General features: G+C 70.9%; 54 protein-coding genes and 2 pseudogenes (1 of these 56 cut by a window edge). 32 read left to right on the top strand and 24 right to left on the bottom strand.

Annotated elements, in window-relative coordinates; genetic code table 11:
• The 3 genes from AB0I54_RS41195 to AB0I54_RS41185 form a co-directional block, all read left to right on the top strand.
• On the top strand, positions 1-583 hold the 3' portion of the coding sequence (locus tag AB0I54_RS41195) for an SDR family NAD(P)-dependent oxidoreductase (protein WP_363301473.1). The gene continues 269 nt to the left of window position 1, outside the view; the window shows 583 of its 852 coding nt (coding positions 270-852); its start codon lies beyond the left edge, outside the window; its stop codon occupies positions 581-583.
• Between the two features lie 62 nt (positions 584-645).
• Positions 646-2235 (top strand): long-chain fatty acid--CoA ligase, encoded by a 1590-nt coding sequence (locus tag AB0I54_RS41190; RefSeq protein ID WP_363301472.1) that lies wholly within the window; start codon positions 646-648, stop codon positions 2233-2235.
• The gene (locus AB0I54_RS41185) at positions 2232-2810 is read left to right on the top strand and encodes a GNAT family N-acetyltransferase (protein ID WP_363301471.1); all 579 of its coding nucleotides are present in this window, start codon (positions 2232-2234) and stop codon (positions 2808-2810) included. The genes AB0I54_RS41190 and AB0I54_RS41185 overlap by 4 nt, the downstream gene beginning before the upstream one ends.
• A 244-nt stretch (positions 2811-3054) precedes the next feature.
• Here the strand turns inward: AB0I54_RS41185 and AB0I54_RS41180 are convergent, their stop codons facing one another.
• A complete protein-coding gene (locus AB0I54_RS41180) occupies positions 3055-3333 on the bottom strand; it encodes a hypothetical protein (RefSeq protein ID WP_363301470.1) in 279 nt (92 codons plus the stop codon).
• 640 nt (positions 3334-3973) lie between these two features.
• On the opposite strand from AB0I54_RS41180, the gene AB0I54_RS41175 reads away from it, so the two are divergent.
• The 5 genes from AB0I54_RS41175 (at position 3974) to AB0I54_RS41155 (ending at position 12743) form a co-directional block, all read left to right on the top strand.
• Positions 3974-4915, top strand: a complete 942-nt coding sequence (locus AB0I54_RS41175; RefSeq protein ID WP_363301469.1) for an ABC transporter ATP-binding protein — start codon at positions 3974-3976, stop codon at positions 4913-4915.
• Entirely contained in the window at positions 4912-6267 is a 1356-nt protein-coding gene (locus tag AB0I54_RS41170) for an ABC transporter permease (protein ID WP_363301468.1), read from the top strand. The genes AB0I54_RS41175 and AB0I54_RS41170 overlap by 4 nt, the downstream gene beginning before the upstream one ends.
• 4 nt (positions 6268-6271) lie before the next feature.
• Complete coding sequence (locus AB0I54_RS41165; protein ID WP_363301467.1) at positions 6272-9025, top strand: alkaline phosphatase family protein; 2754 nt, start codon at positions 6272-6274, stop codon at positions 9023-9025.
• Positions 9026-9259: 234 nt separating this feature from the next.
• Positions 9260-10165 carry an IclR family transcriptional regulator gene (locus AB0I54_RS41160; RefSeq protein ID WP_363301466.1) on the top strand — a complete coding sequence of 302 codons (906 nt, stop codon included), beginning with the start codon at positions 9260-9262 and terminating at the stop codon, positions 10163-10165.
• Positions 10166-10319: 154 nt separating this feature from the next.
• Entirely contained in the window at positions 10320-12743 is a 2424-nt protein-coding gene (locus AB0I54_RS41155; protein WP_363301465.1) for a SpoIIE family protein phosphatase, read from the top strand.
• 18 nt (positions 12744-12761) lie between these two features.
• Here AB0I54_RS41155 and AB0I54_RS41150 read toward each other — a convergent pair whose 3' ends face one another.
• From AB0I54_RS41150 to AB0I54_RS41130, 5 genes are all read right to left on the bottom strand, one after another.
• The gene (locus AB0I54_RS41150; protein WP_363301464.1) at positions 12762-13205 is read right to left on the bottom strand and encodes a universal stress protein; all 444 of its coding nucleotides are present in this window, start codon (positions 13203-13205) and stop codon (positions 12762-12764) included.
• Between the two features lie 145 nt (positions 13206-13350).
• On the bottom strand, positions 13351-15075 hold the full coding sequence (locus AB0I54_RS41145; protein WP_363301463.1) for an acyl-CoA dehydrogenase family protein: 1725 nt from the start codon (positions 15073-15075) through the stop codon (positions 13351-13353).
• Positions 15076-15126: 51 nt separating this feature from the next.
• Positions 15127-15696 carry a PadR family transcriptional regulator gene (locus AB0I54_RS41140; RefSeq protein WP_363301462.1) on the bottom strand — a complete coding sequence of 190 codons (570 nt, stop codon included), beginning with the start codon at positions 15694-15696 and terminating at the stop codon, positions 15127-15129.
• A gap of 100 nt (positions 15697-15796) precedes the next feature.
• Positions 15797-16135, bottom strand: a complete 339-nt coding sequence (locus tag AB0I54_RS41135; RefSeq protein WP_363301461.1) for a GNAT family N-acetyltransferase — start codon at positions 16133-16135, stop codon at positions 15797-15799.
• A 50-nt stretch (positions 16136-16185) separates the two neighbouring features.
• Positions 16186-17133, bottom strand: a complete 948-nt coding sequence (locus AB0I54_RS41130) for a pirin family protein (protein ID WP_363301460.1) — start codon at positions 17131-17133, stop codon at positions 16186-16188.
• A 78-nt stretch (positions 17134-17211) separates the two neighbouring features.
• Between AB0I54_RS41130 and AB0I54_RS41125 the strand changes: the two genes are divergently transcribed.
• Positions 17212-17688 carry a carboxymuconolactone decarboxylase family protein gene (locus AB0I54_RS41125; RefSeq protein WP_363301459.1) on the top strand — a complete coding sequence of 159 codons (477 nt, stop codon included), beginning with the start codon at positions 17212-17214 and terminating at the stop codon, positions 17686-17688.
• Positions 17689-17723: 35 nt separating this feature from the next.
• On the opposite strand, the gene AB0I54_RS41120 is transcribed toward AB0I54_RS41125, so the two are convergent.
• On the bottom strand, positions 17724-18632 hold the full coding sequence (locus AB0I54_RS41120) for an S-4TM family putative pore-forming effector (RefSeq protein ID WP_363301458.1): 909 nt from the start codon (positions 18630-18632) through the stop codon (positions 17724-17726).
• A gap of 133 nt (positions 18633-18765) precedes the next feature.
• Between AB0I54_RS41120 and AB0I54_RS41115 the strand changes: the two genes are divergently transcribed.
• The 3 genes from AB0I54_RS41115 (at position 18766) to AB0I54_RS41105 (ending at position 20884) form a co-directional block, all read left to right on the top strand.
• Positions 18766-19116: a VOC family protein gene (locus AB0I54_RS41115; protein ID WP_363301457.1), complete on the top strand. Its 351-nt coding sequence runs from the start codon at positions 18766-18768 to the stop codon at positions 19114-19116.
• Positions 19117-19210: 94 nt separating this feature from the next.
• Entirely contained in the window at positions 19211-19570 is a 360-nt protein-coding gene (locus tag AB0I54_RS41110) for a DUF779 domain-containing protein (RefSeq protein WP_363301456.1), read from the top strand.
• Positions 19571-19645: 75 nt separating this feature from the next.
• Positions 19646-20884, top strand: a complete 1239-nt coding sequence (locus AB0I54_RS41105) for a phosphodiester glycosidase family protein (protein ID WP_363301455.1) — start codon at positions 19646-19648, stop codon at positions 20882-20884.
• A gap of 1 nt (position 20885) precedes the next feature.
• Here the strand turns inward: AB0I54_RS41105 and AB0I54_RS41100 are convergent, their stop codons facing one another.
• The 6 genes from AB0I54_RS41100 to AB0I54_RS41075 form a co-directional block, all read right to left on the bottom strand.
• Entirely contained in the window at positions 20886-21080 is a 195-nt protein-coding gene (locus tag AB0I54_RS41100; protein ID WP_316759088.1) for a hypothetical protein, read from the bottom strand.
• Positions 21081-21211: 131 nt separating this feature from the next.
• Positions 21212-22075 carry a phosphatidylinositol-specific phospholipase C/glycerophosphodiester phosphodiesterase family protein gene (locus tag AB0I54_RS41095; RefSeq protein ID WP_363301454.1) on the bottom strand — a complete coding sequence of 288 codons (864 nt, stop codon included), beginning with the start codon at positions 22073-22075 and terminating at the stop codon, positions 21212-21214.
• 159 nt (positions 22076-22234) lie between these two features.
• Positions 22235-23317, bottom strand: coding sequence for an acyl-CoA dehydrogenase family protein (locus AB0I54_RS41090; protein WP_363301453.1), 1083 nt, complete (start codon positions 23315-23317; stop codon positions 22235-22237).
• Positions 23314-24495 (bottom strand): acyl-CoA dehydrogenase family protein, encoded by a 1182-nt coding sequence (locus tag AB0I54_RS41085; protein WP_363301452.1) that lies wholly within the window; start codon positions 24493-24495, stop codon positions 23314-23316. The genes AB0I54_RS41090 and AB0I54_RS41085 overlap by 4 nt, the downstream gene beginning before the upstream one ends.
• Positions 24492-25469: an NADPH:quinone oxidoreductase family protein gene (locus AB0I54_RS41080; protein ID WP_363301451.1), complete on the bottom strand. Its 978-nt coding sequence runs from the start codon at positions 25467-25469 to the stop codon at positions 24492-24494. The genes AB0I54_RS41085 and AB0I54_RS41080 overlap by 4 nt, the downstream gene beginning before the upstream one ends.
• An 84-nt stretch (positions 25470-25553) precedes the next feature.
• Positions 25554-26141, bottom strand: coding sequence for an XRE family transcriptional regulator (locus tag AB0I54_RS41075; protein ID WP_363301450.1), 588 nt, complete (start codon positions 26139-26141; stop codon positions 25554-25556).
• Positions 26142-26220: 79 nt separating this feature from the next.
• On the opposite strand from AB0I54_RS41075, the gene AB0I54_RS41070 reads away from it, so the two are divergent.
• From AB0I54_RS41070 to AB0I54_RS41025, 10 genes and pseudogenes are all read left to right on the top strand, one after another.
• On the top strand, positions 26221-27159 hold the full coding sequence (locus AB0I54_RS41070; RefSeq protein WP_363301449.1) for an NAD(P)/FAD-dependent oxidoreductase: 939 nt from the start codon (positions 26221-26223) through the stop codon (positions 27157-27159).
• Between the two features lie 76 nt (positions 27160-27235).
• Positions 27236-27394 (top strand): annotated as a pseudogene (locus AB0I54_RS41065) (thioredoxin reductase); the annotation flags it as partial.
• Positions 27395-27470: 76 nt separating this feature from the next.
• Positions 27471-27629: pseudogene (locus AB0I54_RS41060) on the top strand (thioredoxin reductase); the annotation flags it as partial.
• Positions 27630-27658: 29 nt separating this feature from the next.
• On the top strand, positions 27659-29197 hold the full coding sequence (locus AB0I54_RS41055) for an ATP-dependent DNA ligase (RefSeq protein ID WP_363301448.1): 1539 nt from the start codon (positions 27659-27661) through the stop codon (positions 29195-29197).
• 20 nt (positions 29198-29217) lie between these two features.
• On the top strand, positions 29218-29685 hold the full coding sequence (locus tag AB0I54_RS41050; protein ID WP_363301447.1) for an NUDIX domain-containing protein: 468 nt from the start codon (positions 29218-29220) through the stop codon (positions 29683-29685).
• 72 nt (positions 29686-29757) lie between these two features.
• Positions 29758-31143, top strand: a complete 1386-nt coding sequence (locus AB0I54_RS41045; RefSeq protein ID WP_363301446.1) for an NADP-dependent succinic semialdehyde dehydrogenase — start codon at positions 29758-29760, stop codon at positions 31141-31143.
• A 25-nt stretch (positions 31144-31168) separates the two neighbouring features.
• Entirely contained in the window at positions 31169-31402 is a 234-nt protein-coding gene (locus AB0I54_RS41040) for a DUF6213 family protein (protein WP_316759114.1), read from the top strand.
• A 175-nt stretch (positions 31403-31577) separates the two neighbouring features.
• Entirely contained in the window at positions 31578-32642 is a 1065-nt protein-coding gene (locus AB0I54_RS41035) for a type III polyketide synthase (protein WP_363301445.1), read from the top strand.
• Entirely contained in the window at positions 32639-33853 is a 1215-nt protein-coding gene (locus tag AB0I54_RS41030; RefSeq protein ID WP_363301444.1) for a cytochrome P450, read from the top strand. The genes AB0I54_RS41035 and AB0I54_RS41030 overlap by 4 nt, the downstream gene beginning before the upstream one ends.
• 6 nt (positions 33854-33859) lie before the next feature.
• Positions 33860-34450 (top strand): cupin domain-containing protein, encoded by a 591-nt coding sequence (locus AB0I54_RS41025; RefSeq protein WP_363301443.1) that lies wholly within the window; start codon positions 33860-33862, stop codon positions 34448-34450.
• Positions 34451-34498: 48 nt separating this feature from the next.
• Here AB0I54_RS41025 and AB0I54_RS41020 read toward each other — a convergent pair whose 3' ends face one another.
• Entirely contained in the window at positions 34499-35728 is a 1230-nt protein-coding gene (locus tag AB0I54_RS41020) for an acyl-CoA dehydrogenase family protein (protein ID WP_363301442.1), read from the bottom strand.
• 170 nt (positions 35729-35898) lie between these two features.
• On the opposite strand from AB0I54_RS41020, the gene AB0I54_RS41015 reads away from it, so the two are divergent.
• Positions 35899-36543, top strand: a complete 645-nt coding sequence (locus AB0I54_RS41015) for a TetR family transcriptional regulator (protein ID WP_363301441.1) — start codon at positions 35899-35901, stop codon at positions 36541-36543.
• A 3-nt stretch (positions 36544-36546) separates the two neighbouring features.
• Here AB0I54_RS41015 and def read toward each other — a convergent pair whose 3' ends face one another.
• A complete protein-coding gene (gene def / locus AB0I54_RS41010; RefSeq protein ID WP_363301440.1) occupies positions 36547-37086 on the bottom strand; it encodes a peptide deformylase in 540 nt (179 codons plus the stop codon).
• 150 nt (positions 37087-37236) lie between these two features.
• Here def and AB0I54_RS41005 point away from each other — a divergent pair, with 150 nt between their 5' ends.
• From AB0I54_RS41005 to AB0I54_RS40985, 5 genes are all read left to right on the top strand, one after another.
• Positions 37237-38475, top strand: coding sequence for a MurT ligase domain-containing protein (locus AB0I54_RS41005; protein ID WP_363301439.1), 1239 nt, complete (start codon positions 37237-37239; stop codon positions 38473-38475).
• 20 nt (positions 38476-38495) lie between these two features.
• Positions 38496-39224 carry a glutamine amidotransferase gene (locus AB0I54_RS41000; protein WP_363301438.1) on the top strand — a complete coding sequence of 243 codons (729 nt, stop codon included), beginning with the start codon at positions 38496-38498 and terminating at the stop codon, positions 39222-39224.
• Positions 39225-39516: 292 nt separating this feature from the next.
• Positions 39517-40542: a 6-phosphofructokinase gene (locus tag AB0I54_RS40995; protein WP_363301437.1), complete on the top strand. Its 1026-nt coding sequence runs from the start codon at positions 39517-39519 to the stop codon at positions 40540-40542.
• A 127-nt stretch (positions 40543-40669) separates the two neighbouring features.
• The gene (locus AB0I54_RS40990; RefSeq protein ID WP_363301436.1) at positions 40670-41620 is read left to right on the top strand and encodes a cytochrome c oxidase assembly protein; all 951 of its coding nucleotides are present in this window, start codon (positions 40670-40672) and stop codon (positions 41618-41620) included.
• A gap of 101 nt (positions 41621-41721) precedes the next feature.
• Positions 41722-41892: a hypothetical protein gene (locus AB0I54_RS40985; protein WP_263206127.1), complete on the top strand. Its 171-nt coding sequence runs from the start codon at positions 41722-41724 to the stop codon at positions 41890-41892.
• A 46-nt stretch (positions 41893-41938) separates the two neighbouring features.
• Here the strand turns inward: AB0I54_RS40985 and AB0I54_RS40980 are convergent, their stop codons facing one another.
• Genes AB0I54_RS40980 through AB0I54_RS40965 form a run of 4 tightly spaced genes read right to left on the bottom strand, consistent with a single transcriptional unit; the run spans position 41939 to position 45970 of the window.
• A complete protein-coding gene (locus AB0I54_RS40980; RefSeq protein ID WP_363301435.1) occupies positions 41939-43144 on the bottom strand; it encodes a histidine kinase in 1206 nt (401 codons plus the stop codon).
• Positions 43141-44853, bottom strand: a complete 1713-nt coding sequence (locus AB0I54_RS40975; RefSeq protein ID WP_363301434.1) for a cation acetate symporter — start codon at positions 44851-44853, stop codon at positions 43141-43143. The genes AB0I54_RS40980 and AB0I54_RS40975 overlap by 4 nt, the downstream gene beginning before the upstream one ends.
• Positions 44850-45203 carry a hypothetical protein gene (locus AB0I54_RS40970; protein ID WP_363301433.1) on the bottom strand — a complete coding sequence of 118 codons (354 nt, stop codon included), beginning with the start codon at positions 45201-45203 and terminating at the stop codon, positions 44850-44852. The genes AB0I54_RS40975 and AB0I54_RS40970 overlap by 4 nt, the downstream gene beginning before the upstream one ends.
• An 11-nt stretch (positions 45204-45214) precedes the next feature.
• A complete protein-coding gene (locus AB0I54_RS40965; protein WP_363301432.1) occupies positions 45215-45970 on the bottom strand; it encodes a LytTR family DNA-binding domain-containing protein in 756 nt (251 codons plus the stop codon).
• 76 nt (positions 45971-46046) lie between these two features.
• Here AB0I54_RS40965 and AB0I54_RS40960 point away from each other — a divergent pair, with 76 nt between their 5' ends.
• From AB0I54_RS40960 to rocD, 3 genes are all read left to right on the top strand, one after another.
• Complete coding sequence (locus AB0I54_RS40960; RefSeq protein WP_363301431.1) at positions 46047-46532, top strand: Lrp/AsnC family transcriptional regulator; 486 nt, start codon at positions 46047-46049, stop codon at positions 46530-46532.
• 153 nt (positions 46533-46685) lie between these two features.
• Positions 46686-47498, top strand: a complete 813-nt coding sequence (gene ddaH / locus AB0I54_RS40955; protein ID WP_363301430.1) for a dimethylargininase — start codon at positions 46686-46688, stop codon at positions 47496-47498.
• Positions 47495-48733 (top strand): ornithine--oxo-acid transaminase, encoded by a 1239-nt coding sequence (rocD, locus tag AB0I54_RS40950; protein WP_363301429.1) that lies wholly within the window; start codon positions 47495-47497, stop codon positions 48731-48733. Before ddaH ends, rocD begins: the two co-directional genes overlap by 4 nt.
• Positions 48734-48851: 118 nt before the next feature.
• Here rocD and AB0I54_RS40945 read toward each other — a convergent pair whose 3' ends face one another.
• Complete coding sequence (locus tag AB0I54_RS40945) at positions 48852-49490, bottom strand: DUF305 domain-containing protein (protein WP_363301428.1); 639 nt, start codon at positions 49488-49490, stop codon at positions 48852-48854.
• An 82-nt stretch (positions 49491-49572) separates the two neighbouring features.
• A complete protein-coding gene (locus AB0I54_RS40940; protein ID WP_363301427.1) occupies positions 49573-49971 on the bottom strand; it encodes a DUF6153 family protein in 399 nt (132 codons plus the stop codon).
• 564 nt (positions 49972-50535) lie between these two features.
• Between AB0I54_RS40940 and AB0I54_RS40935 the strand changes: the two genes are divergently transcribed.
• On the top strand, positions 50536-51261 hold the full coding sequence (locus tag AB0I54_RS40935) for a lysophospholipid acyltransferase family protein (protein WP_363301426.1): 726 nt from the start codon (positions 50536-50538) through the stop codon (positions 51259-51261).
• 99 nt (positions 51262-51360) lie between these two features.
• Here AB0I54_RS40935 and AB0I54_RS40930 read toward each other — a convergent pair whose 3' ends face one another.
• From AB0I54_RS40930 to ureG, 3 genes are all read right to left on the bottom strand, one after another.
• The gene (locus AB0I54_RS40930) at positions 51361-52956 is read right to left on the bottom strand and encodes an alpha/beta hydrolase (protein ID WP_363301425.1); all 1596 of its coding nucleotides are present in this window, start codon (positions 52954-52956) and stop codon (positions 51361-51363) included.
• Between the two features lie 132 nt (positions 52957-53088).
• Positions 53089-53856, bottom strand: coding sequence for an urease accessory protein UreD (locus AB0I54_RS40925; protein ID WP_363301424.1), 768 nt, complete (start codon positions 53854-53856; stop codon positions 53089-53091).
• Complete coding sequence (ureG, locus tag AB0I54_RS40920) at positions 53844-54524, bottom strand: urease accessory protein UreG (RefSeq protein WP_363301423.1); 681 nt, start codon at positions 54522-54524, stop codon at positions 53844-53846. The genes AB0I54_RS40925 and ureG overlap by 13 nt, the downstream gene beginning before the upstream one ends.
• Positions 54525-54877: the final 353 nt, after the last annotated feature.

The following is a 54877-nucleotide window of genomic DNA, read 5'->3' as shown; positions in this document are numbered from 1 at the left end:
CGACATCCTCGTGCCCAACGCGGGAATCTGGGACTACCACCGCAGCGTCACCCGGCTGACCGGCCACGAGCTGGCCGAGGCCTTCGACGAGATCTTCGCCGTGAACGTCAAGGGCTACCTGCTCGCCGTCGAGGCCGCCTGGCGGGAGCTGGTGGCCACCCGTGGCAGCATCGTCATGACCTTGTCGAACGCGTCGTTCCACACCAACGGCGGTGGCCCGGTCTACACCGCCAGCAAGCACGCCTGCCTGGGGCTGGTGCGCGAGTTCGCCTACGAGCTCGCCCCGAAGGTCCGGGTCAACGGTGTGGCCTGCGGCGGCATGCGCACGGGGCTGCGCGGACCGGAGAGCCTGGGCCTGGAAGGGAGGTCCATCGAGGACTCCTTCGCCCGCAGCGAGGCGGCAGGCGAACTGCCCAACGTCCCGCTGTACGAGGCCAGCGTCGAGCCGGAGGACTTCACCGGTGCGTACGTGCTGCTCGCCTCCCGCAGGAACAGCGGCAACATCACCGGCGCCGTCGTTCCCGTGGACGGTGGCATCGCCGTACGCGGATTCCGCACCTCGGCCGGCGGCGCCGGCCTCTGAGCGGAGCCCGCGCCTCACCCCAGTCATCGAGCCACATGCCGACAGCCATCGAAGGAGCCGCCATGGCCAGCGTCGACATCAGCCCCGCCACCGCCCTGCACCGCAGAGCCCGCTACGCCGGCGACAGTACCGCCCTCGTCTACGAGGGGGTGGAGATCTCCGCGGCCGCGCTCGGCGCGACCGTGCGCAGACTGGCCGCGGGCCTGTCCGCCCACGGCCTGCGCCGCGGCGACCGGATCGCCTACCTCGGCCTCAACAGCGCGGCCCTCTTCCAGACCCTGTTCGCCGCCGCCCAGCTCGGCGCGGTCTTCGTGCCTCTGAACCACCGGCTCGCGGCCGACGAGGTCCGCCACATCCTGGTCGACTCCGGCGCGCACACCCTGGTCGTGGAAGAAGGCCACCGCACGCTGGTCGAGTCGATCCTGACCGAGGTTCCCGCCCGCCGCCACGTGCTGGTGGACACGGACCCCGCCTGCCCCGCGGCCGACGCGCCGCCGGCCACGTGGACGCCGCTGTCCGCACTCCTCCGCTCCGCCGACCTCGACCTCGATCCGGTGGAGCTGCACGAGGATGATCTCGCCGCCCTGATGTACACCTCTGGTACCACGGGTCGGCCGAAGGGCGTCATGCTCACCCACGGCAACCTCTGGTGGAACGCCGTCAACGTCGACAGCGCGGTCGACACCCGCCCGGACGACGTCAACCTGGCCGTGGCACCCCTGTTCCACATCGGCGGCCTCAACGCCCTCACCCTGCGCGCCCTCCAGCGCGGCGGCACGATCGTGCTCCGCCGGACCTTCGACCCCGAGCAGTGCCTGGACGACCTGGTCCGTCACCGTGTCACCAGCGTCTTCGCGGTACCGGCGATGTTCACGGCCGTCGCCCGCACCGCCGGCTTCGCGGAGGCCGACCTCTCCGGACTCCGCGCCGCGATCGTCGCCGGCGCTCCCGTACCGCCCCAACTCATCCGCGACTACGCCACCCAGCACGGCGTGTTTCTTCAGCAGGCATGGGGGCTGACCGAGACCGCCCCGTTCGCCACGTACCTGCCCGCGGCACTGACCCTGGAGAAGGTCGGCTCGGCCGGCGCCCCCATGCCGTACACCGAGGTATGCCTCCTCGCTCCGGGCAGCGGCGTGAAGATCACCGAGTCCGAGGTCCGCGGCGAGATCTGCGTCCGGGGCCCCAACGTCACCCCCGGCTACTGGAACAACCCCGGCGCGACCGACGAGGCGTTCGACGACGCCGGCTGGTTCCACAGCGGCGACATCGGCTACCGCGACCGGGACGGGTTCTACTTCGTCGTCGACCGGATCAAGGAAATGATCATCAGCGGTGGGGAGAACGTCTACCCGGCGGAAGTGGAACGCGTCCTCAGCGAGTTCCCGGGCGTTGTCGAGGCGGCCGTCGTCGGCGTACCCGACCCCAAGTGGGGAGAGACCGTACTCGCCGTCCTCACCTGCCGACGCGGCGTCGAGCCCACCCTGGAGCAGGTGCGCGAGTTCGCCGGCCGGCACCTGGCCCGCTACAAACTCCCGACCAAGGTGCTCGTCGTCGACGAACTGCCCCGCAACGCCAGCGGCAAGCTGGCCAAGGCCCGGCTGCGCGACTGGGTCGCACAGCGGTCCACCCATGAAGGGTCGCCGTCATGAACGTCCGGCCCGCCTCCGTACCACCGCCCCCGATTCCGTCTCTCGGGGGCGGCTGGACGCTGCGCCTGGCAGAGCCCGTCGCCGATCTCGCCCGCATCCACGGATGGCTCTCCGCCGCCGGCGCGGTCAGGGACCCCGAGCGACTCCAGGAAGAGCTGCGTGCGAAGTTGGCCGGACGGGCCACTCGGCCCTGCGTCGTCAGCCTCGACGACGTCCCCCTGATCCATCTGGAAGTGCACCGGGTGCTCCATCACGCCCTGCGCGCCTGCTACCCCGTAGGAGCCCACGACCTGGCGCTCGACCTCGTCGCCGGTGATCGCGGCGCCGTCGGCAGTGACCTGGTCGCGCGCCTCCTCCCGGAACTGACCTCGGCTCTCTTCGCGGCTGACCCCCACTGCCGGAGAATCACGGCCGCACCGGACGCGGACGATGCCGTGGCCGTACGGGACTTCCGGGCGGGCGGATTCCGTCACGTCACGGAAGTCGACCTGCCCCACCGCACCGCGGCCCTGCTCGTGGCCGAACGTCCGGAGATCAGCCGGATCTCGACTGCCTTGGACGACATGCCTCACTGAGGAACCGCCGGCAGATCGCGGGGGCCCGGTCTCACGGGTCGGTCAGGAATGCGGTGCCCAGTGACTCGAACCGTCGTGCCCGCTCATACGGCACCCACCGCCCCCACCGGCGAATGCGTAACGGCCGCCTCCTACGGCCGGTTTGTCGGACTTCCCCTAGTCGGGCAGGCTCACGACCACCTTCCGGAACCGCTCTGGTTGGCGATCGTCCAGCAGTAGCCGACATGCCGATGCGGCGGGCGATTCACTGGTGCGCGACCCGTTCGACCGCGCAGTCGTAGCGACCGGTGATCAGCAGAATGACCATCTCCCGCACCCGGTCGTCGATGGACGACTCGTAGCACGGGGCGGCACCGAGGCGTTGCAGGGGGCCGCCTGCTCGGGAGCTGTGCAGGGCGGCGTTGAACCCCCGGGGCGACCGGTGCGCGGGCGTTGCCGACGCCGCTCGGGGTGCTGGTGAGGATGACGCCACAGGGCTCCAGCCGGGTGAACGTGTGTCGACGTCGGCAATGACCGTCGCCACGTCGAAGATCATTTTCTCGGTGCCGGCCTGCCGACCGGCAGTTCCCCGGAGGCGATCACCTCGGGCAGCGCGCGGTCCGCTCGTGCCTCCCTCCCGACTCCTCGGCACCGCCGCTTTCTCGGCCTTCCCCACCTCGCCGGGGACATCGACGTCGGCTCCACCGAGCATCCCGTCCAGCTTTCGGGTGTTCGTCTTCGAGGACCGCGTGCGGGTGCGGGCGTGGAACTTTTCCCGATGCCGCGCGACTCCAGTGTCTGAACTCCCGCCTCTGAACTCCGGCATTCGAGTTCCCGAGTTGTTCACCCGACGGTGACCGCCACAGGGATAGTTGCACGTTACATTCTTCCCGCCTTCCCCGCTGAGATCCCCCACCACCGGCGGACTTCAACCGCTCGTTCCCACCGCGATCCCGGACCTTCCCCCTGCATGGGCAGACGGCAACGCGCATCGAAAGGATCATCCGGATGACCCACGTCGAGGGGCCAAGGCCTCGCCGTCTCGGTACTTCGCGCTGTTGTCGGTAGGGCGTCGGCGCGGTGAATGCCCGCCGTCTCGCCTTCCAGTGATGTTCAACCCCAGGTCCCTGCCGGTCGTTTCGTGGTGCACCTAAGGTCCTTGGCGGTTTCGAAAGAAGGGACTCATGGATACATTCCTCGCAATCCGGGCTCGCGGCATCACCAAGTGCTTCCGCGACGTCGTCGCACTCGACGGCGTCGACATGGATGTGACGCCGGGTCAGATCCACGGCCTGGTCGGGCCGAACGGCGCCGGCAAGACGACGTTGCTCGGCCTCCTGCTGGGCCTGGCCGTCGCCGACAGCGGCAGCCTCGAGATCCTGGGTACGCCCGTCGGGCGGGCGCTCGCCACTCCCGACGGTGTCGCCGGATTCGTGGACGGGCCCGGTCTCTACCCCTCGCTCACCGCCCGGCAGAACCTCGCCGCGCTGGCCGCTCTCCGCGGCCTCGACCCCCGGAGAGCGGGGATCGACGACGTACTCGACCAGGTCGGGCTCACCGATGTCGCCGACGACCGGGCCCGCGGGTTCTCCCTCGGTATGCGTCAGCGGCTCGGGCTCGCCGCCGCGCTGCTCGGCAAGCCCCGGCTGCTCGTGCTCGACGAACCGTCCAACGGCCTCGATCCCGCCGGCAAGAAACATGTGCACGGTGTCCTCAGCCGGCTCGCGGCGGACGGCACCGGCGTCGTGCTCTCCAGCCACCGCATGGACGACCTCGAGGCACTGTGCTCCGAGGTCACGATTCTCGCCACCGGACGGGTGGTCTTCTCCGGCCCGCTCGGCAAGCTGGCCGCCGAGAACCGCGCACTCGACTACCGGCTGCTCACCTCCGACCCGCGGGCCGCTCGCCAACTCGCCGTCGACGCGCGGGGGATCGAGGTCGTCGACGACGCCGGGGCACGGCAGTCGGCCGAGGTGCTCGTCATCCGCGCGCTCGTGCCCGCCCTCGACGAGCTCGTGTCGGAGCTCGTGCACACGGGCATCGCGGTGCGCGAACTAGCGCCCGTGGTGTCGCCGCTCGAAGCCGCCTTCCTCGCCCTCACCGAACAGCAGGAGGCCGGTCGATGACCGCGACCGTCGCCCCCGCCCAGGATTCCGGGGCCCGCCGCGTCCCGGTGACGCGCTGCTACCGCTTCGAGCTTGTCAAGCTCGTCTCCCAGTGGCGGATCCGGCTGCTGGTCCTGGCCTGCTGGATCGCCCCGGCGCTCTTCGTCGCCGCGGTGAGTCAGCAGAGCACGCTCCCCGTCGACACGCTCTTCGGACGCTGGATGCACGCCAGCGGGTGGGCCGGGCCGCTGGTGTTGCTCGGTTTCGCCGGCACCTGGGCGCTGCCCCTGCTGACCTCGGTGGTGGCCGGCGACGTGTTCGCCTCCGAGGACCGGCTCGGCACCTGGCGCCACCTGCTCGTGGCGGTCCGCTCGCCACGGCGCGTCTTCGCGGCGAAGACGCTGGCCAGCCTCACCGTCCTTCTGGTGCTCGTGGTCGGACTGGCCGCTTCCAGCTCGGTCGGCGGGATCGTGGCGGTCGGCGACCATCCGCTGGTCGGCTACGACGGCCATCTGCTCACGCCGTCAGACGCCGCCGTCAAGGTCCTGCTCGCCTGGGCCTGCGTACTGGCCCCGACGCTGGCCCTCGCGGGCATCGGACTGCTCGGCTCAGTCGCGCTCGGGCGGTCTCCGATGGGGCTGCTGCTGCCCGCGCTCTTCGCGCTCGGGATGCAGGTCGTCCAGATGATGCCGATACCCGTCGCCGTGCGCCTCGCCCTCCCCGGCTACGCCTTCATCGCCTGGAACGGTCTGTTCACGGACCCGGTCCAGCTCACCCCGCTGTTCATCGGCACCGTGGTCAGCCTGGTGTGGGCCGTGACCGCGACGGGGCTGGCCTACCTGCTCTTCCTGCGGCGCGACTTCACCGACCTGGGCTACGACGGCTCGGGGCGCCGCGCCGTGACCGCGGGCGTCCTCCCGCTCGCCGGGCTGGTCGCCGCGACGGTCGCCGTCGTCACCGCGACCGGCACGGCCACCGGCTCCGGGATCGAACAGGACAAGGTGCAGCGCTCGGTGGCCACGGCGTTCGCCCACCTCTACCGCATGCAGACCGAGCAGCTCCACCGCCCTGATGTCACCGAAGCCCAGCTGAAGGCCACGGCGACGTGCAACAAGGGCAGCGTCAGGGTCGCGGCGGTCGGGCCCGGCAACGACTGGCGCTGCGTCGTCACGTGGCATCTCCCCGACGTCGAGGCCACAGGGCAGGCCATCTACCAGCTCGACGTCACCCCCGACGGGCGGTTCGTCGCCGACGGCGACGGACCGAAGGAAGTGAACGGCTACTTCCTGGTGCGCACTCCGACCGGAGACGCACCGAACCCGCTCTGGCAGTTCGACGGCAATGTCGATCTGCTTTCCACCTCGAAGGGATAACTCCATGCAGGTTGCACGCCGCAGACGGCGTGTCGGGGAGGGCCAGTCCGGCCTTCCCGCCGGCCGCGTCAACCGCCGGACCATGCTGACGGCAGGCATCACCGCCGTCGCCATGACCGCCGCGGGCACCGCGTTCGCTCAAACCCATCAGTTCGGTACCGACCAGGTCGGCCAGGTCACGGACAACGGCCAGGTCGTCTCCAGCGACCAGTACATCGCCCCGTACGGCGACCGGCTGGTCATCAACAACGGCAAGATCATGTCGTCCTCGGTCAGCCCGGACGGCACCCACCTCGCGGCCTCCGTCACCGACGGTGGCGCGGCGCTGTCCATCGTGGACCTGAAGAGCTGGAAGCAGCAGCAGCTCGTCAGCAACGCCGCGTCGTCCGTCCCGCGCATCAGCAGCAACAGCGTGGGCCAGGAAGGTCCGACGTACTCGCCCGACGGCTCGCAGCTGTGGCTGGGCCAGACCGACGGCTACACCAGGTTCACCGTGAACGCGGACGGCACCGTCGCCGACCCGAAGACCGTCACCATCCCGGCGATGGGGTCCAAGCACGCGCTGGTCGGTGAGGCGGTGTTCTCGTCCGACGGCTCCACCGTCTACTCCGCGGTGAACGGCCAGAACCGGGTGGTCGCCCTCGACGCGGCGACCGGGGCCATCAAGCAGAGCTGGGCCGTGGGCAACGCCCCGCGTGACCTGATCGAGGTCGGCGGCAAGCTCTACGTCAGCAACGAGGGCGGGCGTCCGGCGAAGGCCGGCGACACCACCATCAACTCGTACGGCACCCAGGTGCCGGCCGACCCGAAGACCGGTGCCACCACCACCGGTACGGTCAGCGTCATCGACCTGGCGGACCCGGCCGCCGCACCCGCGAGCATCGACGTCGGTCTGCACCCGACCGCCCTGTACGCCAAGAAGGGCGCGCTGTTCGTCACCAACACGGCCACCAACGACGTGTCGGTGATCGACACCGCCACCGACAAGGTCGTACAGACCATCGCCACCCAGCCGTGGCCGGAGGCGTCCGTGGGCTACGAGCCCGACGCGGTGACGCTCACCGACGACGGTCATCTGCTGGTGCCGCTCGGCCGCGCCAACGCGGTCGCCGTCTACCGGTACACGACCGCGCAGGAGCCGGTCAGTTACGTCGGCCTGATTCCGACGGACTACTTCCCGTCGGAGATCGCCACCGTCGGCGACCAGATCGTGGTCTCCAACACCCGTGGAATCGACGCCCGTCGCCCCAACAACCCTGCCGGGCACGGCACCCACGACACGACCTCCAGCCTGACGAGGTTCACGCTGCCCGACGACAGCGAGATCCGGGCCATGACGGGCAAGGTCTTCACGCAGAACGGCTGGCACGGCGGTTCGGTCACGCTGAGCGACGGCAAGAACGACGCGAAGCCGGTGCCGGTCCCGCTGCGGCTCGGCGACCCCTCGACGATCAAGCACGTGTTCCTGCTCGTCAAGGAGAACCGGACCTACGACCAGGTCTTCGGTGACCTGCCGCAGGGCAACGGCGACCCGTCGCTGGCGCAGTTCGGCGAGAACGTCACGCCCAACCAGCACGCGCTGGCCAAGCAGTTCGGCCTGTACGACAACACGTACGACATCGGCACGAACTCCGCCGAGGGCCACAACTGGCTGATGCAGGCCGACAACCCGGAGTACACCGAGTCCTCGGCCGGTGAGTACGCGCGCAGCTACGACACCGAGGACGACGCTCTCGGTCACCAGCGGACCGGGTTCATCTGGTCCGGTGCCCAGGCGGCCGGCAAGTCCGTGCGGGACTTCGGCGAGTTCCACCAGTTCCTGAGCAAGCCGTCGGGCGCGAGCTGGCAGAACCTGTACTGCGACGCCAAGAACATGGACGCGACGGGTCAGGACACCGCGTACACCCTGAACTCCTCCTCGCCGATCCCGTCGCTCAACGACGTGTCGGTGCACGGCTTCCCGAAGTTCGACACCAGCGTCCCGGACATCTACCGGTACCAGATCTGGAAGCGCGACTTCGAGCAGAACGGTCCGGCGAACCTGAACATGTTCTGGCTCTCCAGCGACCACACCGGTGGCCCGGCGAACTCGGCGGCCCAGGTCGCGGACAACGACCTCGCCACGGGCAAGATCGTCGACGAGATCTCGCACAGCAAGTACTGGAAGGACTCGGCGATCTTCGTCGTCGAGGACGACTCCCAGGCGGGCCTCGACCACGTCGACGGCCACCGCGCCCCGATCCAGATCATCAGCCCCTGGGCCAAGCACGGCGTCGTCGACAGCCGCTACTACTCCCAGATCACGATGATGCGGACCATCGAGCAGATCCTCGGGATCCACCCGATGAACCAGAAGGACAGCGCGGCGAGCCCGATGCGTGGGGCGTTCACCCAGGCCGCGGACCTCACGCCGTTCACGGCGCTGCCCAACCGGACCTCGCTCACCGATGGTCTGAAGACCCCGCCTTCCTGCGGCCTGGACACCCCGGCGGCGCAGAACCCCGACGCGGCGGCCGCGCCGACCGCGAAGGTGCCGGCGGACAAGCAGCAGCTCGCGGCCGAGTGGGACAAGTGGAAGTCGAAGCAGCGGCTGAGCGGTCCGCACGCCGTGCCCGACTACGCCAACCCCGCGCAGATGAACCACTTCACGTGGTACGAGACGCACGAGTGGTCGAAGCCGTACCCCGGCGAGAACAAGATCTTCGCGCCGGATGACGTACCGGGTGCCTACATCCCGTCGTCGGAGTCCGACGGCTGACGTAGCCTGCGCCCCCAGCGGCCCCTGGCCGGCGTCACCGCCGGCCAGGGGCCCGCTACGGCTGCACGCGGTGTCGATGCAGGCCGTCGCCGGGCAGGCCGAGATCAGCGTCGGCCTCATCTGCCGCGTTTTCGCATGTCCTGGGTCACAGTCCGTTTACGAATTGCCTTGGGTTACTTAAAGTGGACGTGCGTCTATTCTAATGGTCAACCTGTATCGGGCGCCGGAGGCCACATGCTTGCTCAAGACCCCACCGCACACGGGACCCACCACCCCGAGGACGCCGCGCCGGATCAGCAGACCGCTGTCGACAAGGCCCTCACGCTGCTGAAGTCCCTGGCCGAGCACGACCGGGAGATCGGCGTCAGCGAGCTCGCCCGGCGCACGCGGCTGACCAAGTCCACGGCCTTCCGGCTGCTCGGCATCCTGCAGCGCAACGACGTCGTCGAGCGCGTCGGCAGCAACTACCGGCTGGGCGCCCGGCTCTACGACATCGGCACCCGCACCTACGGCCCCACGCCACTGATGCTGCGCGAGCACCTGCTCCCCTACCTGGCGGACCTGTACGAGCTCACGCACGAGACCGTGCACCTGGCCGTGCTCCACGACACCGAGATCGTGTACGTCAACAAGATCCACGGCCACCGGCCCACGCCCTCGCCCTCCAGCATCGGCGCCCGGCTGCCCGCCTACTGCACCGGCGTCGGCAAGGCCCTGCTCGCCTTCGACCACGACGCGGCGGAACGGGCCATCGCCCAGGGACTGGCGGCACGCACAAAGGACACGATCACCGAACCGGACCTCCTGCGCGCCGTCCTCCGGCGGATCAGGCAGGACGGGATCGCGTACGACCACGAGGAGGCGACGCCCGGCCTGGCCTGCGTCGCGGTACCCATCATGGGGGCCGCCGGGCGCCCCGTGGCCGCACTCTCCGTCGCGGGCGCCTCGCACCGCTTCGAGCCGCACCGCTTCGCCGCCGCACTGCGCCGCGTCGGCTACGAGGCCTCACGGGCGGCCACCGGAAAGTCCCGGCAGACCGCGCGGCCCACGGCCACTGCCGCCAAGGCAAGGGTCAGCAGCGTCCACCCACGGTCCGGTGAGGGCCACTCTCCCGCAAAACCGCCGGCGACCGCTCGGTGATCTCCTCGATGCGGCCGACTGCGTCGACGGCCGTCAGCAGACCCAGCTCTGCGTAGTGCCCGACGAGGCCCCCGTCGGGCATGAGGCACCCGGACCACGCCATAATGGGTTGAATCTCCCGGATGGGGTGGCTTCACCGCCGGCTAGGAGCGCGATGGACGCGTCTGCCCACCACGGAGGCGACGGGACACGGTTCTTCGGCGCCACGGCAATCGCCGTGCTCGCCGGTGATGGCACCGTGTTGCGCTGGTCCTGCGCAGCGGCGGATCTGCTGGGGCACACGGCCGACGAGGTCTGCGGTCACCCGGTCCGGGAGCTGTTCGCCGATGTCTCCCACCCCGTCCATCCTGCCGCCCCATGTGAGACCGGGATTCCGGCGGCGGGCCGAGTACGGCTCCGGCACCGGTCCGGCAGACCGGTCGACGTCACCTACTGGATGATGCGGCTGGAGGGCTCCGCCGAGGTCCTGGTCCTGGCAGCCCCCACTCAGTGCGTGGCGGAATGGGAACAAGGCGTGTCGTTCCTCGACTCGCTCCTCTCGCAGAAGCGGGTCGGGGTCAGCATCCGCGATACGGATATGGCCGTCGTGCGCACCAACATCAATCCGGAGATCTTCGGCGGACCGGCGCTGCCTCCCGGCAGCCGGCTGAAGGACGTCATGTCCGTCGTGGACGCCGAGGGCGCCGAGGCGGCGCTGCGCGAGGTGCTGGAGACAGGTGTGCCGCTTCTCGCGAGGGCGATGCGGATGCGGTCGCCGCTCGTCCCCGGGCGGGAGTGGACACTGTCCCAGTCCGCATTCCGGCTGGAGGACGAACGGGGGCGTCCCACGGGCGTCGCAGCGGTGATCACCGACATCACCAAGCAGTACCGCGCCCGCCGCCACCTGGATCTGATCCACGAGGCCGCCACCCGCATCGGCGGATCCCTCGATGTCGTGCGCACCGCACAGGACCTGGCGGACTTTCTCGTGCCGGCGTTGGGGGACCTGGCCTCGGTGGAACTCGCCGAAGCCGTGCTCGACGGTGACGAGCCCTACAAGGCGCTCGGCGGCGGGGAACAGCACTGGCGCCGGAGCGCCGTGGCCTCGGCCACCGGCGCGTGGCCCGCCGGTCTTCTCGAGCGCGGCGCAGCGATTCCTCTGCTGCCGGACATTCCGCCCCTGCGCACCGTTCAGCGCGGCAAGGCTCTCGTGGTCGACCGGGAAACGCTGATCGCCGGCCTCGGCGACCCCCGGCTGATCCAGCTGTTCATCCCGGACGGCGCGCATTCGATGGCGCAGGCACCGTTGTTCGCGCGTGGTCTGGTGCTCGGAGTCGTGTCGGTCTGGCGGACCGGGCACAGCGAATCCTTCGACGAGGAGGACGCGGATCTGCTGACCGAGGTCGCCTCCCGGGCAGCGCTGAGCGTGGACAACGCCCGCCGCTACACCCGTGAGCGCCGAGCGACCGTGGCGCTCCAGCAGCGCCTGCTCCCTCGTGCCACCACCGATACCGCCGCGGCGGAGACCGCCGGCCTCTACCTGCCCGCCGCCAGCGGTGTCGGCATCAGCGGTGACTGGTACGACGTCATCGCCCTGCCCTCCCTGCGCGTCGCCCTCGTCGCCGGTGACGTCGCCGGTCGTGGACTGCACGCCACCGCCACCATGGGCCGCCTGCGCACCGCCGTCCAGACCCTCTCCGACCTCGAACTCGACCCCAGCGAACTTCTCACCCACGTCGAGGACGTCGTCCAGCGCCTCCAGGTCGAGGCACCCCACGGACAACGGGACACGGTCGGCGCCACCTGCCTGTACGCCGTCTACGACCCGGTCGCCCGCCGCTGCATCCTGGCCAGCGCCGGCCACCCGCCGCCCGTGCTGGTCCGGCCGGACGGCACCGCCCAAGTCCTCGACGTCTCTCCCGGCCTTCCCCTGGGAGTGGGCGGCCTGCCGTTCGAGTCCACCACGGTCGACCTGGAACCCGGCAGCGTCCTCGCCCTGTACACCAAAGGCCTCATCAACCGAGACCGCGACCTCGGCGCCGGCACACAACGGCTGATCGACGACCTCGCCGGTGTCTGCCGCCCCGACCGCGCCCTGGAGGACATCGGCCGCAGCCTGCTCGGCGACCAGCCGCCCCACGACGACATCGCCCTGCTGCTCGCCCGTACCCGGGACATCACCTCGGACAACACCGCGAGCTGGCAGTTCCCCGCCGACCCGACCGTGGTGGCCAAGGCCCGTGCGGCCGCTGCCCACCAGCTGACCGCCTGGGGCCTGGACGAGCTGGCCTTCACCACCGAACTGGTGGTCAGCGAACTGGTCACCAACGCCATCCGCTACGCCGGCGGCCCGGTCGGGCTGCGGCTCATCCGCGAGAACGTCCTGGTCTGCGAGGTCACCGACCCCAGCAACACTCAGCCCCGTCTGCGCCGGGCACACTGGACCGACGAGGGAGGCCGCGGTCTGTTCCTGATCGCGCAGCTCACCAACCGCTGGGGCAGCCGCTACGGCCGGCGTGGAAAGACCATCTGGGCCGAACAGCCCCTCACCTCCGCGGCCGGTCGACCCAAGACGCTGCCGTGGGCCACGCTTTCCTGAGGTGACCCGAGCCTTGGATCACTGCTGCTCGGAGCGCACGATCACGACCGGGCAGCTCGCGTGCTGCGACACGTGCCGGCTGACGGAACCGAGCAGCGCGCGGGCGAACCCGCCCCTCCCCCGGCTGCCGACGACCAGGGCCTCGGCTCCCTCTGCGGCCCGCAGCAGGACATCGGCGGGGTTGCCGTGCACCACGTGAGTCCGGACCGAGCCGGCCCCCTCCGCGCCGAGCACGTCCGTCAGCTCTTGCTCCATCCGCCGGCGGGTCTCGTCCTCGTCGACGTCCGTGTCCACGGCAGGGGCCGACCAGCCGTACAGGCCCGGCAGCTCCCACACGGCGACCGCCTCCACGACGCCGCCGACGAAGCGGGCGTACCGTACGGCCCAGTGCAGGGCCGCGTACGAGAACGGCGACCCGTCGACGCCGACCACGACCCGCGGCTTGGAGACATCCCGATCCATGCGTTCCACCTCTCCTGCGGCGGCTACGCCCGCCCGGCCGGACCCACCCCCTCTTCTCCACGCTGCGCGAGGTGTCGCCACGCCGCCAGAGAAGAGCATCCAGCGGCATGACGGACGATGCTGTCGTCAGCGCCCGTGAGGTGCTTTACGGCGCCATCTCGTACGCGCCGGACAGTGCCTCGACGCGCTCCCAGACCCGTGCCGAGCGTGCCTCGTCGATCACGGGACGCCGGACCGCTCCGAGTGCCCAGCGCTGCTGGGCCTCCGTGGCGGAGTCCTTGCCGTGCAGTTCGACGGCGTGCCCGGAGAAGTCGCGGACCAGCACGGAGAACAGTTCGTCGAGCACCGACTCGTCGAGGTCGGTCAGGCGGGCCTGTTCCAGGATCAGCTGTCCGTGCACCACCAGCGCGAACAGCTGGCCCACCGAGAGCAGGAAGTCGAGGTCGCGGCTCTGCCGCTCATCGGGGGCGACGGTGGCCACGAACTCGCACAGGGCGTCGGCCTGCTCGCGGAAGCGAGCGACGTTCGGCACCTCGGCGTACGCGTCATAGGCGGTGCGCCAGTCGTGGAAGCGCACGGAACCCAGGCCGCGGGCCGGCCCCTGCCGGAACAGGAAGTCGTCGTCGGCGGCGTCGAGCCGGGTCGGCACGGCGGGGTACTCCACGGGCTCCAGCAGATGGTTGCGCATGAACTTGAGGATCAGCGCGAGGTTGACGTGCACCGTGCCTTCGAGCTTGGGCAGCCCCCGGATCTCGACGGCGGCCTGGGCGAAGTAGTTGTCCTTCTCGAAGCCCTTGGCGGCGATGACGTCCCACATCAGGTCGATGACCTTCTCGCCCTCCGTGGTCACCTTCATCTTCGTCATCGGGTTGAAGAGCAGATAGCGGCGGTCGTCGGGGCCGGCCGAGCGGAAGTAGTCGACGGCGCGGTCGCTGAACAGCTTCATGCCGACGAGCCGGACGTAGGCGTCGGCCAGCTCCCGGCGCACGTGCGGGAAGGCGGTGACGGGGCGGCCGTAGAGGATGCGGTTGTGCGCGTGGGTGACGGCCTCGTACATCGCGTGCTCGCAGATGCCGATCGAGGCGGTGCAGAGGTTGAACTTGCCGACGTTGACGGTGTTGAGGGCCGCGTCGAAGGCGGCGCGGCCGGTGTGCAGGACGTCCTCGGGGGCGACCGGGTAGGCCTCCAGGCGGAACTCGCTGACGTACTTGGAGGAGTCGACGACGTTCTTCACCAGGTGGTACGCCGGGTGGCGGCTGTCGGCGGCGAAGAAGACGTACCCGTCGGGACCCTCGATGTCGGTGCGGCGGCCGAAGACGGAGACGAGTCCGGCGGCGTTGCCGTTGCCGATGTAGTACTTGGAGCCGGTGGCCCGGAAGCCGCCGTTGCCGTCGGGCTCCAGCAGCATGTCGGTGGAGTAGATGTCGGCGCCGTGGGTCTTCTCGGACAGTCCGAAGGCGAAGACCTCTCCCTGGGACAGGAGTTCCGCCGCCCGGCCGCGCGCCGCGGCGTTGTCGCTCTGCCAGACGGGGCCGAGACCGAGGATCGTCACCTGCCACGCATACCAGTAGTCGAGGCCGTAGAACCCGAATATCTCGTTGAGGGCGGCGATCCGGGCGGTGTCCCAGCGCTGGTCCTGGGAACCGGCCGACGCGGCGGAGGCCGGGGTGAGGAAGGTGGCGAACAGGCCCTCCTTCGCGGCGAAGGCGAGGAAGTCGCCCAGCCAGGCGCGGGAGCGGTAGTCCTCGATCAGCTTCCGCTTGCCGCGCTCCTCGAACCAGTCGACGGTGGCGCGCAGCAGCCTGCGGGTCTCGGGGTCGAAGTGCGCCGGGTCGTAGGTGTGCGGGTTGAGGAGCAGGGGGTCGGCCATGGGAGGTCCACCTTCTGAGGGGGTCGGGGGCAGGGGTCGGTCGAGCGTGGTTCAGGCGGAGGGCGGGGGCGTGCCGGCGAGGCGGTGGAGGGTGGTGAGGACGTCGTCGAGCCAGGCGACCGTCATCCGCTCGTAGGCGATGCCGCCGCGCAGCACGACGTGCTGGAGTTCCTGGCCGGCGTCGAGCGGTGCGGGCGCGTCGGGCCCGGTGAAGTCGCGCAGTTCGCCGGCGAGGTAGTGCGCGAGCCGGTCGCTGTGCGCCCGGTGGTGCCGCTCCACCTCGCGGATGAGGTCGGCGGGGTCGTCGAAGGCCGCGCCGCGGATCTTCACGGCGAGTTCGTGACGGATGCTCTCGGGCTCGATCGGCTCGTGCAGCCACTGGGACAGGGCCGTGCGGCCGGGGCCGGCGACGGAGTACTCCCGCTTGTCCGGCCGGCCCTGCTGCGGCACCTCGCGGACGGCGAGCAGGCCGTCGCTCTCCATGCGCTTGAGCACGCGGTAGATCTGCTGGTGCGTGGCGGTCCAGAAGTAGCCGATGGACCGGTCGAACCGCCGGGCCAGCTCGTATCCGGAGCCCGGCTTCTCCAGCAGGGAGACGAGGATCGCGTGCTCGAGCGCCATGCCCTTGATCCTGCTATGCAACTTGTTGCATAAGCAAGAGCCGCCGCACGCGTGAGACACGGCTCACCCGTGCGGCGGCATGGCGCTGGGCGCCGCGGCATCAGCCCAGTTCCGCCTCCAGCCACTTCAGGACGTCGGGCGTCACGGGGTCGGTGATGTCGGCGAACTCCTCGTGCTTCAGCAGGAACTTGGCCACGTAGGGGCAGACCGGCACGATGCGCTTGCCCAGTGCGCGCACGTCGGCGAGCGCCTGCTGGACCAGCTGCCCGGCCAGGCCCTGCCCGGCGTGGGCGTCGTCGATCTCGGTGTGGAAGAAGACGCGCTGCTCACCGCGGTCGCGGTATGCCGTGAAGCCGGCGCGTTCGCCGTCGACCTTGATCTCGTAGCGGTGCCGGGCGTGCACGCGCTCGACGGTCGGTGCCGTGGAAGGCTGGTTCATCGCGATTCCCTTCGGATGCGGATCATGGGGTGTGGTTCGCCGGTTGCCGTTCAGTCGCGCGGTGGATTGCCGCGCGGTGCGAGGGTGGCGTTCGGCAGCGCGGGGGCGGGCAGCCGGTCCCCGGGGTATCCCTCGACGGCTCCGAAACGGTCGGAGGCGTTCTCCCATTCCTCTCGGGCCCGGACGATGTCCTCGTGAGTGCGGCCGATGAAGTTCCACCACATGACGATCTGTTCCTCGAACGGGGTTCCGCCGAGCAGGACCGTGCGAGCGGGCTCGTCCGACTCGTTGACGAGGGTCAGGGTCTGGGTTCCGGGGTGGATGTAGCCCAGTTCGGCAGGGCGCAGCGCGATGCCGGCCGCGCGGACGTGCCCGTGGTCGACGAGGAGGCCGTGTTCGAAGCCGGGGTCCACCGTGAGCGTGATCGCCGCTTGCGGTTCGAGGGTGATCTCGGCTCCGAGGAGAGGTGTGAAGGTCCGTACCGGCGAGACGGCTCCGGCGAGGGCGCCCAGGAAGACCCGGACCTCGGCACCGTCGATCCGCACCGGCTCGGGTACGTAGTGCTGGAAGTCCCGCTCGGCCTCCCGGTGTTCGCCGGGCAGGGCCACCCAGAGCTGTACGCCGTGCAGGACGGTGGTCCGCGGGGTGGAGACCTCGGAGTGGCTGATGCCGTACCCGCCCGTCATGAGGTTCAGCTCGCCGGGCCGTACGTACGCATGGCTGCCGAGGCTGTCCCGGTGCTCGATCTCGCCGCTGAACAGCCAGCTCACCGTCTGCAGCCCGGTGTGCGGATGCGGGGCGACCTCCATGCCACCGGTCCGGGCGACGTCGTCCGGGCCGTAGTGGTCGGCGAAGCACCAGGCGCCGATCAGGGTCCGGGCCCGCTGGGGCAGCGTGCGGCGCACGGTCATCGCCCTGGGGCCGCCCAGGGGTACGTCACGCGGGGTGAGTATGTCGACCTTCCACTCATCGGTCGTCGCCGCGTCGGCCTCGCCCATCGGAACCACCTCTCGAAATCATGATAGTTTCCAATTCAACAATATAGGCTCAGTGATTATGCCCGAGGGAGCCCCAGATTGAGCAGCAGCCCCGCGCCCGGGTCGGCGGCCCGGCGGATCTTCGTCGACAAGCAGAGTCCCAAGCCGTACCACGCCCTGGTGCAGACGTCCGAGGCGGTGCGCACCACCGCGGCCGAGGCGGACCTGGACCGCACCGTCGTGGAGCTGATCAACCTCCGCGTGTCGCAGATCAACGGCTGCGCCTACTGCCTGGACGTCCACACCCGGGCCGCCCTGCGCGCCGGTGAGACGACGCGCCGGCTGGGGGTGCTGGCGGCCTGGCGGGACACCGAGGTGTTCACCCCGCTGGAGCGCGCCGCGCTCGCCCTGGCCGAGGTGACCACCGAACCGTCCGACGCCGTCGCCCAGGAGGCCGCGTATGCCGTCGCGCGGGAGGTGCTCACCGACGACCAGATATCCGCGGTGATCTGGGTGGCGGTCACGATCAACGCGTTCAACCGGATCTCGATCATGAGCAAGCACCCGGTGCGGTGACGCGCGCAGCCCCGGTACTCGTCAGCGGGGCCGGCTCAGCCCGACTGGGTCGTCGTTCGCCGGACCACGTTCTGCAACTCGGCCATGGCGGCCTGGAAATCGGCTCGGTCCGCGCTTCGGAATCGGCGGAAGTACCAGTTCGGGACGCGTGTGTTGTGCTGCCTCGACTGGAAGATCACGTCCTGCACCTGCCGGGCCAGCCCCAGTAGCCGGCCGCTCTCGCCGCGCTCCGCGACCGCGCGTTCCAGCAGGGCCAGCACCCGCTCCCGCTCCGCCGCCACGCTCCACTGCGTACGGCAGCTGTCCAGCCCCATCATCACCGCGGCCAGCGAGGGCACGTACCACTGGAGCGCCAGGTCCAGCACGCTCAGGCCCGCGACCACGCCGACCACCAGTCCCGCCGCCAGCCAGGTCAGCACGAACGCCAGCAGGACCCGGGCGTAGCGGCGGCGGACCCGCGCTCCCCAGCCGAGGTTCTGCTGCTGACAGGCCAGCACGTCGTAGGGGCGCGGCAGGTCGGGTACCTCGTAGTAGTCGCGCAGTTCGTCCTCGTCGCCCCGGAAGCGCCGGCTGAGGCTGCTGACCTGCTGCGCGCCGGGTGGCGCGCCGACCAGGACGTCGTTCCACGGCAGGCCGTAGAGCCGTACGTCGAACAGCTCCTGGAGCAGCGCCGCTCGCCGGGCCGTGCCGTCCTCCCAGGAAGTGAGGCCGACCGAGTACGCGACGGCCCAGACCCCGCCGAGCACGGTCACCGGCACCGCCCACGACGGCCTGACCGTGCTGACGAGACCGGCGGCAGCCAGCAGGACGGAGATGCCCATCCGCACATTGGCCAGTCGTACGGCCTGGGCATGCGAGACGGACATGGCACGCAGCCGCTGCATCGCCTCGGTGGTGTTCTGCTCGGTCAGTATCGAGGACTCGTCCCCCGGCTCGTTGCTCATGACGCCCCCCGCCGTCCGGCACCGTTCCCTCACTGTGCCGCCCCGGGCCAAGGGTGTCCATAGGGCCTGGTTGCACCATACTCACAGCCGGAACAAGCGCATTTCCCGACCGACCGACCATCGGAGTCACGACATGAGCGTGCGGCGCGTCGTACCCAATCTCCAGTCGACCGCGTTGCCCAGGAGCGCGGAGTTCTATGAGGTGCTGGGCTTCGAGGAGGTGATGAACCACGGCTGGATCGTGACGCTGGCCTCCACCGAGAACCCCACGGCGCAGCTGAGCCTGATCAGCGAGGACCGGACGGCTCCTGTCGCGCCCGACCTGAGCATCGAGGTCGAGGACGTCGACGCGGCGTATGCGGCGATGCGGGAGCGCGGAGCGGAGATCGTGCATCCGCTCACCGACGAGGAGTGGGGCGTACGCCGATTCTTCGTGCGGGACCCCAACGGGCGCGTCGTCAATGTGCTCAGCCATCGCCGATGAGAACCCATGCTGGACGGGCTCCCGGCGAACCGTGAGACTGGACCGACCCGACATCACGCCACGTCACGCCACGTCACGCCCCAGGACGGTGACCATGGATCAGGACATCCCCCGCGTCGAACTCACCCCGCAGGCCGCCGACCTGGTGCGTCGGCTGCGCGCCTCCCACGGGCCGCTGATGTTCCACCAGTCGGGCGGCTGCTGCGACGGCAGCGCGCCCATGTGCTACCCGGACGGCGAGTTCCGCACCGGCGGCTCCGACGTGCTGCTGGCCGAGCTGGAGGTCGAGGGCGTCGACGAACCGGTCACGTTCTGGATGTCGCGGAGCCAGTACGAGGCCTGGCGCCACACGCGGCTGATCGTGGACGTGGTGCCCGGCCGAGGGAGCGGTTTCTCGCTGGAAGCACCCGAGGGGGTACGTTTTCTCACCCGTTCTCGTGTCGTAGAGGTCTAGCCACCCCGCCGGAAACGGCGTTCTGGTGCACTTCCCCTGAGTCCTGGCAGAGTTGACGAGACTTCAGGGGGCGAAGTGACGCGTCGTCACAAGCAGTTGACCGCTGGAAGAACGGTACTGACGGTCCTCACGACGTTCGGTGTGCTGGCCGGTGCGGCCCTGACGGGGGCGGCACCGGCCGACGCCGTTCGCAAGACCGTCCCGATCGCGCAGGGCGTCTCCTACGAGCAGTTCGACATCGCGGCGGCCAAGGGCGTGACCCACGCCCATGTGCTGCTCGTCGACCTGCGCAATACGCATGTGCACCTCGACCTGCTGTACCCGGGCGCGGTGGCCGCCCGCGCCCCCGTCTCGAAGCTCGCGAACGACGCGGGCGCGGTCGGGGGCGTCAACGGCGACTTCTTCAACATCACCGAGACCCAGCACCCGGGCGTCGAGGCGACGGGTGCGAGCGTGGGACCGGCGATCGCGCACCGGCACGTGCTCAAGGCGGCGGTGCCGACCGGACAGCGGTTCGGGCCCGCGCTGCCGCCCGGTACGAACACCAGGGAGGTCTTCGGCGTGGGCGTGGACCGGCGGGCCCGTCTGGACCGGCTCACGCTGCTCGGGAGCGTCCGTACGGCCGAGGGGCCGCTGCCGATCCGCGGCCTCAACCAGTACGCGCTGCCGGTGGGTTCCGTAGGCGCGTACACCGCGCGGTGGGGCAGTGTCTCCCGGATGCGCGCCACCTGCGGCACCGACACCGACCGGGCCGCGGCGTGCAGTACGGACACCTACGAGGTGACGGTCCGCGGCGGCCGGGTCGTGTCGGCCTCCACCGCCCCGGGCAGGGGGCCCATCGGGGCGGGCACCACGGTCCTGGTGGGACGGGAGGCGGGCGCCCGGCAACTGCGCAAGCTGTCCCTGGGCGAGCGGGTGAGCGTCCGCACCCGGCTGCTGCCGTCCGCGTCCAAGACCCCCTACCGCTTCGCCCTCGGCGGCTATCCGGTCCTCCGCGACGGGCAGCCGCTGGCCGGTCTCGACAACGCCACCGCGGCCGTGCGTACCGCCGTGGGCTTCGGGTCCGGCGGACGTCGGCTGGTGCTGTTCGCGCTGGACGGGGCGCCCGCCTACCGCAGCGGCCTGACGATCGCCGAAGTCGCCGCCCAGATGCGGAAGTTGGGATCGAGCGACGCGTTCAGCCTGGACGGCGGCGGGTCCACGACGCTGGTCGCCCGCGCACCGGGCGAGAGCGCCGTGTCGGTACGCAACCACCCCAGCGGCGGCGCCGAGCGCCCCGTACCGAACGGCATCGGGGTCTTCTCGGCGCCGTGACTCAGGGCCGCAGGCTGCTCACCAGGTCCGCGGTCGCGGTGAGCCCGTTGCTGATGGTGGGCGCCATGCTCGTGCTCGCCAGGTAGAAGCCGAGCAGCATGCAGACCAGAGCGTGGGAGATCTTCAGTGCGCCGTTGCGCATGAAGATCACGGCCAGGATCAGGAGCAGCAGCACCACAGAGATGGAAACGGCCATCGCGAACCTCCTCCGCCACGCCCATTTCGCGGCGTTCGGCCGCAAGTGTGGCGTAGCGGAGGGTTCATCCGGGCGGCTGACGTGTCCTCCGATCGTGTGGTGTCGTCCTGCCGTGGGGGGTCGGGCGGATGTCAGGCGGTGGGATGGGCGTCCAGGAACGCCTCCAGGCCCGCCAGGTCGTCGGTGTTGAAGTAGTCGACGTCCGCGGCGAGGAGTTCCGTCCACAGCGCGTCCCGTGCCGGACCGGCCGCGTCGGGTGTGGCCCAGAACCGGACCCGCTGCCCGCGTGCGTGCGCGGCCTCGATGATGCTCCGTAGCTTCTGGCGCTCGGCGTCCGGGAACGGACCGTCGCCCAGCCAGCTGAAGTTGAGGGTCCAGTTGTCGGAGATCAGCGGGATGAAGGTGGCGGGCGCCGGGGTGCCGAGGTCGGTGAGCCGGCCGTCGTAGAACGTCCGGCGCACGGTCTGGGCCTCCATCGGCACGCGGGCGGCGCGGTCGCCGGAGATCACGGCGGTGACCGGGCCGGGGTGTACGCGTCCGTGCGCGAACGTCGTGAACAGGTGCTTGTAGCGCTGGAGGTGGCGGTCGAGTTCGAGGTAGGTCGACGAGCCCTCGGTCTTGATGTCGATGAGGAGCTGCAGGGGCCTGCGCCAACCCCGGTAGACGGAGCCGTGGTTGGCCTTGACGCGGGCGGCCAGCGGGTCGAGGTAGAGGGATTCGAGGGTGCGGGTCGGGTCGAGCTCGGTGGCGTCGTGGGCGACGAGGAGCTGCTCGCCGACGAGGAAGATGTCGGCCTCGACGCTGCCGAATCGGTGGTCGAGGGCGTCGAACAGGGGGCGCGGGTGCTCGTAGTCGTTGTGGGCGTGGGCGCGCCACAGCGGACGCGGGCCGTGGTGGCCGCCGCCCGCCCAGGCCTGTGCGGCGGGCAGCGCGAAGGTGCCCGCGAGGGCGGCGCCGAGGGTGGTGAGGGCTCTGCGACGGGTGGTGAGGGCCATGCTCTGCCTCCCTTGTAGGGCCGTATGGGACCGAAGGGAGTATGCGTTCGATCCGCGACCAAGTAGCCCATGTCTGCGGGGAGTTGGCCGGACCGCCGCCCTCTGTTCACTAGCGCGCGAAGAGGCCCGCCCCAGGTGGGCGGGCCTCTCGTGGTGCGGTCAGGGTGCCTGGAGGTCGACCAGTTCGGCCAGTGCCTCGCGATGGGCACCGGCCGTGCCGTAGGCGATCGAATCGGCCTTCGCCCGCTTGAGGTAGAGGTGGATCGGGTGCTCCCAGGTCATGCCGATGCCGGCGTGGAGCTGGAGCGCCTCCTCGGCGGCGTGCACGGCGACGGCCGACGCATAGGCCTGGGCGACGGCGACCGAGACCTCCGCGTCCTCGCCGGTGGAGAGCGCGTCGGCGGACTTCCGCGCGGCGGCCCGGAGGTTGACCACCTCCAGCCACAGCTGGGCCAGCCGGTGCTTGAGCGCCTGGAAGCCGCCGACCTGCCGGTTGAACTGCTTGCGCTCCTTCAGATACCGGACCGTCTCGGTCAGCGCCCAGTCCGCGACTCCGAGTTGCTCGGAGGCCAGCAGCCCGGCCCCGGCCCGCAGGGCCCGTCGTACGGCCGGTTCCGCATCGCCCAGGCGGCGTCCGACGGCCCCGTCGAGGGTGACGCCGGCGACCGGCCTGGTCAGGTCCAGGGAGGTGTGCGGGGTGACCGTGACGGCCTCCGCGCCGACCGCGTACAGACCGCCGTCGGCAGCCGGGACCAGCAGGACGTCGGCCGCGGCCGCGTCCGCGATCCCGGTCAGCTCGCCGTACAGCCGGCCGTCCTCGACGCGTACGGTCCTGAGCGCGGCGCCCGGCGCGGTGTGCAGGGCGACGGCAAGGACGCCGATGGTGCGCCCCGAGGCGAGCCGGCCGAGCAGGTCCTCGTCCTCGCAGGCCAGCAGGGCCTCGGTGGCCACGACCGCGCTGGTGAGGTAGGGCACGGGGGCCACGGCGCGGCCCAACTCCTCCAGGACCACGGCGGCTTCGCGATGCGAGGCGCCCTGGCCGCCCTGTGCCTCCGGAACCAGGAGCCCGGCCAGGCCCATGCCTTCGGCGAGCGCCTTCCACAGGGCGAGGTCGTGCGGGGCGTCCGACTCGGTGCGGGTGATGACACCCGCCGCGTCGCAGTGGTCCGTGAGCAGGTCGCGGACGGCGGCGCGCAGCGCCTCTTCCTCCTCGGAGTAGAGGAGATCCGGCTGTGTGCTCATCGGGCGAGGTCCTTCCAGGCGACGTCCTTGTCGGTGCGCGGCTCGGCGGGCAGGCCCAGGACGCGCTCGGCGACGATGTTCAGCAGGACCTCGCTGGTCCCGCCCTCGATGCTGTTGCCCTTGGCGCGCAGATAGCGGTAGCCGGCGTCACGGCCGACGAAGTCCACCAGTTCGGGGCGGCGCATGGTCCAGTCGTCGTACAGCAGGCCCTCCTCGCCGCCGAGTTCCACCTCCAGGCCGCTGATCTCCTGGTTGAGGCGGGCGAAGGCGAGCTTCATGCCGGCGCCCTCGGGGCCGGGCTGGCCGAGGGCGAGCTGCTGGCGCAGGCGTTCGCCGGTGAGCCGGACGACCTCGGCCTCGACCCACAGCTTGAGCAGGCGCTGGTGCAGATCGTGGGTGCGCAGCTCGGGGCGCTCGCGCCAGGTCTTCGAGACCGGGCCGATCATGCCGCCCTCGCGGGGCAGCCGCATGCCGCCGATCGCGACGCGCTCGTTGTTCAGGGTGGTCTGCGCGACCCGCCAGCCGTCGCCGACCTCGCCGAGGCGGCGGGAGTCGGGGATGCGGACGTCGGTGAGGAAGACCTCGTTGAACTCGGCCTCGCCGGTGATCTGGCGCAGTGGCCGCACCTCGACGCCCGGGTCGGTCATGTCGCAGATGAAGTAGGTGATGCCCGCGTGCTTGGGCACGTCCGGGTCGGTGCGGGCGATCAGGATGGCCCAGCGGGCGATGTGGGCGCTGGAGGTCCACACCTTCTGCCCGTTGACCACCCAGTCGTCGCCTTCGCGGACCGCCCGGGTACCGAGCGCGGCCAGGTCGGAGCCGGCGCCCGGCTCGCTGAACAGCTGGCACCAGACCTCCTCGCCCGTCCACAGGGGCCTGAGGTACCGCCGCTTCTGCTCCTCGGTGCCGTAGCGCAGGATCGTCGGCGCCGCCATGCCGAGGCCGATGCCGATGCGCCGCGGGTCGTTGTCGGGGGCGCCCGCGGCCTCCAGCCCGGCGTCCACGACGGCCTGGAGAGTGCGCGGGGCACCGAGGCCGCCGAGGCCCTCGGGGTAGTGCACCCAGGCGAGCCCCGCGTCGAAGCGGGCCCTCAGGAAGTCCAGGCGGTCGGTGGTCGCGGGCGGGTGCGCGGCGAGCAACTCCGATGTGCGGCGTTCGAGTTCGGCTGCGTCGGTCATGCGGCGGCTCCGTTCTCCAGCGACGGTACGACGGCGACCCGGCCGGTGGTGACACCGTCGGCGACCCGCTGCACGGCGGCCGCGGCCCCGTCCAGCGGCACGCGCTCGCTCACCAGCGGCCTGATCGCGCCCCGGGCGGACAGCTCGGTGAGCTGCTCGTGACAGTGCTGGACCAGCTTCGGGTTCTTGGTGTTGTACAGGCCCCAGTGCAGGCCGAGGATCGAGTAGTTCTTCACCAGGGCGTGGTTGAGCCCCGGGCTGGGGATGGTGCCGCTCGCGAAGCCCACGACCACGATCCTGCCCTCGAAGGCGACGACCTTGGTGGACTGGGTGTAGGCCTCGCCGCCGACCGGGTCATAGATCACATCGGCGCCGCGGCCGCCGGTGGCCTCCCTCACCGCGGCGACGACGTCCTCGGCGCGGCGGTCGATCACCACGTCGCAGCCCAGGTCACGAGCGACGGCGGCCTTGTCGGGGCCGCCCACGACACCGATGACCTTGGCGCCGGCCGCCTTGCCGAGCTGCACGGCCGCGCTGCCGACGCCGCCCGCGGCGGCGTGGACGAGCAGCGTCTCGCCGGCCTCCAGAGCGGCCCGGCGGTGCAGGCCGAACCAGCCCGTCTGGTAGCCGATGTGCAGGGCGGCGGCCTCCGCGTCGTCGAGGGAGTCGGGTGCCGGCAGCACCGCGGCGGCGTCCGCGACGGCGTACTCGGCGAAACCGCCGTACGGCAGTGCCGGGTTGGCGAGCACGCGGCGGCCGTCCTCGGTCTCACCGCAGATCTCCACCCCGGGAGTGAACGGCAGCGGTGGCCGCACCTGGTAGTGGCCGCGGCACATCAGCACGTCCGGGAAGTTGATGTTGGCGGCACGCACCTTCAGCAGGACCTGACCGTCGGCGGGCGTGGGCCGCTCCACCTCCTGGAGCCGCATCACCTCGCTCGGCTCGCCGTTCTCGTGCACTTGCCATGCCTGCATGCGGTGCCTCCACGGGACTGCTCGTCTGACCGGGGTCGATCGCATACTAAGCGGTCGCTTGCCATCAGGGAACAGTCTCGTGTGTCACGTGCCCTCGCGTCGCGGGCGCGAGGGGCGTGCCCGTACGTGCATCCGCTCGCCCTGCGCTCCGAACAGGCTCAGGAATTCCACCGGCCCCTCCCCGGTCGAGCCGAACCAGTGCGGCACCCGCGTGTCGAACTCGGCGGCCTCCCCCGCGGTGAGCACCACGTCGTGCTCCCCGAGCACCAGCCGCAGCCGGCCGGACAGGACGTACAGCCACTCGTAGCCCTCATGGGTCCGCGGATCGGGCTCCATCACCCGCTGTGGCTCCAGCACCTTGAACGCCTGGAGCCCGCCCGGCTGCCGGGTGAGGGGCCAGTGGGTGCGCCCGTACCGCACGATCGGCTTGCCCCGCACGCGGGGATCGCCGACCGGCGGGGCGCCCACGAGTTCGTCCAGCGGCACCTGATGGGCCTGCGCGATCGGCAGCAGCAGCTCCAGGCTGGGTTTGCGCAGGCCGGACTCCAGCCGCGAGAGGGTGCTGACGGAGATGCCGGTCGCCTCGGACAGCGCCGCGAGGGTCACCTCCCGCTCCTTGCGGATCCGCCGCAGCCGGGGGCCCACGCCCGCGAGAACGTCGTCGGTGGTCATGTCCGTATTGCAGTTTCGGCAAACAAGTTTGTCAATGCGACCGAGGGCGCGCGACCGTCGGCCGCGGAGGTGGTCATCCATGACCGAGAACACCGACCATTACGAGGTCGTCGTCGTCGGAGGCGGCGCGGCCGGGCTGTCCGCCGCGCTCGTCCTGGGCCGGGCCCGGCGCCGCACGCTGGTCGTCGACGCGGGCGAGCCGCGCAACGCGCCCGCCGCGCACATGCAGGGGTATCTCTCGCGGGACGGCATGTCACCGGCCGAGTTCCTCGCCGTGGGACGCGAGGAGATCGCGCGGTACGGCGTGGAGCTGTTCCGGGACCGGGCGGTGGACGTCCGACGGGACGGGGACTTCACGGTGGTCCTGGCGGGCGGGCGCGATGTCCGGGCGCGGCAGCTGGTCGTCGCGACCGGGCTGAAGGACGAGCTGCCGCCGGTCGCGGGCCTGGCCGAGCGATTCGGCCGGGATGTGCTGCACTGCCCGTACTGCCACGGCTGGGAGGTGCGCGACCGCGCGTTCGGGGTGCTCGCCTCGACCCCGCTGAGCGTGCACCAGGCGCTGATGGTGACCCAGTGGTCCAAGGACGTGACCCTCTTCCTGCACCGGGTCGGCGAGTCGGAGTTGGCCGACGACGACCTGCGCCGGCTGGCGGCGGCCGGGGTCACCGTGGTGCCGGGCGAAGTGGCGCGGGTGACGGCCGACGAGGACCGGCTCACCGGGGTCCGGCTCGCGGACGGCACGGTGTACGACCGCGAGGTGCTGTTCGTGGCACCGCGTGCCGTACCGCGGACGGATCTCCTGGCCCGGCTGGGCGCCGAGCTGCGCGAGACGCCCTTCGGCACGTACCCGGTGATCGACGAGCGCGGTCTGACGACCGTCCCCGGGCTGTGGGCGGCCGGCAACGCCAGCGGCTTCGCCGAGCAGGTGGTCAACGCGGCCAGCCGCGGCTACCGGGCCGGGGCGGCCATCAACGGGGAACTCCTCTTCGCCGACCTCGACACGTCCCCACGGGTGTAGCCCCGGCCCCCGCGTACCCCACGACACGGCCCCGAAAGACCACCCTGCTCGCGAAGCCCCCACTCACGGTGCGGGCGAACGCGGCCTGACGACCGTCCCCCGCCCGTGAGCGGCCGGCAACACCAGCGGCTTCGCCGAGCAGGTGGTCAACGCAGCCAGCCGCGGCTACCGGGCCGGGGCGGCCATCAACGGGGAACTCCTCTTCGCCGACCTCGACACGTCCCCACGGGTGTAGCCCCGGCCCCCGCGTACCCCACGACACGGCCCCGAAAGACCACCCTGCTCGCGAAGCCCCCACTCACGGTGCGGGCGAACGCGGCCTGACGACCGTCCCCCGCCCGTGAGCGGCCGGCAACACCAGCGGCTTCGCCGAGCAGGTGGTCAACGCAGCCAGCCGCGGCTACCGGGCCGGGGCGGCCATCAACGGGGAACTCCTCTTCGCCGACCTCGACACGTCCCCACGGGTGTAGTCCCGGCGCCAGCGTTGCACCATGGCTGCATGCTGCTGACCCGGCTCGCCCAAGTGTCCCGGGAGGTCGCCGCCACCGCGGCACGGTCCCGGAAGACCGCCCTGCTCGCGGAGCTGTTCCGGGACGCGGAGGCGGACGACGTGCCGATCGTCATCCCGTATCTGGCGGGACGGCTCCCGCAGGGGCGCCTCGGCATCGGCTGGAAGGTACTGAGCCGGAAGGTACCGGCGGCCGCGCAGCCCTCGCTCACGGTGCGCGAGGTCGACGCCCGGCTCACCGAGCTCGGCAAGGTCTCCGGGCCCGGCTCCCAGGCGGAACGGGCCCGGCTGGTCGGCGAGTTGATGGGGGCGGCCACCGAGGACGAGCAGCGCTTCCTGTTCGGGCTGATCACCGGCGAGGTGCGCCAGGGCGCCCTGGACGCCGTGGCCGTGGAGGGGCTGGCCGCGGCGACGGGCGCCGATGCGGCAGACGTACGCCGGGCGGTGATGCTCGCCGGTTCGCTCCAGACGGTGGCGCGGGCCCTGCTGGCGGACGGCCCGACGGCCCTCGACCGGTTCCGGCTCACGGTCGGCCGCCCGGTCCTGCCGATGCTGGCGCAGACCGCCTCCTCGGTGGCGGAGGCGGTCGGGAAGCTGGGCGCGTGCGCGGTGGAGGAGAAGCTGGACGGCATCCGTGTGCAGGTCCACCGGGACGGCGACACGGTACGGGTCCACACCCGCACCCTCGACGACATCACCGACCGGCTGCCCGAGGTGACCTCCGCGGCTCTGGAGCTTGCGGGCGACCGGTTCGTCCTGGACGGCGAGGTGATCTCCTTCGGCGCGGACGGGCGGCCCCGTTCCTTCCAGGAGACCGCGGGGCGGGTCGGCTCCCGCGTGGACGTGGCGAGGGCCGCCGAGGAGGTCCCCGTCTCCCCCGTCTTCTTCGACGTCCTCGCGGTCGACGGCCGCGATCTGCTCGACCTGCCGTTCGCACAGCGGCACGCGGAGCTGGCCCGGCTGGTGCCCGAGCCGATGCGGGTGCGACGGACCGTGGTGTCCGGCCCCCAGGACGTGACCGGGGCGGAGGAGTTTTTGGCCGAGACGCTCGGGCGCGGCCACGAGGGAGTCGTGGTCAAGGCCCTGGACGCCCCCTACAGCGCGGGCCGGCGCGGCGCCTCCTGGCTGAAGGTCAAGCCGGTGCACACCCTCGACCTGGTCGTGCTGGCCGCCGAGTGGGGCCACGGGCGCCGCACGGGCAAGCTGTCCAACCTCCATCTGGGCGCCCGCACCCCGGACGGCACCTTCGCCATGCTCGGCAAGACCTTCAAGGGCATGACCGACGCCATGCTCACCTGGCAGACCGAACGTCTCCAGGCGCTGGCCGTCCAGGACGACGGCTGGGTGGTGACCGTACGCCCCGAACTCGTCGTCGAGATCGCGTACGACGGTCTCCAGCGCTCCTCCCGCTACCCGGCCGGGGTCACCCTCCGCTTCGCCCGGGTGGTCCGCTACCGCGAGGACAAACGACCGCAGGACGCGGACACGGTCGAAACGCTGCTGGCCGCGCACCCGGAGATGAAGGCCTGAGGAGAACCGGAGGTAAGGGATTGAAAGAGAAGCGGAGCGCCGGTCTGCTCCTGTTCCGGCACACCGGCAACGGCCTGGAGGTGTTGCTCGGCCACATGGGCGGCCCCTACTTCGCCAAGAAGGAGGCCGGGGCGTGGACCGTCCCCAAAGGCGAGTACGCACCCGACGAGCCCGCCTGGGACGCGGCGCGCCGTGAGTTCCAGGAGGAGCTGGGCCTGCCGCCGCCCGACGGAGAGGCCGTGCCGCTGGGCGAGGTCAGGCAGACCAACGGCAAGATCGTCACGGCGTGGGCGGTCGAGGCCGACCTGGCCCCGGAGTCGATCGAGCCCGGCACCTTCACGATGGAGTGGCCGCCGAGGTCGGGGCGGGTCCAGGAGTTCCCCGAACTGGACCGGGTGGAGTGGTTCGGTCTGGACCGCGCCCGGGGGGTGATCGTCACGGCGCAGGCCGCGTTCCTGGACCGGCTGGCGGAGCACTCGGCCGAGTAGGCGACGCACGCGTTGCGGTCGTCAGCGACGCGCGGGAAGGTCGAATCAAGCCCGCTCCCAGGGAGGTCAGCCATGCCCATCGCGACGGTCAACCCGGCGAACGGCGAGACGCTCAAGACGTACGAGGCCATGGGCGAGGAGGAGATCGAGCGCCGGCTCCAGCTCGCCGAGGCGACATTCCGCACGTACCGGATGAGCCGCTTCGTGGACCGTGGGCGTCTTCTCCTCCAGGCCGCCAATCTCCTGGACGAGGACCAGCGGGACATCGGCCGGATCATGACCACCGAGATGGGCAAGCCGGTCAAACAGGCCCGGGCGGAGGCCGCCAAGTGCGCCAGGGCGATGCGCTGGTACGCGGAGCACGCCGAGGCGCTGCTCGCCGACGAGAGGCCCCCCGATGCCGATGTGACGGACTCCGGGGCGTCCCGGGTGCGGGTGCGCTACCGGCCGCTCGGGCCGGTGCTCGCCGTGATGCCGTGGAACTTCCCGCTGTGGCAGGTGATCCGCTTCGCGGCGCCGGCCCTGATGGCCGGCAACGTGGGTCTGCTCAAGCACGCCTCCAACGTCCCGCAGACCGCCCTGTATCTGGAGGACCTCTTCCACCGGGCCGGCTTCACCGAGGGCTGCTTCCAGACCCTGCTGATCGGCTCCGGCGCGGTCGACGGCATCCTGCGCGACGAGCGCGTCAGGGCGGCGACCCTCACCGGCAGCGAACCGGCGGGGCGGGCGGTCGCGTCCACCGCCGGGGACATGGTCAAGAAGACGGTGCTGGAGCTGGGCGGCAGCGACCCGTTCGTCGTCATGCCCTCCGCCGACATCGACCGGGCGGCCCAGGTCGCGGTGACCGCCCGGGTGCAGAACAACGGGCAGTCCTGCATCGCCGCCAAGCGGTTCATCGTCCACACGGACGTGTACGACGCCTTCGCGGAGCGGTTCGTCGCAGGCATGAAGGCGCTCAAGGTCGGCGACCCGATGCAGGAGGACACCGAGGTCGGACCGCTCGCCAGCGAGCAGGGGCGGGCGGACCTGGAGGAACTGGTCGACGACGCGAAGCGCGGCGGGGCGGCCGTGCTGTGCGGCGGGCGGCGCCCGGACTGGCCCGGCTGGTACTACCCGCCGACCGTCCTCGCCGGGATCACCCGCGAGATGCGGATCCACCGCGAAGAGGCGTTCGGGCCGGTCGCCACGCTGTACCGGGCCGGCGACCTGGACGAGGCCGTGCTCATCGCCAACGACTCCCCGTTCGGCTTGAGTTCGAATGTGTGGACGCGTGACGAGGCCGAGACGGAGCGGTTCGCACGGGATCTGGAGGCGGGTGCCGTGTATGTGAACGGGATGACCGCGTCGCATCCGGCGTTCCCGTTCGGCGGGGTCAAGCGGTCCGGGTACGGGCGTGAGCTGTCCGGGCACGGGATCCGCGAGTTCTGCAACATCACCACTGTTTGGCAGGGTGCGTGACGTTTCCGCGGCTACGATCCCGTCTGTGAACCGCGAAGTGACTCTGCCTCTGATCGTCGACGACCGCGGTACCTTGCAGGTGGCCGCGGCCGACGTGAGCAAGCTGCTCCGCACCGTGGGCGGAAGGTGGCTGCACCTCGTCGAGGCCGGGCAGGAGGGGCTGGACGAGAACACCGTGGCCGCGCTGACCATCGAGCTCGCGAAGCTCGCCGACCGTATCGACGTGGCGTGCATCGCGCACAGCAGTGGGGCGCCGTAGGGGTTCCGTCCGGTGCGGGCGTGTGGGTGACCCGGAGTTCCCAGGCGCCCCTTACCCGTTGTCCCCGATTCGGAGTAATCCGGCGCGAGATCGTCGCCCCGTCGGGTGAACCTGGGTGGACCACCTTCTGACCGGCGGGCGAAGGCCTGCCGGAAGGCGAAAGCAGGGACGGCTCATGGCTACTTTGTGCAGACCCTCGGTGTCCGTACCAGAACACGTGATCACGATGGAGGACACGCTGGACCTGGCGCGCGAGCGTCATCCGGACCACCCCCAGCTCCCGCTGGCCCTCCGGCTGATCGAGAACACTGGCGTCCGCACCCGGCACATCGTCCAGCCGATCGAGGAGACCCTGAAGCATCCCGGCTTCCAGGAGCGCAACAAGGTGTACGAGAGCGAGGCGAAGGCCCGGGTCCCCGCGGTCATCCAGCGGGCGCTCGACGACGCCGAACTCCTGACCTCTGACATCGATGTCATCATCTACGTGTCGTGCACGGGCTTCATGATGCCCTCGCTGACCGCGTGGCTGATCAACGAGATGGACTTCCCGAGCACCACCCGGCAGCTGCCGATAGCCCAGCTGGGCTGCGCGGCCGGCGGTGCGGCCATCAACCGGGCGCACGACTTCTGCACGGCCTACCCCGAGGCCAACGCACTCATCGTGGCCTGCGAGTTCTGCTCGCTGTGCTACCAGCCCACCGACCTCGGCGTCGGCTCGCTGCTCTCCAACGGTCTGTTCGGCGACGGCATCGCCGCGGCCGTGGTGCGCGGCAGCGGCGGCACGGGCGTCCGGCTGGAGCGCAACGGCTCGTACCTGATCCCCAAGACCGAGGACTGGATCATGTACGACGTCCGGGCCACCGGGTTCCACTTCCTACTGGACAAGCGGGTGCCCACCACCATGGAGCCGCTCGCCCCGGCGCTCCAGGACCTGGCGGGCGAGCACGGCTGGGACGCGTCCGACCTGGACTTCTACATCATCCACGCGGGCGGGCCCCGAATACTCGACGACCTCAGCAAGTTCCTGCAGGTCGACCCGCACGCGTTCCGGTTCAGCCGGGCCACGCTCACCGAGTACGGCAACATCGCCAGCGCCGTCGTGCTGGACGCGCTGCGCCGGCTGTTCGACGAGGGCGGCGCCGACGAGCGGGCGCGCGGACTGCTCGCCGGGTTCGGCCCCGGCATCACCGCCGAGATGACGGTGGGCCGCTGGGTCGGCACGGACGAAGAGACCCGATGATCGACGAGATGCTCACCGAGGTCCCGCCGCCGGTCCGGCTCTGGCCGGCGGCCGACCTGGCCGGGGTGAAGTTCGATCCGGTGCTGACCGAGCTGATGCACGAGGGCCCGGTCAGCCGCATCGAACTGCCCAACGGCGAGGGCTGGGCCTGGCTGCTCACCCGCTACGACGACGTGCGCACGGTGACCAACGACCCCCGGTTCAGCCGCGAGGCGGTCATGGACCACCCGGTCACCCGGCTCGCCCCGCACTTCATCCCGGCCCGTGGCGCGGTCGGCTTCCTGGATCCGCCGGACCACACCCGGCTGCGCCGCGCGGTCGCGCCCGCGTTCACCGCGAAGGGTGTGGCACGGCTCCGCGAGAAGTCACAGGTATTGCTGGACGAACTGGTGGACGAGCTCCTCCAGGACGGACCGCCCGCCGACCTCACCAGTACGGTGCTCAGTCCCTTCCCGGTCGCGGTGATCTGCGAGCTGATGGGCGTCCCGGCGGCCGACCGGCACAGCATGCACACCTGGACCCGGCTCATCCTGTCCTCCTCACGCGGCAAGCAGGTCAGCGAGAGGGCCAGGAACGAGATGAGCGCCTACTTCCGCGGCCTCATCCACCGGCGTGAGAACAGTGCGGGCGAGGACGTCGCCTCACTGCTCGGCGCCGCCGTGGGCCGCGGCGAGGTGACACCGGAGGAGGCCACGGGGCTCGCGGTGCTGCTGCAGATCGGCGGCGAGGCGGTCACCGACAACAGCGGGCAGCTGTTCTACCTCCTGATGATCCGGCCCGATCTCGTGGCACAGCTGCGCACCCGGCCGGAGATCAGGCCGAAGGCCATCGACGAACTGCTGCGGTACATCCCGCACCGCAACGCGGTCGGGCTGTCCCGGATCGCCACGCAGGACGTGGAGATCAGGGGCGTGCGGATCCGGGCTGGCGACCCGGTGTACGTCTCCTACCTGGCCGCCAACCGCGACCCGGAGGTCTTCCCGGACCCGGAGACGATCGACTTCTCGCGCAGCCCCAACCCGCATCTGACGTTCGGCTTCGGCCCGCACTACTGCCCCGGCGCCCAGCTCGCCCGGCTGGAGTCCGAGCTGCTGGTCGACACGCTGCTGGACCGGGTGCCCGGGCTGCGGCCGGCCGTGCCGCCCGACCAGGTGCCCTTCAAGAAGGGCGCGTTGATCCGTGGGCCCGAGGCCCTTCCCGTGACGTGGTGATTGGCGATGACGACGACCGAAGGACTGGCGGTACCCGAAGGACCCACGACCCGGGCGGGCGCGTCGCCCCAGCAGGCGGCGCAGTCCGAGGGGCTGCTCGTGCCCCCGGGTCACGGCCGCGTCGTGCACACGCCCGCCCAGCGCGTGACGTTCAAGGTGACCGGCACGCACTCGCGGACGGCTTCCACCTTCGAGGTGGAGGTGCCGCCCGGCTTCGATGTCGGCGCCCATGTGCACACGCGCAGCGAGGAGTTGTTCTACGTGCTGGACGGTGAGCTCGATGTGCTCGCCTTCGAGCCGCGCATCCGCACACCCGACAACTGGCAGAAGTGGGAGTCGAGTTCGGGCAACCGCGTGGTCCGGGCCACCCCCGGCACGCTCATCGTCGTACCCCCCGGCTGCCCGCATGCCTTCGCCAACCCGACGGACACCCCCACGAAGGTGTTCTTCCAGGCGTCCCCGCCCCCGGATCACGAGCGCTACTTCGAGGAGTTGCTGGAGATCCTGGGGAGCGGGGGGCCGCCGGACCACGAGGCGATCGAGAACCTGCGCAGGCGCTACGACATCGAACAGCTCACGCCGCTGAAGCACCGGTGATCGCCTCCGCCGCGCGGCTGACCGCCTCTGCGGCGCCGCTGATCGCCGCTATCGGATCGGCATCCCCGACAGGGTACGGGCGATCACCAGCCGCTGGATCTCACTCGTCCCCTCGAAGATCGTGTAGATCGCGGCGTCCCGGTGCATCCGCTCGACCGGATACTCCCGCGTGTACCCGTTGCCGCCCAGGATCTGAATCGCCTGGGCGGTGACCTGCTTCGCGGTCTCGCTGGCGAACAGCTTGGACATCGAGCCCTCGGCCGCGGTGAACGGCTTCCCGTTGACCGCCATCCAGGAGGCACGCCACACGAGCAGACGCGCGGCGTCGATCTGCGTGCGCATGTCCGCGAGCTGGAAGGCGACACCCTGGTTGTCGATGACCGGACGTCCGAACTGCTCACGGGTCATGGCGTAGTCGAGGGCCACCTCGTACGCTGCCCGGGCCGTGCCGACGGCCATCGCGCCGACCGCAGGCCGCGAGGCCTCGAACGTGGCCATCGCCGCGTTCTTCACCCGCTCGCCGCCGCCCGCCCTGGCCCTCTCACGGGCCCGCGCGAGCCGCTCGTCCAGCTTCTCCTTGCCGCCGAGCAGGCAAGAGCCGGGGACACGGGCGTTCTCCAGGACGACCTCGGCGGTGTGCGAGGCGCGGATGCCGTGCTTCTTGAACTTCTGGCCCTGGGACAGGCCGGGTGTGTTCGGCGGGATGATGAAGGAGGCGTGGCCCTTGGAGCCGAGGTGGGGGTCGACCACGGCGACGACGACGTGGACGTTGGCGATGCCGCCGTTGGTCGCCCAGGTCTTCGTGCCGTTGATCACCCACTCGTCCTTGGCCTCGTCGTACACGGCACGCGTCCGCATGGAGCCCACGTCGGAGCCGGCGTCGGGCTCGGAGGAGCAGAAGGCCGCGACCTTGACGTCATCGGGGTCGCCGTACATCTGGGGGATCCAGGTGCCGATCTGCTCCTCGGTGCCGTTGGCGAGGACGCCCACGGCGGCGAGACCGGTGCCGACGATCGAGAGCGCGATGCCCGCGTCGCCCCAGAACAGCTCCTCCATCGCCATCGGAATGCCGAGGCCGGTGGGGTCGAAGTACTGCTGGGCATAGAAGTCGAGGGAGTAGATACCGACCTTGGCGGCTTCCTGGATGACCGGCCAGGGAGTCTCCTCACGCTCGTCCCATTCGGCGGCCGCGGGGCGGATGACGTCGGCGGCGAAACCGTGCAGCCAGTCCCGGACCTCCTTCTGTTCGTCGTTGAGCTCCATGGTGAACTCGGCCATGTCCCCTCCAGCGGCGGTACTTGCATGTTACTAGCGGTAACTCGAGTCTGTTACCGGCGGGTAGGAAAAGTCAACTCCCGATGACCTGTCGGCATCCCGTTCGATGACACGGACACAGTCAGTGTTAGTTTGCGCAGGCGTCACCGAAACAGCACGGGTGGGGAGAGCTCATGGACACCACACAGCGGACCGATCAGCAGCGGACCGCCGACCGCCGACGGCGCGAACTGCTGGAGGCCGCCGACAGGGTGGTGCTGCGCGACGGCCCGCAGGCCTCCATGAACGCCATCGCCGCCGAGGCCGGTATCACCAAACCCATCCTTTACCGCCACTTCGGCGACAAGGGCGGACTTTACGCCGCTCTCGCCACGCGGCACACCGACGCGCTGCTGGACTCGCTGCGGGCGGCGCTCGACGCCCCCGCCGAACGGCGCGAGCGGGTCGAGGCCACGCTGGACACCTACCTCGCGGCGATCGAGGCACGGCCCCAGGTCTACCGCTTCCTGATGCACCCCTCGGAGGGCGGCCAGGGCACCGACCAGGGCTTCGACGTCGGCAAGCACTCCGCGCCGCTGCTGCGCAGGATGGGCGAGGAACTGGCCCAGGTCATCGAGGACCGGCTGGACCTCGGACCCGGGAGCCAGCAGCTGGCCCGGGTGTGGGGGCACGGGATCGTCGGCATGATGCACGCGGCGGGCGACTGGTGGCTCGGCGAACGGCCCTGCTCCCGAACCGAATTGGTGAAGAGCCTGGCCGATCTGCTGTGGGGACGGCTGGCGGCGGCGGGGGACAAGATGGGCGGCCCCGGGTTCTGACCCTCACCGGTGCCAGGAGGCCCGGCGCACCTGCCTCATCAGGCGGCGGTGGCGCCGGCCGGTGAGGCGCTCCGCGTACACCCCGCCCTCCAGGTGGTCGCACTCGTGCTGCAGACACCGGGCGAAGAACCCCGTCCCATGAACGGTGACCGGCTCCCCGGTCACCGTGAAACCCTCGACGACCGCATGGTCGTAGCGCTCGGTCCCCGCCTCCAGGCCCGGCAGGGACAGACAGCCCTCCGGCCCGCGGATCACCACACCGTCCGCCTCCACCAGCCGCGGGTTCACCACATGTCCGAGATGTCGCACATCCTCGTCGTCCGGGCAGTCGTACACGAACACCCGCAGGGACTCCCCCACCTGGTTCGCGGCCAGGCCCACGCCCTGGGCCGCGTACATCGTGGCGAACAAGTCCTCCACCAGCCGGGAGAGTTCGGGACCGAAGTCGGTGACCTCCGCGCAGGGTGCGTGCAGCACCGGGTCGCCGAGCAGGGTGAGAGGCCGGACGCGCCCGCGGGCGCCCGGGATCGAGCCGTGTCGCATGGCGGCAAGGGTACGGTTCCCTCGGCCCGTGCCCGCCGCGCAGGCGTGGGCCGGGATTCGGGTGTGCGAATAGATCTCGATAGGCTGAGGCCTACGCCACGTTACCGAATGGCTGAGGCGCGGCGCGTACGCAAGGAGGATCGAGAACTGATGGCAGGCAACTCGGACCCGCTCTCGCCGCGGGCCAAGCTCGCCGTGACCGCGGGCAAGGCGGTCGCGGCGGCGTCTCGCGCCGCGGGGCGCGGCAGCGGATCGGTGATCGGCGGCCGGGTCGCACTCAAACTCGACCCCGACCTGCTCGGCCGGCTCGCCCAGAACCTGGACTGCGTCCTCGTCTCGGCGACCAACGGCAAGACCACGACCACCCGCCTCATCGCCGAGGCGCTGCGCGCCGCCGGTCCGGTCGTCTCCAACGCGCTCGGCGCCAACATGCCGGCCGGCATCACCTCGGCGCTCGCCGGTGGCTCGGACGCGAAGTTCGGCGTGATCGAGGTCGACGAGAAGTACCTCGCGGGCGTCGCCCGTGACACCTCCCCGAAGTGCATCGCGCTGCTCAACCTCTCCCGCGACCAGCTGGACCGCGCGGCCGAGACCCGCATGCTCGCGGAGAACTGGCGCGAGGGCCTGGCCGGCTCCAAGGCCGTGGTCGTCGCCAACTGCGACGATCCGCTGGTGGTGTGGGCCGCGTCCTCCTCCCCCAATGTGATCTGGGTCGCGGCCGGCCAGATGTGGAAGGACGACGCCTGGTCCTGCCCGTCCTGCGGCGGCGTGATGCAGCGCCCCGGTGACGACTGGTACTGCGGCGAGTGCGGCTTCCGCCGCCCGGCGCCGAGCTGGGCACTGTCCGGCGACCACGTCCTCGACCCGCACGGCTCGGCCTGGCCGATCCACCTCCAGCTGCCCGGCCGCGCCAACAAGGCCAACGCCGCGAGCTCCGCGGCCGTCGCCGCCGTCTTCGGTGTCCCGCCGCAGGTGGCCCTGGAGCGCATGTACCAGGTGCAGGCGGTCGCCGGCCGCTATGACGTCGTCCAGTACCAGGGCCGCGACCTGCGTCTGCTGCTGGCGAAGAACCCCGCGGGCTGGCTGGAGACGTTCTCCCTGATCGACCCGCCGCCGGCGCCGGTCGTCCTGTCCGTGAACGCGCGCGGCGCCGACGGCACCGACACCTCCTGGCTGTGGGACGTCGACTACACCCGCCTGACCGGCCACCCGATCTTCGTGATCGGCGACCGGAAGCTGGACCTGGCGGTGCGACTGGAGGTCGCGAACCAGCACTTCCAGGTCTGCGAGACCCTCGACCAGGCCGTCCAGCAGGCGCCGCCGGGCCGGATCGAGGTCATCGCGAACTACACCGCGTTCCAGGACCTGCGCCGGATCGTCGGCAACTGAACAGGGAGGACGATCACTTCATGAGCGACAACCAACTTCGGCTGGTGTGGATCTACCCGGACCTGCTCAGCACCTACGGCGACCAGGGCAACGCGCTCGTCGTGGAGCGGCGGGCGCGGCAGCGCGGGCTGGACGTGGCGCGGCTCGACGTGCGCAGCGACCAGCCGATCCCGACCTCCGGTGACATCTATCTGATCGGCGGCGGCGAGGACCGGCCCCAGCGGCTCGCGGCCGAGCGGCTGCGGCGCGACGGCCATCTGCACCGGGCGGTGGAGAACGGCGCGATCGTCTTCTCCGTCTGCGCCGGCTACCAGATCCTCGGCCACGAGTTCATCAACGACCTCGGACAGCGTGAGCCGGGCCTGGGCCTGCTCGACGTGACGTCGGTGCGCGGCGAGGGCGAGCGGTGCGTGGGCGACGTCCTCGCGGACATCGACCCGCAGCTCGGCCTGCCCCAGCTGACCGGCTTCGAGAACCACCAGGGCGTCACCCACATCGGCCCCTCGGCCCGCCCCTTCGCCCAGGTCCGCAAGGGCCGGGGCAACGGCACCGGGGACGGCACGGAGGGCGCGTACAACGGGACGGTCTTCGGCACCTACATGCACGGGCCCGTCCTCGCCCGCAATCCGCTGATCGCGGACCTGCTGCTGAAGCTGGCACTGGACGTCAACGCGCTGCCGCCGATCGACGACCGCTGGTACGAGGCGCTCCGCAACGAGCGCATCGCGGCTGCGCAGCAGCCTGCGTAGGTACAGCTGCGCAGCAGCCTGCGTAGGTACAGCTGCGCAGCAGCCTGCGTAGGTACAGCCGCGCAGCAGCCTGCGTGACCGCTGCGTTCCAGAGGTACTGAAGGCACCTTTTAGCGTCCTCCGGCATGGTCGTCACCGGGCCCGCCTGACAGGCCGTCCGCTCACATGTGCGGGCGCGTCCAGCAGGCGGACGCCCGCTACGGAGCCACCCCCAGACGCCGGTAGGGTGACCGGGTTCCAACCGGACAGCGCGGTCCGGTCCCCGGCCCACGTTGAGAAGGTATTTCGGGCTATGCGCATTGGTGTCCTCACGTCCGGCGGCGACTGCCCCGGCCTGAACGCCGTCATCCGGTCCGTCGTGCACCGTGCCGTCGCCGACCACGGCGACGAGGTCATCGGTTTCCGGGACGGCTGGAAAGGCCTCCTGGAGTGCGACTACCTCAAGCTGGACCTGGACGCCGTGGGCGGCATCCTGGCCCGCGGCGGCACCATCCTCGGTTCCTCCCGGGTCCGTCCCGAGCATCTGCGGGACGGCGTGGCCCGGGCCAAGGGCCACCTCCAGGACCTGGGCCTGGACGCGATCATCCCGATCGGCGGCGAGGGCACGCTGAAGGCGGCCCGGCTCCTGTCGGACAACGGCCTGCCCATCGTGGGCGTGCCGAAGACCATCGACAACGACATCGCGGTCACGGACGTCACCTTCGGCTTCGACACGGCCGTGGGCGTCGCCACCGAGGCCCTGGACCGGCTGAAGACCACCGCCGAGTCCCACCAGCGCGTGCTGATCGTGGAGGTCATGGGCCGCCACACCGGCTGGATCGCGCTGCACTCCGGCATGGCGGCCGGCGCCCACGCCATCGTCGTACCGGAGCGCCCCTTCGACATCGAGGAGTTGGCGAAGCGGGTCGGCGACCGGTTCGAGGCGGGCAAGCGGTTCGCCATCGTCGTCGCCGCGGAGGGGGCCAAGCCGAAGGCCGGCAGCATGGAGTTCGACGAGGGCGGCAAGGACATCTACGGCCACGAGCGCTTCGCCGGGATCGCCCGCCAGCTCTCCGTCGAGCTGGAGGAGCGGCTGGGCAAGGAGGCGCGGCCGGTCATCCTCGGCCATGTGCAGCGGGGCGGGACGCCGACGGCGTACGACCGTGTGCTGGCGACGCGCTTCGGATGGCATGCGGTGGAGGCCGTGCACCGGGGCGAGTTCGGCCACATGACCGCGCTGCGGGGTACCGACATCGTGATGGTGCCGCTGGCGGAGGCCGTGGAGACGCTGAAGACGGTTCCCGAGGAGCGCTACGAAGAGGCCGAGTGCGTTCTGTAGGCCGGTAGGCCGCCTGCGCGCAAAACCGCCCCCGGTCACGGCAGTGACCGGGGGCGGTTCTAGTCTGGGTGCGGACAGACAGCTGTGGACAGACAGCGCACAACCCCCACGAACCAGGAGCCGGCGGATGGATCACAGCGGGCACGGCATGACGATGGATCTGCCGCCGTTCACGCTGGGACGGGGTCTCGAGTGGTCGGCGGACCCGTTCTTCCTCGTCGCCTGCCTGCTCGGGCTGGGGCTGTACGGGTGGGGTGTGGTGCGGCTGCGGCGGCGCGGTGACGCGTGGCCGGTGGCGCGGACGGTGTCGTACGCCGTCGGCGTGCTGACCGTCATGCTGGTGATGTGCACCGGGCTGAACGACTACGGCATGGTGATGTTCAGCGTGCACATGGTGCAGCACATGGTGATCAGCATGCTGTCGCCGATCCTGATCCTCCTCGGCGCCCCGGTCACGCTGGCGCTGCGCGCGCTGCCGGTCGCGGGCAAGGGCCGCAAGGGCCCGCGCGAACTGCTGCTGGCACTGCTGCACAGCCGCTACATGCGGGTCGTCACACACCCGGGGTTCACGATCCCGATGTTCATCGCGAGCCTGTACGCGCTGTACTTCACCCCGCTCTTCGACTTCCTGATGGGGTCGAAGGCGGGGCACGTCGCGATGATGGTGCACTTCCTGGCCGTGGGCGTGGCGTTCTTCTGGCCGATCATCGGCGTGGACCCGGGCCCGCACCGGCCGGGCCATCTGATGCGGATGCTGGAGCTGTTCGCGGGCATGCCGTTCCACGCCTTCTTCGGGATCGCGCTGATGATGGCGTCGACCCCGATGGTCGAGACGTTCAAGAACCCGCCCGCCTCGCTCGGCATCGACGCCCTCTCCGACCAGAGCGCGGCCGGCGGCATCGCCTGGGCGTTCAGCGAGATCCCGTCCGTCCTGGTGCTGATCGCGCTGCTGTTCCAGTGGTACGGCTCCGAACAGCGGCAGGCCAAGCGCAAGGACCGCGCGGCCGACCGGGACGGTGACAAGGAACTTGAGGCGTACAACGCCTATTTGGCCTCACTGAACGCACGCAGGAGCTGACGGGGAACCCTGGGCGCCGGGTGCGTATTTCGCCGTCTGTGCCGTGTGGAGGCGGAACGGGGGCACCATGGAGGGAGGCGAACCATGAGGAGGGTGTTGCGATGCCCGGTTCTACGAACGGTTCCACCAAGGCGATGGGGGTGCTCACCGTCGGCGGACTCGTCGTGGTGACGGCGTACACGGTGGCGCTGGGGAGCAATGGCTGGCTGTGGTTCGGATGGGTGGTGCTGGGGCTGCTCACGCTCGCGATGATCGCCACCCAGAGCACCTGAGACCCGCTCGCACGGCACCTGGGACCCCTCGCAGAGCACCCGGGACTCACTCGGCGGCCAGGCGGGCCGCCGAGTGCACCCCCGGCTGGTACTTCGGCAGCCGGGCGGTGATCTTCATGCCCGCTCCGGCCGCGGTCTCGATGACGAGGCCGTGGTCGTCGCCGTACACCTGGCGGAGCCGGTCGTCGACGTTGGACAGGCCGATGCCGCCGGAGGGGCTGATCTCGCCGGCGAGGATGCGGCGCAGCAGCTCGGGGTCCATGCCGACGCCGTCGTCCTCGATCACGACGAGTGCCTCGGCGCCGGCGTCCCGCGCGGTGATCTGGATGTGGCAGGCGTCGGCCTTGCCCTCCAGGCCGTGCTTGACGGCGTTCTCGACGAGGGGCTGCAGGCACAGGAACGGCAGCGTGACGGGCAGTACCTCGGGCGCGATCTGCAGGGTGACGGAGAGACGGTCGCCGAAGCGGGCCCGGACGAGCGCCAGGTAGTGGTCGATGGCGTGGAGCTCGTCGGCGAGGGTGGTGAAGTCACCGTGCCTGCGGAACGAGTAGCGGGTGAAGTCGGCGAACTCCAGCAGGAGTTCCCGGGCCCGCTCGGGGTCGGTGCGCACGAACGAGGCGATCACCGCGAGCGAGTTGAACACGAAGTGCGGGGATATCTGGGCGCGCAGGGCCTTGATCTCGGCCTCGATGAGCTTCGTCCGGGACTGGTCGAGGTCGGCGAGCTCCAGCTGGACGCTCACCCAGCGGGCCACCTCGCCGGCCGCCCGTACCAGCACGGCGGACTCGCGCGGCGCGCAGGCGACGAGCGCGCCGTGTACCCGGTCGTCGACGGTGAGCGGGGCGACCACGGCCCAGCGGGTCGGGCAGTCGGGGGTGTCGCAGGTCAGCCGGAAGGCCTCGCCGCGGCCGCTCTCCAGCGGTCCGGCCAGCCGTTCCATGATCTCGGTGCGGTGGTGGCCGCCCACGCCGTCCCAGACCAGCACCTGCCCCCGGTCGGTGAGGCACAGCGCGTCCGTGCCGAGCAGTGAGCGCAGTCCGCGGGCCGATCTGCGCGCGGTCTCCTCCGTGAGGCCCGCCCGCAGCGGGGGCGCGGCGAGGGAGGCGGTGTGCAGGGTCTGGAAAGTGGCGTGTTCCACGGGCGTGCCGAGGTCGCCGAGGCTCTCCGGCCGTGCCGTGCGGCGCCCGAGCCAGAACCCGGCGGCCAGCAACGGGAGCACGGCGACACACAGACCGGCGAGGAAGCCGTTCATGCCTTGGCCTCCGCCCAGAGTTCCTCGGGCAGGTGGAACCGCGCCAGGATCGCCGCCGTCCCGGGCGGCACCCGTGCCGCGGTGGCCAGGGACACCAGCACCATGGTGAGGAAGCCCAGCGGGACCGACCACAGGGCGGGCCAGGCGAGCAGGGCGTGCAGCGGCCCGGTGCCGGGAAAGCCCGCCATGGTGACGGCCACGGCGAGGAACGCGGAGCCGCCGCCGACGAGCATGCCCGCGGCGGCGCCGGGCGGGGTCAGCCGCCGCCACCAGATGCCGAGGACGAGCAGTGGGCAGAAGGAGGAGGCCGAGACGGCGAAGGCCAGCCCGACCGCGTCGGCGACCGGCAGCCCGCCGACCAGCACACTCGCGGCCAGCGGTACGGCCATGGCGAGCACCGTGCCGAGCCGGAAGTGCCGCACCCCGCGCGAGGGGAGGACGTCCTGGGTGAGCACTCCGGCGACCGCCATGGTCAGCCCGGAGGCGGTGGACAGGAACGCGGCGAAGGCACCGCCGGCCACCAGCGCGCCGAGCAGGTCGCCGCCGAGTCCGCCGATCATCCGGTCGGGCAGGAGGAGCACGGCGGCGTCCGCGTCGCCGGTGATCGTGAGTTCGGGGGCGTAGATCCTGCCCAGAGCGCCGTACACGGGCGGGAGCAGATAGAAGCCGCCGATCAGCGCCAGCACGGCCACCGTGGTGCGGCGGGCGGCGACCCCGTGCGGGCTGGTGTAGAAGCGGACGACGACGTGCGGCAGGCCCATGGTGCCGAGGAAGGTGGCGAGGATGAGTCCGTAGGTGGCGTACAGCGGGCGTTCCTGGCGGCTCTCGGCGAGCGAGGTGGACATGCCGCCGTTGGTGCCGCGGTCGGCCATGGGGACGGGGGTCCCCCGGGCGAAGGTCAGCCGGGTGCCGGCGGCGATGCGGTGGGTGCCCTCGGGGAGGGTGAGCCGGGTGTCGTCCTGCGGGCGGCCGTCGACCGTGCCGGTCACCGTGGCGGTGAGCGGGCGGTGGAGTTCGAGGTCGAGGGTGTCCTGGACGCGGACGGTGCGCTGTTCGCGGAAGGCCGCCGGTTCGTCGAAGGCGTGGTGGGGTGCGCCGTCGCTCTGCCAGGCGAGGACCAGGAAGAGGGCGGGGACGAGGAGGGCGGTGAGCTTGAGCCAGTACTGGAACGCCTGTACGAAGGTGATGCTGCGCATGCCGCCCGCGGCGACGGTCGCCACGACGACCACGGCCACGATGAGTCCGCCGAGCGAGCCGGGCGCGCCGGTGAGCACCGTCAGGGTGAGCCCGGCGCCCTGGAGCTGGGGCAGCAGATAGAGCCAGCCGACCCCGACGACGAAGGCCCCCGCGAGCCGCCGCACCGCCTGCGAGGCGAGCCGGGCCTCCGCGAAGTCGGGCAGCGTGTAGGCGCCGGAGCGGCGCAGCGGGGCGGCGACGAAGAGAAGCAGGACCAGATAGCCGGCGGTGTAGCCGACCGGGTACCAGAGCATGTCCGGGCCCTGGACCAGGACGAGTCCCGCGATGCCCAGGAAGGAGGCGGCGGACAGATACTCGCCGCTGATGGCGGCCGCGTTGAGGCGGGGGCCGACGGTGCGCGAGGCGACGTAGAAGTCGGAGGTGGTGCGTGAGACCCGCAGGCCGAAGGCGCCGACGAGGACGGTCGCCACGACGACCAGGGCGACGGCGGGCACCGCATAGCTCGAATTCATCGGTCCTCTACCAGGCGGACGAGGTCCCGTTCGTTGCGTTCGGCGCGGCGCACGTACCAGCGGGCCAGCAGGATCAGCGGCGCGTACAGACAGAAGCCGAGCACCAGCCATTCGAGGCGGCGCCGGTCGGGGGCGGCCGCGAAGACCAGCGGGAGCGGGCCGATGAGCAGCACGAGGACCGCGAACACGGCGAGGGCGGCACGCAGTTGGGTGCGCATCAGTGAGCGGACATAGGTGTGGCCGAGGGTGGTCTGCTCGTCGATCTCGGTGCGCGGCCGGTAGTAGCCGGAGGCCCGTCGGGTGCGGCGGGGCGGTCCGGTGACGACGACTCGGCGCTCGGTGGGTTCCATGTCGGCCTCTCCTAGCCCGTGGTCCGGCGCATCAGCAGGTCCCGCAGTTCGCGCGCGTGCCGGCGGCTGACCTGGAGTTCCTCGGTGCCGATCAGGACGCTGACCGTGCCCGCGTCCAGGCGGAGTTCGCCGATGTGGCGCAGGGCGACGAGGTGGCGGCGGTGAATGCGGACGAAGCCGCGCGAGCGCCAGCGGTCCTCCAGGGTGGACAGCGGGATGCGGACCAGGTGGCTGCCGCGGTCGGTGTGCAGCCGGGCGTAGTCGCCCTGGGCCTCGACGTGGGTGATGTCGTCGACGGCGACGAAGCGGGTCACGCCGCCGAGTTCCACGGGTATGTGGTCGGGGTCGGGTTCGTGGACGGTGATCCGCGGGACGGCACCGCGCTGCTCGGCGGCCCGGCGTACGGCCTCGGCGAGCCGTTCCTTGCGTACGGGTTTGAGGACGTAGTCGACGGCCTTGAGGTCGAAGGCGCGTACGGCGAAGTCCTCGTGCGCGGTGACGAAGACGACCAGCGGCGGGTGGGCGAAGCCGGTGAGCAGCCGGGCCATCTCCAGGCCGTCGAGGCCGGGCATCTGGATGTCGAGGAAGACGACGTCGATGGCCTCGGGGCCGTGCGGCCCGGACTCCAGGGCGCGGGTGATACGGCGCAGCGCCTCGGTCGCGTCGCCGGCGCCCTCGACGCTGCCGACGCGCGGATCGGCGCGCAGCAGGTAGAGGAGTTCCTCCAGCGAGGGGCGTTCGTCGTCGACGGCGAGGGCGCGCAGCATGAACGTGGAGTCTAGGAGCAATCCGTACGGCAGGACATGTGCCGGGCGTGACGTTCGCGCTGGATACAGTGCCGACATGAACAGCACGACCGCCGGGTTCGACGAGCTCGACCGGAAGATCACCACAGCGCTGATGGCGAACGCCAGGACGAGTTTCGCCGAGATCGGGGCGGCCGTCGGCCTGTCCGCGACCGCCGTCAAGCGGCGGGTCGACCGGCTCCGCGAGACGGGTGTGATCACCGGGTTCACGGCGACGGTGACGCCGGCGGCGCTCGGCTGGCGCACGGAGGCGTACGTCGAGGTGTACTGCGAGGGCGCGGCCCCGCCCCGGCGCCTCGCGGAGGTGGTCCGCAACTATCCGGAGATCACGGCCGCGATGACGGTGACCGGTGGCGCGGACGCGCTGCTGCACGTGCGGGCGCGGGACGTGGAGCACTTCGAGGAGGTGCTGGAGCGGATCCGCGTGGAGCCGTTCATCCGGAAGACGATCAGCGTGATGGTCCTCTCCCATCTGCTGCCGGAGAGCCCGGAGGCGGGCGCCACCCATGCGGTTCCGGAATAAACCTCACGGCACGCAGCAGTCCTGCGTGATGACGGGACACAACGCAGCATTCCTGCGCACATGCGCAACTGTCGTTTCTTGTCGTCCTGCCCCGCTGCTTCCTACCTTGGTGTCACCCCCGTCGACACCGCAGGAAAGCGGAGGAACACCTCTGTGCCCGAAAGCCGTGTGCCGCGCCCGCGGCGCTTTCTCGTCTGCGAACCCAGACACTTCGCCGTGCAGTACGCGATCAATCCCTGGATGCAGCCCGACTCCCAGGTCGACGTGGACCTGGCCCAGGAGCAGTGGCATGGGCTGATCAGCACCTACCGTGCCCACGGGCACTCCGTCCACACCGTGGAGCCGGTCGCCGGTCTGCCCGACATGGTCTTCGCCGCGAACTCCGCGGTCGTCGTCGGCGGCCGCGTCTTCGGCTCCCTGTTCCACGCGGACGAACGCCGTCCGGAGTCGACCCACTACGAGACGTGGTTCAAGGCGGCCGGTTTCGACGTCTACCGCCCCGAGGCCGTGTGCGAGGGCGAGGGCGACCTGGTCCCGACCGGCCGGTACGTGCTGGCCGGCACCGGGTTCCGGACGACCCGCGAGGCGCACCGCGAGGTGCAGGAGTTCTTCGGTGTGCCGGTGATCAGCCTGACGTTGGTGGACCCGTACTTCTACCACCTGGACACGGCGCTGTTCGTCCTGGACGACGACAACATCGCGTACTACCCGGAGGCCTTCTCGCCGGGCAGCCGTGAGGTGCTGGAGCGCCTGTACCCGGACGCGGTCATCGCCACCCGCGAGGACGCGATGACGTTCGGTCTGAACTCCGTCTCCGACGGGCGTCACGTCTTCATCGCGCCGCGGGCCGAGAACCTGGCCTCGCGTCTGGCCGACCACGGCTATGTTCCCGTCCCCGTCGACCTGTCGGAGTTCCACAAGGCCGGCGGCGGCATCAAGTGCTGCACCCAGGAGATCCGCTCATGACCGCCCCCACCGGGACGACCGCCCGCACCCGTACCTCCGCCGACCTGATCTCCGCCGAGGAACCGGTCCTCGCGCACAACTACCACCCGCTGCCGGTGGTCGTCGCCCGCGCCGAGGGCACCTGGGTGGAGGACGTCGAGGGCCGCCGCTACCTCGACATGCTGGCCGGCTACTCGGCCCTCAACTTCGGCCACCGCCATCCGGCCCTGGTGGAGGCGGCCCACCGCCAGCTCGACCGGCTGACGCTCACCTCGCGTGCCTTCCACAACGACCAGCTCGCCGAATTCGCCGAGCGGCTGTCCGGGTTGACCGGTCTCGACATGGTGCTGCCGATGAACACCGGCGCCGAGGCGGTGGAGAGCGGCATCAAGGTCGCCCGCAAGTGGGCGTACGAGGTCAAGGGCGTCCCCGCCGACCAGGCCACGATCGTGGTCGCGGCGGAGAACTTCCACGGCCGTACGACGACGATCGTCAGCTTCTCCACCGACGAGACGGCCCGCGCGGGCTTCGGCCCCTTCACGCCGGGCTTCCGGATCGTGCCCTACAACGACCTCGCCGCGCTGGAGGCGGCCGTCGACGAGACGACGGCCGCGGTGCTGATCGAGCCGATCCAGGGCGAGGCCGGGGTGATCATCCCGGACGAGGGCTACCTGACCGGTGTGCGCGAGCTGACGCGCCGCAAGGGCTGTCTGTTCATCGCCGACGAGATCCAGTCCGGCCTGGGCCGCACCGGCCGTACGCTCGCCGTCGAGCACGAGCAGGTCGTGCCGGACGTGCTGCTGCTCGGCAAGGCGCTGGGCGGCGGCATCGTGCCGGTGTCGGCGGTGGTGGCCCGGCGTGACGTGCTGGGCGTGCTGCGGCCGGGCGAGCACGGCTCGACGTTCGGCGGCAACCCGCTCGCGGCCGCGGTCGGCACGGCGGTGGTCGAACTGCTGGAGACGGGTGAGTTCCAGCGCCGGGCCGACGAGCTGGGTGTGATCCTGCGCGACGGGCTGTCGACGCTGGTCGGCAAGGGCGTGATCGGCTTCCGCTCGCGCGGGCTGTGGGCGGGCGTCGACGTCGACCCGGCCATCGGCACCGGCCGCGAGGTGAGCGAGGGCCTGATGCGGGAGGGCGTCCTGGTCAAGGACACCCATGGCTCCACCATCCGGCTGGCCCCGCCGCTGACCATCACCGGCGAGGAACTGCGCTCCGCGCTGGGCGCGCTGGAGAAGGTCCTGACCCAGGGTCGCTGAGAACCAAAGTCGCTGAAACCCGGGGCCGTTGAACCCCGGGGGGCGTTGAACCCCCGGGGGGCGTTGAACCCCCGGGGCAGGGGGGCCGGCGTGGCGTCGGCCCCCCTGCCCGTCCGGCTCAGCTCTTGCCGAGAAGCCGGTTCATCTCCTTGATCTCAGCGTTCTGCGCGGTGACGATGTCGTTGGCCATGCCGGTGGCGGGGCCGTACTCGCCCTTGGTCTTCTCGGCGGTGGCCATCTCGACGGCACCCTTGTGGTGGTCGACCATCATGGTCAGGAACATCGTGTCGAAGTCCTTGCCGGTGGCCTTCTTCAGCGCCGCCATGTCCTCGGTGCTCATCATTCCGGCCATGCCGGAGTGACCGGAGTGGTCCATCTGCATCCCGGCCATGGGCACCTCCTCGCCCCAGGCCTTCAGCCATCCGGTCATCGTGCTGATCTCCGGGTCCTGCGCCTTCTCGATGCCCGCCGCGAGCTCCTTGACCTGCGCGGACGAGGCGCGGGAGGAGGCGAGCCGGGCCATTTCCAGGGCCTGCTGGTGGTGCGGGATCATGCCCTGCGCGAAGGAGACGTCCTGGGCGTTATGGGCACCGGCGCCGGCCTGGCCGCCCGGGGACGCGGAGGCACCGTGACCGGTGTTGTGGGCGGCACCGTCGCCGCTGTGCCCGCCGTCGCCGCCACAGGCGACGAGGACGAACGCGGCGGTGGCGGTGACCGCGACGAGGGCGAAACGGCGCGCGAGGGTACGAGTAGTCATGCGTGAACTCCTGCTGTGCGAAAGGGATTCGGGCACGTCGTGGACCGCTCCCGGCCGGTCGCCGGTGCGGTCCTCGCGGCCGCTAGATCCGCAGGAGCTGGAGTTCCGCCAGGGACGGTGGCGCCCGGGCGCCGTCCGGTGCCGCGGCGGCACGAGAGCACACGGAGTCGGCCCGTACGGGCGCGGTGACCGGGTCCGGAACGAGCGCGGGCAGCGCCGGTCCCCCGCTCACGGCGCCGGAGGCACAGGTCGCGTCGGCGTGCTGGAGATGGTGTCCGCCGCAGTGACCGCCGCCGGTGCAGTCGTCGACGGCGGTGACCTCGGCCGTCATATGCACTCCATGGGCCCGCTCCGCGTGGCCCATGGCACCGCCGGGGGCCAGGGCGTGCATACCGAGGAGACCGGCCAGCAGCCCCAGCACGAGCAGCGCCCGCCATCGCCCCAGAGGCGATCGCACAGCGGACTGCTCGGATCCGTTCATCGGGCCCATCCTAGGCAGAGCCACGACCGCGCGTTCGGCGGGGTGCGTCCGGGCGGAAAGCGGAGGACCACGATCGGGTGATAAGCGCCGTCGGACGCCTTCCCCCGCGCGCCGCACGGGAACACCTTGGAGTGGCTTGCACTTACCTCGCTTCCTGGGAGAGCCATGGCCGAGCGGTCCATACGGGACGAGGAGCGCGTGACCGACGGCGTGAGTCCGTCGGACGAGTTGGATTTCGCGGCTTGGTCCAGGAGTCCCGGCGGAGCGTCAGGAACCGTGCGGTCAGGGCGAATGCCCGCGCGGTGCCCCGGACGCGGACGGGGTGAGCACCGGACGCCGCGGCGGCAAGACCGGCGCGTCTGCCAGTCCCCGAAATGATCACGCCAGGCTGCGGCTTCGGGTTGCCCCGCCACCGTCCGAGCCAGCAGGGTGGTCCGGCGGCGGGCGTTCCGCGACTGTTCCGGCTCACTGCGCCTGCACATACACTGGCACCCCATCACACGCCGGTTGACCTGCGAGAACTCGGCGACCCGGGCGATCCGCCGGAGTGAGGAGCGACCCCCTTTGTTCTACTACCTGCTGAAATACGTACTGTTGGGGCCTTTGCTGAGACTGGTCTTCCGTCCCCGAATAGAGGGGCTGGACAACGTACCGGCGACGGGCCCGGCCATCGTCGCCGGCAATCACCTGTCCTTCTCGGACCACTTCCTGATGCCCGCGATACTGAAGCGGCGGATCACGTTCCTCGCCAAGGCCGAGTACTTCACGGGCCCGGGCGTCAAGGGCCGGCTGACCGCGGCCTTCTTCCGCAGCGCGGGCCAGATCCCGGTCGACCGCTCCGGCAAGGACGCGGGCCAGGCCGCGATCCGCGAGGGCCTCGGAGTGCTGCGCAAGGGCGAGTTGCTCGGCATCTACCCCGAGGGCACACGCTCCCACGACGGCCGTCTCTACAAGGGCAAGGTCGGTGTCGCCGTGATGGCGCTGAGGGCGGGCGTGCCGGTCGTTCCGTGCGCGATGATCGGCACCTTCGAGGCGCAGCCGCCGGGGAAGGTCATCCCGCACATCCACCCGGTCGTCATCCGCTTCGGCAAGCCCCTCGACTTCTCCCGCTACGCCGGTATGGAGCACGAGAAGGCCATCCTGCGCGCCGTGACCGACGAGATCATGTACGCGATCCTGTCGCTGTCCGAGCAGGAGTACGTCGACCAGTACGCGGCCGTCGTCAAGGCGGACGAGGCCGCGGCGAAGGGCGAGAGGGAGCGCAAGTTCCCACGGGCACCGCTCGGTTGACGGGGGCGGCGGCACATCGAGGGGCCGCCGCCGGAAAGGGAAGGGGCGGCCGGATTCGCTCCGGCCGCCCCGCCCTCGTACCGAATTACCGCTCCGCGGTTACGGCTTGGGCGTCGCGTGCGGCGCGCAGGTCACGTCCGCGGCGTCCAGCTTGCCGGTGAGCAGGTAGTCGTCCACCCGCTGGTTGATGCACGGGTTGACCAGGCCGGTCACACCGTGCGAGCCCGCGTCCTTCTCGGTGATCAGACGGGAGCCCTTGAAGCGCTGGTGCAGTTCGACCGCGCCCGGGTACGGGGTGGCGGCGTCACGCGTGGACTGCACGATCATCACCGGCGGCAGGCCCTTGTGCGTCTTGACGTTCACCGGGGTCTGCTGCTTGACCGGCCAGGTGGCGCACGGCAGGTTCATCCATGCGTTGGCCCAGGTCATGAACGGGTAGTCCTTGTTCAGCCGGGTGTTGTCCCGGTCCCACTTCCGCCAGCTGGTGGGCCACTTGGCGTCGGTGCACTCGACGGCCGTGTAGACGGCGTTGCCATTCTCCGCGGAGATGTTGCCCGCGGTGTCGGACAGGTCCGGGGCGGCCGCGTCGACGAGTGCCTGGGTGTCACCGGCGACGTACTTGCTGAAGACCGTGGCGACCGGCACCCACGAGGAGTCGTAGTACGGGGCGCTCTGGAAGAAGGAGATCAGCTCGGCCGGTCCGACGACCCCGCCGATCGGGCTCTTCTTGGCGGTGGCACGCAGCTGGAGCCACTTGGCCTGGACGGCGTCGCGGGTCGTGCCCAGGTGGAAGGTGGCGTCGTTGGCGGCGACCCAGTCCTCCCAGTCCTTCCAGCGGCCCTCGAAGGCGATGTCCTGCTCCAGGTTGGCCTGGTACCAGATGTTCTCGCGCGACGGGTTGACGACGCTGTCGACGATCATCCGGCGGATGTGGCCCGGGAACAGCGTGCCGTAGACGGCGCCCAGGTAGGTGCCGTAGGAGACACCGAGGTAGTTCAGCTTCTTCTCGCCGAGGGCGGCCCGGATGACGTCGAGGTCGCGGGCGGTGTTCGGCGTGGTCATGTACGGCAGCATCTCGCCGCTGCGCTCGTAGCAGCCGTCCGCGTACTCGCGGGCCAGCTTCCGCTGCGCGGTCTTGTCGGCCTCGGTGTCCGGCACCGGGTCGGCCTTGGGCGCCTTGACGAACTCCTGTGGGTCGATGCAGGAGATGGGCGCGGAGTGGCCGACGCCGCGCGGGTCGAAGCCCACGAAGTCGTACGCCTTGGCGGTGTTGGCCCACAGCGGGCTCTTGGTGGTGACCCGGCGCGGGAAACGCATCCCCGAGCCGCCCGGACCACCGGGGTTGTAGACGAGGGCGCCCTGGCGGTCCTTCTTCGTCCCCGTGTTGCCGATGCGGTCGACGGCGAGCTTGATCTGCTTGCCGTACGGCTTGGCGTAGTTGAGCGGCACGCTGACCCAGCCGCACTGGATGGGCTTCTCCAGCCCCCAGTCGGCGGGGCAGTCCTGCCAGTTGATGCCGGCCTTCGCGGCGCGCTCCGCGGCGATCGCGGCGCCGCGGGCCTCGCGGTCCTGGCCGTGACGGTTCTCGGCACCGGCCGCGGGCGCCGCGAGGGCGCCGGTTATCAGGGTCGCGGTGACGAGCGCTCCGGCCGAACCGAGCGCCAGCGCGCGGTTCTTCGGTCTGATGTCCCTCAAGTGGGCCCCTCCCCGTGCATGTCTTCGAATGGTCACGGGGATCCTCGCGGCTGTGAGAAGCCTGGGAACAGAGGTAGTAGACCTTCTTTACCAATCCGATAACCGGACGATCATGTCCCGCTGAGCGGTGGGCTACCCGAGGAGGCTCAGCGCCTCGTCCAACACCCGCCGTAGCCGCAGGCCATCGGCCGCCACGGCGGTCACCAGTACGGCGGGACCGGCGAGCGGAGTCAGCGCCGCGCACTCCCCCAGCACCCGGGCGGCAGGCTGCTCCCGACGGAACTCCGGCCGTACGACGACGAGTTGACCGACGGCACGGTGTCCCGCGAGCACGGCGGGCCCGTCCCAGCCGCCAGGCGCACCCGGCCCGCACACCAACTCCTGGTCGAGCACGGTCCGCCCCGCGACCCGCACTGTCAGACGGCCCGCAAGCCGCCCGGGTTCCTCAGCAACCCGCCCGAGCACCTGCTCCTCCCGCAGCAACAGCCGCGCCTCGCTCCCGAGCTCAACCCTGGTGCTCGCGCACAGATCACTCCCACCCGCGCAGATCAACGGCTCGGGCAGCCAGCGCAGTTCGCCCCGGTCGGCGACGCGCAGCCGCACGTCGTACGTCGCCCGTTCCTTCACCTGCCCGGGAAGCGCGATGGTGGCGGCGGCCGAGCGCACATCCAGCCGCGCACCTTCCCCCACCTCGGCCTCCACGCTGAACCGGTCACCGCCGAGCGGCCCGCTCATCGCCCCCACGAGCATGACCCGCGCCTCGCCCCCGTCGGCCCGAGTGCGGCGCACGGCAAGCGGCCCACCGCCCTCCAGCACGGGCAGCGACGTACCGCCCCGCCCATCCTCCCGGGCGACGATCCGCACGGCCGCCCGCACGCCGCTCGCGGTCACCTCGCCCACGCGACAACCCGCTCACGCACCCATGCGGCCACGTCCGCAACTCCCGCCGAACTCCTCAACGACTGGAACACAACAGGCAGTTCGGCCCGCTGGGCCTTCGCATCGGTGGCCATCCGACCAAGATCGGAGCCGACATGGGGCGCGAGGTCGGTCTTGTTCACGACGAGCAGATCGGCGGTGGTGACACCGGGCCCGCCCTTACGAGGAATGTCGTCCCCGCCGGCCACATCGATCACAAAGATCTGAGCGTCCACCAGCCCCTTGGAGAAGGTGGCGGTGAGGTTGTCCCCACCGGACTCGACAAGGATGAGATCCAACGGCCCGACCTGATCCTCCAGATCCTCCACCGCTTCGAGATTGGCGGAGATGTCGTCCCGGATCGCCGTGTGCGGACAGGCCCCCGTCTCCACGGCGGCGATCCGCTCGGGCGGCAACACGGCTTCACGAAGCAGGAATTCGGCATCCTCGCGCGTGTAGATGTCATTGGTGACGACAGCCAGCGACAACTCGTCCCGCAACACCCGGCACAACGCGGCAACGGTAGCGGTCTTACCGGACCCAACAGGCCCACCAACCCCAATCCGCACCGCCCGCCGAGTCCCGTCCACCCGCCGGGCATCGGCACTTACGGCGGCGGACGCGTGGTGATGGGTGTGATCAAGGTGCATAGCAGCGGCTCCAATCCAGCTGGGGGGTGACTGATGGGGGGCAGTGGCAGGGGGCCTGCGGGATACGGGAACAGGCCTGGAGGGGGTGGGTGCAGGGCCCCTGCCGGGGGGCTGGGGCGAACCCCCGCGAGAGGAGGGGGTGATCGCCAAGCATCCTGCCGGGGTACAGGAGCGAAGCCCCACGCGAGCGGCCCAGAACCGGACCTCCCGCAGGGGTGCAGGGGCGAAGCCGAACGCTTACACAAGGACCAGTCCTCCCGTACACAAAAACCAGCCTCCCGCCGGGGTGCAGGGGCAAAGCCCCGCGAGGGGTGCAGGGGACGTAGTCCCCGCCGGGGTCTGGGGCGGAGCCC

This window comes from Streptomyces sp. NPDC050625 (assembly GCF_040654755.1).
In the GTDB taxonomy this organism is placed as follows: domain Bacteria; phylum Actinomycetota; class Actinomycetes; order Streptomycetales; family Streptomycetaceae; genus Streptomyces.
This window is presented reverse-complemented; position numbering and strand designations above follow the sequence as displayed.

Excerpts from the sequence above, each read along its gene's own strand:
- AB0I54_RS41190 (WP_363301472.1), top strand. The coding sequence starts at position 646 with ATGGCCAGCGTCGACATCAGCCCCGCCACCGCCCTGCACCGCAGAGCC.
- AB0I54_RS41185 (WP_363301471.1), top strand. The coding sequence starts at position 2,232 with ATGAACGTCCGGCCCGCCTCCGTACCACCGCCCCCGATTCCGTCTCTC.
- AB0I54_RS41175 (WP_363301469.1), top strand. The coding sequence starts at position 3,974 with ATGGATACATTCCTCGCAATCCGGGCTCGCGGCATCACCAAGTGCTTC.
- AB0I54_RS41170 (WP_363301468.1), top strand. The coding sequence starts at position 4,912 with ATGACCGCGACCGTCGCCCCCGCCCAGGATTCCGGGGCCCGCCGCGTC.
- AB0I54_RS41165 (WP_363301467.1), top strand. The coding sequence starts at position 6,272 with ATGCAGGTTGCACGCCGCAGACGGCGTGTCGGGGAGGGCCAGTCCGGC.
- AB0I54_RS41160 (WP_363301466.1), top strand. The coding sequence starts at position 9,260 with ATGCTTGCTCAAGACCCCACCGCACACGGGACCCACCACCCCGAGGAC.
- AB0I54_RS41155 (WP_363301465.1), top strand. The coding sequence starts at position 10,320 with ATGGACGCGTCTGCCCACCACGGAGGCGACGGGACACGGTTCTTCGGC.
- AB0I54_RS41150 (WP_363301464.1), bottom strand. The coding sequence starts at position 13,205 with ATGGATCGGGATGTCTCCAAGCCGCGGGTCGTGGTCGGCGTCGACGGG.
- AB0I54_RS41145 (WP_363301463.1), bottom strand. The coding sequence starts at position 15,075 with ATGGCCGACCCCCTGCTCCTCAACCCGCACACCTACGACCCGGCGCAC.
- AB0I54_RS41140 (WP_363301462.1), bottom strand. The coding sequence starts at position 15,696 with ATGGCGCTCGAGCACGCGATCCTCGTCTCCCTGCTGGAGAAGCCGGGC.
- AB0I54_RS41135 (WP_363301461.1), bottom strand. The coding sequence starts at position 16,135 with ATGAACCAGCCTTCCACGGCACCGACCGTCGAGCGCGTGCACGCCCGG.
- AB0I54_RS41130 (WP_363301460.1), bottom strand. The coding sequence starts at position 17,133 with ATGGGCGAGGCCGACGCGGCGACGACCGATGAGTGGAAGGTCGACATA.
- AB0I54_RS41120 (WP_363301458.1), bottom strand. The coding sequence starts at position 18,632 with ATGAGCAACGAGCCGGGGGACGAGTCCTCGATACTGACCGAGCAGAAC.
- AB0I54_RS41115 (WP_363301457.1), top strand. The coding sequence starts at position 18,766 with ATGAGCGTGCGGCGCGTCGTACCCAATCTCCAGTCGACCGCGTTGCCC.
- AB0I54_RS41110 (WP_363301456.1), top strand. The coding sequence starts at position 19,211 with ATGGATCAGGACATCCCCCGCGTCGAACTCACCCCGCAGGCCGCCGAC.
- AB0I54_RS41100 (WP_316759088.1), bottom strand. The coding sequence starts at position 21,080 with ATGGCCGTTTCCATCTCTGTGGTGCTGCTGCTCCTGATCCTGGCCGTG.
- AB0I54_RS41095 (WP_363301454.1), bottom strand. The coding sequence starts at position 22,075 with ATGGCCCTCACCACCCGTCGCAGAGCCCTCACCACCCTCGGCGCCGCC.
- AB0I54_RS41090 (WP_363301453.1), bottom strand. The coding sequence starts at position 23,317 with ATGAGCACACAGCCGGATCTCCTCTACTCCGAGGAGGAAGAGGCGCTG.
- AB0I54_RS41085 (WP_363301452.1), bottom strand. The coding sequence starts at position 24,495 with ATGACCGACGCAGCCGAACTCGAACGCCGCACATCGGAGTTGCTCGCC.
- AB0I54_RS41080 (WP_363301451.1), bottom strand. The coding sequence starts at position 25,469 with ATGCAGGCATGGCAAGTGCACGAGAACGGCGAGCCGAGCGAGGTGATG.
- AB0I54_RS41075 (WP_363301450.1), bottom strand. The coding sequence starts at position 26,141 with ATGACCACCGACGACGTTCTCGCGGGCGTGGGCCCCCGGCTGCGGCGG.
- AB0I54_RS41070 (WP_363301449.1), top strand. The coding sequence starts at position 26,221 with ATGACCGAGAACACCGACCATTACGAGGTCGTCGTCGTCGGAGGCGGC.
- AB0I54_RS41055 (WP_363301448.1), top strand. The coding sequence starts at position 27,659 with ATGCTGCTGACCCGGCTCGCCCAAGTGTCCCGGGAGGTCGCCGCCACC.
- AB0I54_RS41045 (WP_363301446.1), top strand. The coding sequence starts at position 29,758 with ATGCCCATCGCGACGGTCAACCCGGCGAACGGCGAGACGCTCAAGACG.
- AB0I54_RS41035 (WP_363301445.1), top strand. The coding sequence starts at position 31,578 with ATGGCTACTTTGTGCAGACCCTCGGTGTCCGTACCAGAACACGTGATC.
- AB0I54_RS41030 (WP_363301444.1), top strand. The coding sequence starts at position 32,639 with ATGATCGACGAGATGCTCACCGAGGTCCCGCCGCCGGTCCGGCTCTGG.
- AB0I54_RS41025 (WP_363301443.1), top strand. The coding sequence starts at position 33,860 with ATGACGACGACCGAAGGACTGGCGGTACCCGAAGGACCCACGACCCGG.
- AB0I54_RS41020 (WP_363301442.1), bottom strand. The coding sequence starts at position 35,728 with ATGGCCGAGTTCACCATGGAGCTCAACGACGAACAGAAGGAGGTCCGG.
- AB0I54_RS41015 (WP_363301441.1), top strand. The coding sequence starts at position 35,899 with ATGGACACCACACAGCGGACCGATCAGCAGCGGACCGCCGACCGCCGA.
- def (WP_363301440.1), bottom strand. The coding sequence starts at position 37,086 with ATGCGACACGGCTCGATCCCGGGCGCCCGCGGGCGCGTCCGGCCTCTC.
- AB0I54_RS41005 (WP_363301439.1), top strand. The coding sequence starts at position 37,237 with ATGGCAGGCAACTCGGACCCGCTCTCGCCGCGGGCCAAGCTCGCCGTG.
- AB0I54_RS41000 (WP_363301438.1), top strand. The coding sequence starts at position 38,496 with ATGAGCGACAACCAACTTCGGCTGGTGTGGATCTACCCGGACCTGCTC.
- AB0I54_RS40995 (WP_363301437.1), top strand. The coding sequence starts at position 39,517 with ATGCGCATTGGTGTCCTCACGTCCGGCGGCGACTGCCCCGGCCTGAAC.
- AB0I54_RS40990 (WP_363301436.1), top strand. The coding sequence starts at position 40,670 with ATGGATCACAGCGGGCACGGCATGACGATGGATCTGCCGCCGTTCACG.
- AB0I54_RS40985 (WP_263206127.1), top strand. The coding sequence starts at position 41,722 with ATGCCCGGTTCTACGAACGGTTCCACCAAGGCGATGGGGGTGCTCACC.
- AB0I54_RS40980 (WP_363301435.1), bottom strand. The coding sequence starts at position 43,144 with ATGAACGGCTTCCTCGCCGGTCTGTGTGTCGCCGTGCTCCCGTTGCTG.
- AB0I54_RS40975 (WP_363301434.1), bottom strand. The coding sequence starts at position 44,853 with ATGAATTCGAGCTATGCGGTGCCCGCCGTCGCCCTGGTCGTCGTGGCG.
- AB0I54_RS40970 (WP_363301433.1), bottom strand. The coding sequence starts at position 45,203 with ATGGAACCCACCGAGCGCCGAGTCGTCGTCACCGGACCGCCCCGCCGC.
- AB0I54_RS40965 (WP_363301432.1), bottom strand. The coding sequence starts at position 45,970 with ATGCTGCGCGCCCTCGCCGTCGACGACGAACGCCCCTCGCTGGAGGAA.
- AB0I54_RS40960 (WP_363301431.1), top strand. The coding sequence starts at position 46,047 with ATGAACAGCACGACCGCCGGGTTCGACGAGCTCGACCGGAAGATCACC.
- rocD (WP_363301429.1), top strand. The coding sequence starts at position 47,495 with ATGACCGCCCCCACCGGGACGACCGCCCGCACCCGTACCTCCGCCGAC.
- AB0I54_RS40945 (WP_363301428.1), bottom strand. The coding sequence starts at position 49,490 with ATGACTACTCGTACCCTCGCGCGCCGTTTCGCCCTCGTCGCGGTCACC.
- AB0I54_RS40940 (WP_363301427.1), bottom strand. The coding sequence starts at position 49,971 with ATGAACGGATCCGAGCAGTCCGCTGTGCGATCGCCTCTGGGGCGATGG.
- ureG (WP_363301423.1), bottom strand. The coding sequence starts at position 54,524 with ATGCACCTTGATCACACCCATCACCACGCGTCCGCCGCCGTAAGTGCC.